Source organism: Streptomyces sp. NPDC092952 (assembly GCF_044754785.1).
GTDB lineage: Bacteria > Actinomycetota > Actinomycetes > Streptomycetales > Streptomycetaceae > Streptomyces.
In genome coordinates, this window is the sequence record NZ_JBIVPT010000001.1 from 628867 (window position 1) to 683434 (window position 54568).

A 54568-nucleotide genomic window follows, 5' to 3' on the forward strand; every position below is an offset into this window, starting at 1 on the left:
TGTCGTTGCCCGCCAGGGACTTGATGGACTCGATCGTCGAGGTGACGGTCAGCCGGTCCCCCGCCCGCACGGGGCGTACGTAGCTGAACTTCTGGTCGCCGTGCACCACCCGGTTGTAGTCCAGGCCCAGCTGCGGGTCGTGGATGACCTGGCCGGCGGCCTTGAAGGTGATGGAGAACACGAAGGTCGGCGGGGCGATCACATCGCTGTGCCCGAGCGCCTTGGCCGCCTCGGGGTCGACGTACGCCGGATTCGCGTCGCCCACCGCCTCGGCGAATTCGCGGATCTTCTCCCGGCCGACCTCGTACGGCGGGGTGGGCGGATAGGTCCGCCCCACGAAGGACTGGTCGAGCGCCATGGGCTCGCTACCTCCTGGTGAAAGTTGAACAGGCCAAAGACAGAACAGCCTTCATACAACGACACGAGGCCGCCCCCCAAAGGGGACGGCCTCGTGTACGAGCCTGATTCAGCGCGTTTCGCGGTGCGCCGTGTGCGAGTTGCAGCGCGGGCAGTGCTTCTTCATCTCAAGACGGTCCGGGTTGTTACGCCGGTTCTTCTTGGTGATGTAATTCCGCTCCTTGCACTCCACGCAGGCCAGCGTGATCTTCGGGCGGACGTCGGTGGCAGCCACGTGAGTGCTCCTTGACGGACGGATGGACGGATGAACGCAAAGAAGAGTAGCCGATCGAAGGACCGACCCCGCAATCGGCTACCGTGTGTAGCGGTGACCGGACTTGAACCGGTGACACAGCGATTATGAGCCGCTTGCTCTACCGACTGAGCTACACCGCTTTGATGACTGATCTCCCCCGCCGAAGCGGGGGATCTCGATCACCAGAGCCCCAATGCGGAATCGAACCGCAGACCTTCTCCTTACCATGGAGACGCTCTACCGACTGAGCTATTGGGGCGAGCGAGGAAGACATTACACGGTCCGTCGCCGATCGCCCAAATCCGATTCCGGACCCCCTCCGGCGGCCCGGGCGCACGCACCGCCGATCCCGTGCCACGCGGGCCTTCCGGCCCCGCACCGCACGCCCCGGGAGCCCCTGCCGCCCCTCTGAGCAGGGCTTCCCCCGTCCCGGCCACCGGCACCGCACCGACGCGTTTCCGCCCCGCGCGTCCCGTCGGGCCGCACCGGTACGACTATTCCGCTCCTCCCCGAACCGCGCCGGACACGCCCCTAGGCTCGTCCCACTCTGCGTGATCTTGCCCCTCTTCCCTCGCTTCCCCCGCTCCCTCCCCCTTTGCCCTCTCTCCTTCCGCCCGCCCCCTCGCCCACCTTCGATCGCCTGCTACCTGGAGCACGATGCCCGACAGCCAGCCGCGGCAGCCGGACGACCGGGCCGACGCGTCCGGCGCCTCCCGCGGCGCCTCCCCGGCCGGGACCGGCCCGGTGCTCTGCGGCGCCCGTCTCACCGACGGCCGCGTCGTGGACGTACGGCTCGGCGGCGGCCGCATCGAGGCCGTCGGCACGGCGGACAGCCTCACCGCCTCCGGCCCCCGGCTCGACCTGCGGGGCTATCTGCTGCTCCCCGCCCCCGCCGAGCCGCACGCCCACAGCGACACCGCGCTCACCGCCGACGGCGCGGGCCCCGGCCTCCCGGGACCGGCCCCGGACCGTCCGGAGGACATCCGCCGCCGCGCCACCGAGGCCGCCCTGCTCCAGCTCGGCCACGGCGCCACCGCGCTGCGCTCGCACGTCCGGATCGGCGACGTCCAGGGCCTGACCGCGCTCGAAGCCGTGCTGCAGGCCGGCCGCTCGCTGCGCGGGCTGGCCGAGCTGACCCCGGTCGCCGTGCCCCGGCTGCTCACCGGTGTCGCGGGCGCCGGGAACCTGGCGATGCTGCGCGACGCGGTGAAGATGGGGGCCGGCGCGGTCGGCGGCTGCCCGGACCTCGATCCGGACCCGGCGGGGTACGCGGAGGCCGTGCTGGAGGTCGCCGCCGAGCAGGGCTGCCCCGTCGACCTGCACACGGACGGCGCCGACCCGGCCCGGCTCGCCCGGCTGGCCGCGATGGCGGGAGGGCTGCGCCCCGGCGTCTCGCTGGGCCCCTGCGCGGGCCTCTCCCGGCTTCCCGCGCAGGTCGCGGGGCGCGCCGCCGATCAGCTCGCCGCGGCCGGGGTGACGGTGATCTGCCTCCCCCAGGGCGGCTGCTGCGGGGCCGAGGGGCGGGGCAGTGCGCCGGTGCGGCTGCTGCGGTCGGCCGGGGTGCGGGTCGCGGCGGGGAGCGGGGCGCTGCGGGACGTGGCGAACCCGGTGGGCCGGGGCGACCCCCTGGAGGCCGCCTACCTGCTGGCCTCGCAGCACGGATTACCGCCCGAGGAGGCGTACGGGGCGGTGTCCTCGGTGGCCCGGGAGGTGATGGGGCTGCCCGGCGTACGGGTCGAGGCGGGGTTCCCCGCCGAGCTGCTCGCGGTGCGCGGGGAGGGGCTGCCGGGCGCCCTCTCGCTCGCGTACAGCCGGATCGTGGTGCACCGGGGCCGGGTGGTGGCGCGGACCAGCGCGGTGCGCGAGTACTGCGACTCCGAGACCGTCGTGGGCCTCGGCCTGCCCCGCCAGGGACGATCCGACCACGGTCCCTCCGGCGGGCCCTGAGCGCGGCGGCCCGTCCCGGCGTACCGTCGTGACCATGCGCATCGTCATCGCAGGTGGACATGGTCAAATCGCGCTGCGGCTGGAGCGACTGCTCGCCGCGCGCGGGGACGAAGCCGTGGGCGTCATCCGCAATCCGGCCCAGGCCGAGGACCTCCGGGCGGTGGGCGCCGAGCCGGTCGTCCTGGATCTCGAATCGGCCTCCGTGGAGGAGGTGGCGCGGGTGCTGGACGGGGCCGACGCGGCGGTCTTCGCCGCCGGGGCGGGCCCGGACAGCGGCGCGGCACGCAAGGAGACGGTGGACCGCGGGGCGGCGGTGCTGTTCGCCGACGCGGCCGAGCGGGCGGGCGTGCGGCGCTACGTCGTGGTCTCGTCGATGGGCGCCGACCCCGACCATCCGGGCGACGAGGTCTTCGACGCCTACCTGCGGGCCAAGGGCGCGGCGGACGCGGACGTGCGCTCCCGTACGGCGCTCGACTGGACGATCCTGCGCCCCGGCATGCTCACCAACGACGCCGGCAAGGGGACGGTCCTGCTGGCCGCGTCGACCGGCCGGGGCCCGGTGCCGCGCGACGACGTGGCGGTGGCGCTGCTGGAGCTGCTGGACACCCCGGCGACGGCGGGGCTGACGCTGGAGCTGATCGCGGGGAACGTGCCGGTGTCGGTCGCGGTGAAGGACGTCGCCGGGAACTGAGCCGGCGGGGCGTCAGCCGCGCGGCGCGGGGCGTACGGCGATGCCATGGCGCTCCAGCAGCGCGGCGGTCACGCCGTCACCCGGGCGGAGCGTGCCGGTGAACGTGCCGTCGTAGACCGCTCCGCGCCCGCAGGAGGGGCTGCGGTCCATCAGGAGTGCCTCGGTGCACCCGGCCCGCCGCGCGGCCGCCAGCGCCCGTTGTGCGCCGTCCACGAACTCCGCCGTCACGTCGTGGCCGGTGTCGTCGACGACGCGGGCCCGGCCGTCGAGCACGTCGTGGCCGTCGCCGCCGACGATCTCGGCGGGGCGGCGCGGGGTGGGAAGTCCGGCGGAGACCTCGGGGCAGAAGGAGACCGGGCGGCGGTCGCCGAGCTCCTCGGCCACCGCGCCGGAGTCCTTGGCCCGGCCGTCGAACCGGCAGGGCACTCCGCGCAGACAGGCGCTGACCAGTACGGATTCCATCGTCACGGCCCTTCGCAGCAGAAACAAAGAAGACCCCTGTCGTGAGACAGGGGCCTTTCGATGTGGCGGCGCCAGGGTTCGAACCTGGGTAGGCTGAGCCGGCAGATTTACAGTCTGCTCCCTTTGGCCACTCGGGCACACCGCCGGGATTCGCTGCCTCTGATTCCCGCTTTTCGGCGGTGCTCTCTGGCAACGACGTAAACGATACCCGATGCCCAGGGGTGCTTCGCCACCCGGTTGATCAGTGGCTTGGTCGGCGGATCTGCCAGCGCCCCCACCGCGCGGGGGTGGCCGAGGGCTGTCCCGTCATCCCCGGCGGATCGGCGCGCGGCGTCGGATGCGGTGCATCGCAAGGCGGAGGGGCGTCCGCGTCCTGCATGTATTCGGATGTTCCGACAACGCGGCGAGGTGCCGTGGCTGCCGTCGCGCGCCCGCCGGGGAGGACGGGACAGCCCTTAGGCTTTGACCGCGGCGCGCGGGACCGGTGGGTCCGCCGCCGCTCGTACGCGCGCACGGCGCCGTGCGCATTCCGACGCGTCCCGATTCCCGGTACCCCGATCCAAGGAGCCACACGTCATGGCCGACTCCAGTTTCGACATCGTCTCGAAGGTCGAGCGGCAGGAGGTCGACAACGCCCTCAACCAGGCCGCCAAGGAGATCTCGCAGCGTTACGACTTCAAGGGCACCGACGCCTCGATCGCCTGGTCCGGCGAGAAGATCCTGATGGCGGCGAACGGCGAGGAGCGGGTCAAGGCGATCCTCGACATCTTCCAGTCCAAGCTGATCAAGCGCGGCATCTCGCTGAAGTCGCTGGACGCGGGCGAGCCGCAGCTGTCCGGCAAGGAGTACAAGATCTCCGCCACGATCGAGGAGGGCATCTCCCAGGAGAACGCCAAGAAGGTGGCGAAGATCATCCGCGACGAGGGCCCGAAGGGCGTCAAGGCGCAGGTCCAGGGCGACGAGCTGCGGGTCAGCTCGAAGAGCCGGGACGACCTCCAGGCCGTGCAGGCGCTGCTCAAGGGCCAGGACTTCGACTTCGCGCTGCAGTACGTGAACTACCGGTGAGCTGACCGGACAGGGTGCGGCGGGGGCCCGTCGCCGGGGAGGACTCCGGCGACGGGCCCCGTCGCGTCCGCGTGGGCGGCGGGGCGCGAGCCGGGCGGACCGCGCGGGGATCGACGTCCGAAAACCGCCGGTTCGGTCGGCACGGGGGACGCAGACTTGTCCGCATCGGGTGACGGTTTCCCCCTGAATCCGGCAGGACGCGCGAGAAGGGTACGAGCCATGGCCATGTACGCGACGGTCGACAGCCTGCTGGGCGAACTGCTGCTGGTCGGCGAGGGGACCGGCGACGGGGTGGCACTCGCCTCGCTCTCGCTGCCCGGCCAGAAGGGCGGCGCGGTGGTCGAGGAGGGCTGGGTGCGCGCGCAGGCGGCCTTCGAGCCGGTCGCCGCCCAGCTGCGCGAGTACTTCGCGGGCCGGCTGACCCGCTTCGACCTCACGTACGCGGAGGGCGTCGGCACCGACTTCCAGCGGCGGGTGTGGGCCGCGCTGGACACCGTGCCGTACGGGGAGACCGTCTCGTACGGGCAGATAGCGGAGCGGGTCGGCTCCTCGGGGGCCGGGGTGCGGGCCGTGGGGACGGCCGTCGGGCGCAATCCGCTGCTGGTCGTGCGGCCGTGCCACCGGGTGATCGGTGCCGACGGGTCGCTGCGGGGGTACGCGGGCGGCCTGGAGCGCAAGGAGTTGCTGCTGGGGCTGGAAGGTGCCGGGGCGGTGCGCTGAGGTGACCGGGCTCTTCCCCCGCCCCCGGGCCGTGGTCGCGCCGGGCGCGGTGCACGTGCCGGAGTGGCTTCCGGTCGAACGGCAACGGGAGCTGGTGGCGGCCTGCCGGGAGTGGGCGCGCGGGCCCGTGCCGCTGCGGCACACGGTGCTGCCGGGCGGCGGGGTGATGTCGGTGCGGACGGTCTGCGTGGGGTGGCACTGGCAGCCGCACCGGTACACACGTACGGCCGACGACGTGAACGGGGCCCGGGTGGTCGAATTCCCCGACTGGCTCGTGGAGTTGGGGCGTGCGGCGGTGACCGCGGCGTACGGGGAGGAGGGCCCGGCGGCGGCGTACGCACCGGACGCGGCGCTCGTCAACTTCTACGACGGGGCGGCCCGTATGGGCATGCACCAGGACAAGGAGGAGCGCTCGGACGCCCCGGTGGTGTCGCTCAGCATCGGCGACAGCTGCGTCTTCCGCTTCGGCAACCCGGAGAACCGCGGAAAGCCGTACACGGACGTGGAGTTGGCCTCGGGCGACCTGTTCGTCTTCGGCGGGCCGTCCCGTTACGCCTTCCACGGGGTGCCGAAGGTGCGGCCGGGGACGGCCGGTCCCGCGACGGGGCTGAGCCATGGCCGGCTCAACATCACCCTTCGCGAGACCGGACTGGCCGGCACCGGGCGTCAGCGGCGTTCGCGGGAGTTCCCGAACAGCAGCCGGTAGAGGATCAGCAGCACCAGGGAGCCGCCGATGGCGGCGATCCAGGTGGCCATGTCGAAGAAGTCGTTGTCGATGGGGCGGTCGAGGAAGCGCGACGATATCCAGCCGCCGAGGAAGGCGCCGACGATTCCGATCAGGGTGGTGCCGACCAGGCCGCCCGGGTCACGCCCCGGCAGCAGGACCTTGGCGATGACACCGGCCACCAGGCCCAGAATGATCCATCCGATAATGCTCATGCGCGCGAACCTACCCATCACTCGTTCCTGGAATCCAGGACGCCGGTGACGGTGGCGTGGTTGCCCGGTCCCCCGGCCCGTGCGAGCAACTGTGCGGTGCGGTTCGCGCGTTCTTGGTGAGGGGCGGCTCCGGCGAACGCGCCGGTGCCGGATCGGTCACCTACGCGGACCGCTCCGGTTACCCCCGTCCCCTGACGGGGCCGATACTGGCCATCGGAGCAACTACGGGCAACCCCCGGAAGGCGAGCGACATGAAGCCCATACAGCTGATCCTGAACATCATCTGGGTGGTGTTCTGCGGCTTCTGGATGGCCCTCGGCTATCTCGTCGCGGCACTCATCTGTTTCGTGCTGATCGTGACCATCCCGTTCGGCATCGCGTCGCTGCGGATCGCCGGTTACGTGCTGTGGCCGTTCGGGCGGACGACCGTGGAACGGCCGGAGGCGGGGGCGCCGTCCTGCGTCGGCAATGTGATCTGGCTCGTCTTCGCGGGGTGGTGGCTGGCGCTGGGGCACCTGCTCACCAGCATCCCGCTGTTCGTGTCGATCATCGGCATCCCCTTCGGCTGGGCGAACCTGAAGCTGATCCCGATCTCGCTGATGCCGCTGGGCCGCGAGGTGGTCCCCAGCGACCAGGCGTTCGGCGCCCGCTGAGCAGCCGGACGGCGGGCCCTTCAGGCGCGGGGGCCCGCCATCCGTTCCAGCCGGGCGATCCGCTCCGCCATGGGCGGGTGCGTGGAGAACAGCTTGGACAGGCCCTGGCCGGGGCGGAACGGGTTGGCGATCATCATGTGGCTCGCGGTCTCGATCCTGGGCTCCGGGGGCAGCGGCAGCTGCTTCGTACCGGCTTCGAGCTTGCGCAGCGCGTTGGCCAGGGCCAGCGGGTCGCCGGTGAGCTGGGCTCCGGAGGCGTCCGCCTCGTACTCGCGGGAGCGGCTGACGGCGAGCTGGATGATGGAGGCCGCGACCGGGCCGAGGATCATGATCAGCAGCATGCCGAGGAAACCGGGGCCGTCGTCGTTGTCGGACCGGCCCACCGGGATCAGCCACGCGAAGTTGACCAGGAACATCACGACGGAGGCGAGCGCCCCGGCGATGGACGAGATCAGGATGTCGCGGTTGTAGACATGGCTCAGCTCGTGGCCCAGGACGCCGCGCAGCTCGCGCTCGTCCAGGATCTGGAGGATGCCCTCGGTGCAGCAGACGGCGGCGTTGCGCGGGTTGCGGCCGGTGGCGAAGGCGTTGGGGGCCTGCGTCGGGGAGATGTAGAGCCGGGGCATGGGCTGGCGGGCGGCCGTGGAGAGCTCGCGGACCATCCGGTACAGCTGCGGGGCCTCGAACTCGCTGACCGGGCGGGCCCGCATCGCCCTCAGCGCCAGCTTGTCGCTGTTCCAGTACGCGTAGGCGTTGGTGCCGAGGGCCACGAGGACCGCGACGATCAGGCCCGTACGGCCGAAGAAGCTTCCGATGACGATGATGAGGGCGGACAGGCCCCCGAGGAGTACGGCGGTTCTCAGCCCGTTGTGCCGGCGGTGCACGGTACGCCCTCCAAGTGGTGCGGCAGGGGAACCCTTTGCTTGGTGGTCTCCACTACCCCAGTGGAGCCTCCCGTACGGGTCAACGCCAGGCGGGAGGAGCGAGTTCCCCGGGGCCGTACCGCCGCCGGGCAGGGCCTGTCCGGCCCTTGCGGGCCGGAGCGGGCACTGGGCCGTACGGGTCAGCGCTGGGCGGGCACCGGGAGTCCGGCGGTCTCCAGGGCCGCGGGGTCCGGCTTGATCTCGCTGGTGCAGTGGGCGCAGCGGGAGGCGATGGCCGGGATCTCGGTGTAGCAGCGGGGGCAGTCGCGGACGGCGGCCTTGATGTCGACCTTCTCCGCCTTGGCGAACCGGGCCTGGACCTTCGCCATGGGCACGACGACGCCGAAGTAGAGGACGGCGGCGGTGATCATGAACGCGATGGCGGCGGCGAGGAACTTCCCGTACGGGAAGATGGCGCCCTCGACCGTGAACTGGGCCGAGCTGAAGTCGCCGACGGATCCGGTGGCGAGGCCGATCAGCGGGGTGATGAAGGCCGTGCTGAACCCGGTGACGACCGCGGTGAACGCGGCTCCGACGGCCAGACCGATGGCCATGGAGATGATGTTTCCGCGCAGGATGAAGTCCTTGAACCCGTTCAGCACCGCTCTGCTCCTCTGGGAATGTGTCCGTGTGGGGGGATGTGCGGGCAAGACCATGCCCTGTGCGGGGCGCCCCGGGCAAACCGATCTTCGTAGCGTCAGAAGAGATTGACCGCGGCGAAGCGGAGGATCGCCTGGGGGGCGCCGGAGAGCAGCACTCCGGCCGCGGTGGTGAGCGCGATCACGGCGGTGAGGGGGGCCGGGACGGCGTGCCTGGTGGGGGCGGGTGCGGCGCCGTCCGCGGGGGCCGCGTCGGAGGCGGGCGCCGGGGTGTGCGCCGGGGCCTCTTCGGGGGCGCGGAAGAGTGTCGCGGTCCACTGGAGGTAGTAGTACAACGCGATCACTACGTTGACGGCCATGACGGCGGCGAGCCAGCCCAGTCCGGCGTCGACAGCCGCGGAGAAGACCGTGACCTTGGCGAAGAGGCCGATGATGCCGGGCGGCAGTCCGGCCAGGCAGAGCAGGAAGAAGGCCATCGCCAGGGCGGCGAGGGGGCGGGTGGCGTACAGGCCGCGGTAGTCGGTGAGGCGGTTTCCGGGGCTGGTCCGGGCGACCAGGGCGGCGACTCCGAAGGCTCCGAGGTTCACGACGGCGTACATGAGGGCGTAGGCGACGGTGGAGCCGATGTGCTCGTCGCTGGAGTACGCGGCGGCGGCGATCGGGACCAGGAGGTAGCCGGCCTGGGCGACGGAGGACCAGGCGAGCAGGCGTACGGCGCCGCGGGCCCGGTCGGCGCGCTGGCGCAGGGCGGCGACGTTGCCGAGGGTCATGGTGAGCGCGGCGAGGACGGCGAGGGCCGGTCCCCAGACGTCGGCGTAGGCCGGGAACGCGATCACGGTGACGAGGATGAGGCCGGAGAAGCCGACCGCCTTGCCGACGACCGAGAGGTACGCGGCGATCGGCAGCGGGGCGCCGACGTAGGTGTCGGGCACCCAGAAGTGGAAGGGCGCGGCGGCCGTCTTGAAGGCGAAGCCGACGAGGGTGAGGGCGACGCCCGCCTTGGCGAGGGTGTCGAGCTGTCCGGGCACGTCGTCGAGGCGGGCGGCGATCTCGGTGAGGTGCAGGGTGCCGGTGGCGGCGTAGACGAAGCTGACGCCGAGCAGCATGACGGCGGTCGCGACGACGGAGGAGAGGAAGAACTTGAGCGCGGCCTCGGAGGAGCGCCGGTCGCCGCGCTTGATGCCGACGAGCGCGAAGGCGGGCAGCGAGGCGACTTCGAGGGCGATGACCAGGGTCGCGAGGTCGCGGGCGGCGGGCAGCAGGGCGGCGCCGGCCGCGGAGGACAGCAGCAGGAACCAGTACTCCCCGGGACGCCGTCCGCGGGTGTCGCCGAGCGAGAGCAGGGCGGTGAGCAGGGCGCCGCCGAGCACCAGGGCCTGGATGACCAGGGCGAAGTGGTCGGCGGTGTAGCTGCAGGCGGTGCCGGAGGTCGCGGCGGCCGATTCGGTGAGGCAGAAGGTGGAGCGGTCGCCGGCGCGCAGCGGGACGAGCAGGGCCAGGGCGGCGACGAGCCCGGCGGCGGTCAGGGTGCCGAGCAGCGGTTTGCGGTGCTCGGGGAGGAAGAGGTCGGCGACCAGGACGACCAGGGCCATGGCGGTGACGGCGACCGGGGGCGCGATCGCGAGCCAGTCGACGGACTGGACGAGGTCGGTGCTCCCGGCGGCGGTGACGACGCCCGGGACGGCGACGGCGGTGGTCACGACTTGCCTCCTGCGAGGAGCTTCTGCACGGCCGGGTCGGTGAGGCCGAGGAGGACGGCGGGCCAGAGACCGGCGAGGACGGTGAGCGCGACGAGCGGGGTCCAGGCGGCGAACTCGTACGTCCGGATGTCGGCGAGGGCCGGTGCCTCGCGCTTCTCGCCCATGCAGATCCGGCGGACGACCATGAGCATGTACGCGGCGGTGAGCAGGGTGCCGAACGCGGCGATCGACATGAAGGTGAGGAAGGCGGGCCTGCTGAGGCCGTCGGCGGGGTCGAAGGAGCCGAAGAGGGCGAGCATCTCGCCCCAGAATCCGGCGAGGCCGGGCAGGCCGAGGGAGGCGACGGCGGCGAAGGCGAGGAGGCCGCCGAGGCGGGGGGCCCGGCCGTAGAGCGCGGCTCCGGTGGCACCGGAGAGGGTGTCGAGGTCGGCGGTGCCGTACCGGTCCTTGATGGCGCCGACCAGGAAGAACAGCAGTCCGGTGATGAGGCCGTGGGCGATGTTGGCGAAGAGCGCGCCGTTGACCCCGGTGGGGGTCATGCTCGCGATGCCGAGGAGCACGAAGCCCATGTGGCCGACGGAGGAGTACGCGATCAGGCGCTTGAGGTCGCCCTTGGCGCCGGGGCGGACGAGGGCGAGGCAGGCCAGCGATCCGTACACGATGCCGACGACGGCGAAGGCGGCGAGGTAGGGCGCGAAGGTGTGCATCCCGTCGGGTGCGACGGGGAGCAGGATGCGGACGAATCCGTACGTGCCCATCTTCAGCAGGACGCCGGCGAGCAGGACGGAGCCGACGGTCGGGGCGGCGGTGTGGGCGTCCGGCAGCCAGCTGTGCAGCGGCCACATCGGGGTCTTCACGGCGAGCCCGATCCCGATCGCCAGAACGGCGATGACCTGCACGGACGAGGTGAGTCCGCGGCCGTTGTCAGTGGCGAGTGCCACCATGTCGAAGGTGCCGCTCTTGAGCCCGATCAGGAGCAGGCCCAGCAGCATGACGACCGAGCCGAGCAGTGTGTAGAGGATGAACTTCCAGGCGGCGGCCTGCCGTCCGGCACCGCCCCAGCGGGCGATGAGGAAGTACATCGGGACGAGCACCGTCTCGAAGGCGAGGAAGAAGAGGATCAGGTCGAGGACGGCGAAGGTGGCGAGGGTGCCGGTCTCCAGGAGGAGCAGGAGGGCGACGAAGGCCTTCGGGGAGGGGCCCTCGGGGGGCTTGAAGTAGCTGTGGAGCGCGCAGAGGAAGGCCAGTAGCGCGGTCAGGACGAGAAGGGGGAGCGAGATGCCGTCGATGCCGAGGTGGATGCGGACGTCGAGCGCCGGGATCCAGCTGATGTCGGTGGTGGCCTGCATCTTCGACGGGTGGTCGTGGTCGAAGCCCGCGGCGAGGACGAGCGCGCCGAGGAGAACGGCGCCGGTGACGGTCACGCCGTGGCGGAGCACGGCCTGGTCGGGGCTGCTCCCCTTCAGTCCGGGCGGGGCCGGGAGGAGGGCGGCCGCGGCGCCGACGAGCGGGCCGGCGATGACGAACGCGAGAAGGAACTGCATCACGGATTCACTGATATCGATCACGGCTCACGACCCGGCGTTGACGTTGGCGAAGACGACGGCGGCGATCACCAGGACCAGGGAGCCGGCGAGCAGCGCGCCGAGGTAGGTCTGCACGTTGCCGGTCTGGGCGCGGCGGACGGCGGTGCCGAACCAGCGGGCGCCGGTGCCGGAGCCGCGTACGTAGGTGTCGACGACCTCGCGGTCCAGGAAGCGGACGAGGCTCGCCGCGGCCTGGACCGGGCGGACGAACAGCGCCGTGTACAGGGCGTCCAGGTGGAAGCCGGCGGCGGCGTGGTGGTGCAGCGGCCCGAGCAGGAGGCGGCCGGGGTCGGCCGGGTCGGGGGCGTCGCCGTCGGTTCCGTAGGCGGCGGTGTGCGCGGTCATGGCCTGGGCCTCGATGACGGCGGGTTCGGCGTCCGGGTGGGCGACGACGGTGCCGACGCGGGTGCGGGCGGCGAGGGCCGAGGTGTGGCGCCAGGCGCCGTAGGTGACGAGTCCGCCGGCCAGGGCGACGCCGGTGGAGAGGACGGCGGTGGTGAGGGTGGGCGCGAGGCTGTGGCCGTCGAACCAGTCGCTGATCACACCGACGCTCAGACCGAAGGCGATGGTGGGTACGGCGAGGATCCAGAGGACGGCGGTCATCGCGGCGGGCTGCCTGCCGTGGTCGGGTGCCTCGGCGCCCCGGCCCCGGAAGGCGAGGAGCCAGAGGCGGGTGGCGTACGCGGCGGTGAGGAGGGCGGCGAGCAGCCCGGCGACGAGTACGGTCCAGCCCGCTGCGGCCGGGGCGACGTGCCGGTCCCCGAGCGCGGTGTGCTCGGCGGCGACGAGGACGGCTTCCTTGGAGAAGAAGCCGGCGAACGGCGGGATGGCGGCGAGGGCGAACAGGGCGACGGTCATCGTCCAGTAGGCGTCCGGGATGCGCTTGGCCAGGCCGCCCATGCGGGACATGGCGGCCAGTGAGTTGGTGCCGGCGGCGTGGATGACGACTCCGGCGGCGAGGAAGAGCACGGCCTTGAACGCGCCGTGGGAGAGGAGGTGGAAGACGGCGGCGGCCCGGTCGCCGACGGCGAGGGCACCGGCCATGTAGCCGAGCTGGCCGATCGTCGAGTAGGCGAGGACGCGTTTGATGTCGTCCTGGGCGAGGGCGGCGAGCCCCGAGCCGACCATCGTGATCGCGGCCATTGCGGCGAGGACGACGAGCGCCGCGCCGGACTGGGCGAAGACGGGCAGGAGCCGGGCCACGAAGTAGATACCGGCGGCGACCATCGTCGCGGCGTGGATGAGCGCGGAGACGGGGGTGGGGCCGGCCATCGCGTCGGGCAGCCAGGTGTGCAGGGGGAACTGGGCCGACTTCCCGGCGACGCCCGCGAGGAGCAGCAGGGCGATGAGGGTGGGGTGGTCGAGGCCGCCGTTGGCGACGGCGCCCAGGATGCCGGTGATGCGGAAGGTGCCGGTGTCCGCGGCGAGCGCGAACAGGCCGATCAGGAAGGGGACGTCGCCGAGCTTGGTGACCAGGAAGGCCTTGAGGGAGGCGGCCCGGGCCTCGGGCGTCTCCCAGTAGTGGCCGACGAGGAAGTACGAGCAGATGCCCATGATCTCCCAGCCGACCAGGAGCACCATCAGGTCGCCGGAGTAGACGACGAGCAGCATCGCGGAGGTGAAGAGGGAGACCAGGGCCGCGTACGAGGGGTAGCGGGGGTCGTCGCGGAGGTAGGCGGTCGAGTAGATCTGCACGCAGCTCGCGACGAGCCCGACCAGGACGGCGACGAGGACCGCGAAGCCGTCGAGGTGCAGGGCGAGGTCGATCGGGACCGAGCCGGTGGGGGTGAGCCGGGTCGCGGCGTCGATGGCCCGGCCGCCGCCCTGGCGGGAGGCGACGAGCACGGCGAGGGCGAACGCGGCGACGGTCGGCAGGACGGCGAGGGGGCGTACGAAGCCGGGGGCGGTGCGCCCGGTCAGGAGGCCGGCGACGGCGCCCAGGAACGGGAGGAGGGGGACGAGGACGGCGAGGGTCGTGGTGGTCACGCGGTGGCCTCTGCCTTCTTTGCCTTCCCTGCCGCAGCAGTGGCCTGGTCCTCGGGCCCGTCGGGGGTCCCGGTCGCTTCGTCGTCGGAAAGGTCGGGGAGGTCCTCGGCGGCGTCGGTCTCGGCGGTGTCGCGGAGCCGGTCGATGTCGGAGCTGCCCCGGTTGCGGTAGACGGCGAGGACGATCGCCAGGCCGATGCCGATCTCCGCCGCCGCGATGGCGATGGTGAAGAGGGTGAGGGCCTGGCCGGCGTGGAGGGAGTCGCGGAGCCAGACGTCGAAGGCGACCAGGTTGAGGTTGACGGCGTTGAGCATCAGCTCGACCGAGAGCAGGACCAGGATCGCGTTGCGGCGGGCGAGCACTCCGTACAGCCCGGTGCAGAAGAGGAGGACGGCGAGCACGGCGGGATAGGCGAGGTGCATCAGCTCTGCTCCTTACCGCGCTTGCGGGACAGGACGATCGCGCCGACCAGGGCGGCGAGCAGCAGGACGGAGAGTGCTTCGAACGGCAGCACCCAGTGCTGGAAGAGGAAGGCGCCGGTCACCTCGGTGGAGCCCTGGGCCGGTCCGGCCAGGTCGATCCAGGTGGTGCGGAAGGCGTCGACGACGACCCAGACGAGCGATCCGGCGGCGGCGAGCGCCACGGCGAGGGCCGCCCAGCGGTTGCCGGAGTCGGCGTCCGGGGAGCGGCCGATGGGGGCCCGGGTGAGCATCAGTCCGAAGAGGAGAAGGACGACGACGGAACCGACGTAGATCAGCACCTGCACCCAGGCGATGAACTCGGCGGTGAGCAGGAGGTACTCGACGGCGAGTCCGCCGAGCGCCACGACCAGCCAGAGGGCGGCGTGCACCAGTTGCCTGGTGGTGACCGTGGCGAGGGCCGCGCCGAAGGTCGCGAGGCCCACGAGGACGAAGGCGATCTCGACGCCGGTCGGGGAGAGGAAGCCGGGGTGGGCCGCGGCCGCTGCGAGTGTCACGCCTCTCCTTCTCCTTCCGGGCGCCGGTTCTCTTGAGCCTGCTGGGTTTCCTGGGCCCGCTGGGCCTCTTCGGCCTGCTGGGCTTCCTGGGCACGCTGGGCTTCGAGTTTCTCGGCCGTCTTGCGGGCGGCGGCGATCTCCTTCGGTTCCTCGGCGGCCGGGTCGAGCGCGGGCGGTTCCGGCACCGTCCACATCCACTCGCGGAGTTTGTCGCGCTCGTGGGTGAGTTCGTGGATGTCCGTCTCCGCGTACTCGAACTCCGGCGACCAGAACAGCGCGTCGAAGGGGCACACCTCGATGCAGATGCCGCAGTACATGCAGAGGGAGAAGTCGATGGCGAAGCGGTCGAGGACGTTGCGGCTGCGTTCGCGGCCGCCGGGGGTGGCGGCGGGCACCGTCTCCTTGTGGGAGTCGATGTAGATGCACCAGTCGGGGCATTCGCGGGCGCAGAGCATGCAGACGGTGCAGTTCTCCTCGAACAGCCCGATGACGCCGCGCGAGCGGGGCGGCAGTTCGGGCTGGACGTCGGGGTACTGCGCGGTGACCGTCTTGCGGGTCATCGTCCGCAGGGTGACGGCCAGGCCCTTGGCCAGTCCGGAGCCGGGGATGCGCGGGGTCATGAGCTGATCGCCACCTTCACGATGCCGGTGAGCGCGATCTGCGCGAGGGCGAGCGGGATGAGCGTGGTCCAGGCGAGCTTCTGCAGCTGGTCCTCGCGGAGCCGGGGGTAGGTGACCCGGAGCCAGATGACGACGAAGGCGAGGACCGCGGTCTTGAGGAGCGTCCAGACCCAGCCGAGTCCGTCGGCGCCAAGCGGTCCGTGCCAGCCGCCGAGGAAGAGGACGGTGGTCAGTCCGCACAGGACGACGATGCCCGCGTACTCGGCGAGCAGGAACAGCGCGAAGCGCAGACCGGTGTACTCGGTGTAGGCGCCGAAGATGATCTCCGAGTCGGCGACCGGCATGTCGAAGGGCGGGCGCTGGAGTTCGGCGAGCCCGGCCACGAAGAAGACCAGGGCTCCGACGATCTGCCAGGGCAGCCACCACCACTCGAAGGAATCGAGGATGCCGGTGAGCGAGACGGTTCCGGCCGCCATCGCCACGGAGGCGGCGGCGAGCAGCATCGGCAGTTCGTACGCGAGCAGCTGGGCGGCGGTGCGGAGTCCGCCGAGAAGGGAGAACTTGTTCGCCGAGGCCCAGCCGGCCATCAGCGAGCCGAGCACGCCGACGCCCATGACGGCGAGCACGTAGAAGACGCCCGCGTCGATGAAGTGCCCGGCCGCGCCCTCGCCGGGGCCGACCGGGATGACGACGAGCACCAGCAGGTACGGCAGGAGCGCGACGGCCGGGGCGAGCTGGAAGACGCGGCGGTCGGCGTCGGCCGGGACCACGTCCTCCTTCTGCGCGAACTTCACTCCGTCCGCGACGAGCTGGGCCCAGCCGTGGAAGCCGCCCGCGTACATGGGGCCGAGGCGGCCCTGCATGTGGGCCATCACCTTGTGCTCGGTCTGCCCGACGACGAGCGGGAGGACCAGGAAGGCGACGAAGACGGCGACGAGGCGGAGGGCGACGTCCAGTACGTCGTTCACGCGGGATCGCCTCCGGCGGACTCGGGGTGTTCGGGGTGTTCGGGCGTCTTGGGGTGCTCGGGAGGCTTCGGGGGTTCAGGGGATTCCTGGGCCTCAGGAGCCCTGGCAGCCTCGGCGGCCTCAGGTGCCTCGGGAGTTCCTGCGGCCTCGGGTGCCTCGGGTGCCTCGCTGGTCTCGGGCTTCCCGGCGGCCTCGGGAGGTGTCTCCGGGTCGAAGGCCGGGCGGGCGTGGTGCCAGGGGGCGTCGCTCGTGGCCGTGCCGGAGCCCGTGCCCGCGTCCGTGGGGGCGGCCGTCCCCGTGCCCGGGGCCGGCTCCGCCGGGGTGTCCTTCCGGGGTTCGGTCCGTTGCGGTTCGGTCTGCTGCGGTTCGTTCTGCTGGCTGGCCGAGCCCTGGGAGGCGCTGCGGTTGCGGCGCGGCCTCGTGGGGCGCGCAGGCGCCTCCCCGGCCGCCCCGGGAACGGCCGGAGCCGCGGCTTCCGGAGCCGCGGCTTCCGGGGTGGCGGCCCCGGCGGTGCGCTGGGCGGCCGAGCCCTCGCTCGCGCTGCGGGTCCGGCGTACCGGCCGGTCGCCCGCCGCACGCGCGGCGCGCGCCGGTCGGGCCGGGGCGGGCGGGAGCTGCCCCTTCAGGGGCCCCCATTCGTTCGGGTCGGGCACCCCGGGCGGCAGCATCGTGCGCCGCTTCGGTCCGCCGTGCTCCGACTCGCCCGGCTCCTTCGCGCCGGGCCACGCCTTCGCGACCCGGGCCGCCAGCACGAAGTCCTTGCGCAGCGGGTGGCCCTCGAAGCCCTCGGGCAGCAGCAGCGGCACCAGGTGCGGGTGGCCGTCGAAGCCGATGCCGAACATCTCGTGCGTCTCGCGCTCGTGCCAGGCGGCGCCCGCGTAGACGCCGACGGCGGTGGGCAGGACCGGCGCCGCGTGCGGCACGGTCGTACGGACCATCAGGCGGCGGACCCGGCCGCCGGCCAGGGCCACCACATGGGCGCAGACCCGGAAGCCGGTGTCCGGTTCGTCGACGGCGCTCAGCCAGTCGAAGTACGTGCAGCCGAGCCGGTCGCGGGCGGTTTCGAGGGCGGCGATCCAGCCGGCGGCCGGTACGTCGACGGTCAGCAGTTCGTAGGCGTACTCCGCCGTCGCGCCCTCGCCGAACAGTTCGGCGGCGGCGTCCGGCAGCCGGTCGTACGCGTCGTCCGGGGTGGTGGTCACGCGTGCTCCTCCCCCGTGCCCGGCTTCGGCGGTGCGGCGACGAGTCCGCTGCGCAGCGCGGCGGTCGAGGGGCGGGTGCCGCCCGTCGCGTACCGCTCGCCCAGCGACTCGCGGGCGATCTTCTCCTGGAGCTTGAGGATGCCCTGGAGCAGCGCCTCCGGCCGGGGCGGGCAGCCGGGTACGTAGACGTCGACGGGGATGATCTGGTCGACGCCCTTGGTGACCGCGTACGAGTCCCAGTAGGGCCCGCCGCAGTTGGAGCAGGCGCCGAAGGAGATGACGTACTTCGGCTCGGGCATCTGCTCGTAGAGCCGCTTCACCGCCGGGGCCATCTTGTCGGTCACCGTGCCGGAGACGATCATGAGGTCGGCCTGGCGCGGGCCCGGCGCGAACGGGATCACGCCGAGCCGGATGAAGTCGTGCCGGGCCATGGAGGCGGCGATGAACTCGATGGCGCAGCAGGCCAGCCCGAAGTTGAAGACCCACAGGCTGTAGCGGCGGCCCCAGTTCAGGACCACCTTCATCGGTTCGGGTGCCAGGCGCGACAGGACGCCGAGCCGCTTGGGCTCCGGCAGGAAGGTCGGCACGGGCTGCTGCTCGGCTCCCCCGTCGGCCCGCGTGCTGGTCACGTCCATTCGAGGACGCCCTTCTTCCATGCGTAGAGCAGTCCCACGGCCAGGAAACCGAGGAAGACGAACATTTCGATCAGCGTCGTCGCCCCGTATCCCGGTGCGGCGAAGACCGTCGCCCACGGGAAGAGGAAGATCGAGTCGACGGCGAAGATCACGTACAGGAAGGCGTAGACGTAATAGCGGACCTGGGTATGGGCCCAGCCCTCGCCCACCGGGTCGACGCCGCATTCGTAGGTGAGGAGCTTCTCCGGTGTCGGCACCACGGGGCGCAGGAGCCGGCCGGCCCCGAAGGCGACGGCGACGAAGAGCACGCCGATCACGGCGAGCAGTCCGACGACCGAATATCCCCGGAAGTAGTCCGAGGCGAGAACGGCCGACGCCGACCCCGTCAGGTCCGGCAGTCCCGGCAGGCCCGGTGCATCCGGCAGGTCAGCCACGTCCGCCCCTCGCTCCCCTGGAATCCGTCCGGTGTCCGTACGCACGGGAGTCTAGGCCCTGTTAAAGGGAGGGTAAGCAGCCGCGTCGGGCGAGGGGCCCGTCGGTGAATGCCCCGAGGTGGGGTTATCCCCACCCCAGGGCACCCATGAGCCCCATGGCGTGCGGCGATCCGTACCGGCAGGCTTGTCCCATGACCATGAGCCCCCAGGTGCCGGACGACGACCGGCCGCCGCCCGCCCGCGCCATCCCCGACCGGTGGACGCGGCGCGAGATCGGCCATCTTCTGGCCGATCTGCCGATGACGCTCCTCGCGTTCGTCTACACGGTGGCGACGATCGGCGTCGGCGTGGCGCTCTCGGTCACGGTCGTCGGTCTGCCCCTGCTCGCCGTCTCGCTGCAGGGGGCGCGGCTGATCGGCCGGGTCGAGCGGGGCCGGGCGCGGGCGATGCTGGGGGTGCGGATCGAGGAGCCGAGCCCGGTGGTGCTGTCGCGGCGGGAGACGGGGTTCTTCCCGTGGCTGTGGTCGAGCGTCAAGGACCCGGTGGGGTGGCGGGCGGTGCTCTACTCCTTCGTCCGGCTGCCGTGGGGCGTGCTCACCTTCGGGGTGACGCTGGTGGGCCTGATCGCGCTGTGGCCGGTGGTTCCGTACATCACGCGGTTCCTCGGCAACGCGGACCGGGCGATGGTGCGCGGGCTGCTCTCGCCCTCCGACGAGCTGGAGCGCCGGATCGCGGAGCTGGAGGCGGACCGGGGCGTGGTCGTGGACACCGCCGCCGCCGACCTCCGCCGCATCGAGCGCGACCTCCACGACGGCGCCCAGGCCCGCCTCGTCGCCCTCGCCATGGGCCTGGGGCTGGCGAAGGAGAAGCTGACCGCCGACCCGGAAGCCGCCGCCCGCATGGTCGACGAGGCCCACGGCGAGGTCAAGATCGCCCTCCAGGAACTCCGCGACCTCGCCCGCGGCATCCACCCCGCCGTCCTCACCGACCGCGGACTCGACGCCGCCCTCTCCGCCATCGCCTCCCGCTGCACCGTCCCCGTCACCGTCACCGTCGATCTCCCGGCGCGTCCCGCGGAGGCCATCGAGGGCATCGCGTACTTCACCGTCTCCGAGCTGCTCCAGAACGTGAGCAAGCACAGCGCGGCGCGCTCGGCCACCGTCGAGGTCTGGCGCACCGGCGACCGGCTGATGCTCCAGGTCACCGACGACGGCCGGGGAGGCGCGAAGATGGACGGGGGCACCGGGATGGCGGGGCTGGCCGAGCGGCTGGGCGCCGTGGACGGGCTCTTCGTCCTGGACTCGCCGGCCGGCGGGCCCACCACGGTCACCGCCGAGCTGCCCTGGCGCGACCGCGAACCGTCGAAGAAGGCCGGGGCCGAACGGCTCCGGCACGGCTGACCCGCTCCCCCGCACCCGCACACCACGTACCCGCGCACCACGCACGCGCACACCGAGAGGAAACGGACACACCCATGGCCACGGCATACGGACCGGACACGCGGGACCCTCGGTGGTCCGGGACGGCCGACCCCGGGGACGGCTCCCCGCTGAAGCGTCTGCTGCCCGCCGCGCTGCGGGCCCCGTTCGAGGGCAGGACCTGGCGCGCGCTGCTGTACCAGGTGCTGAGCGTGCCGGTCGGGCTGGTCCTGTTCGGCTTCTCGATCACCCTGACCTCGTTCGGCGTGGGCATGCTGATCACCTTCCTCGGGGTCCCGATCCTGGCCGGCACGCTGGCCCTGTGCCGGGGGTTCGGCGCGGTGGAGCGGGCGCGGGCGCGGGCGCTGCTCGGGGTGGACGTGGCGGCCCCGGAACCGGTGCGCGGGCGGACCGGCGGGCTGATGTCCTGGATGGGCGCGTCACTGAAGAACGGGGCGTCCTGGCGGCACCTGCTCTACTCGGTGGTGCAGTTCCCCTGGGCGCTGATCTCGTTCTCCATCGGGCTGCCGCTCTGGATGTGCGGCTGGACCGTCCTCACGTATCCGCTGTGGTACTGGGTCCTCCCCGCGCGGCTGAGCCACAACGGCCTCCAGGTGTACTCCGACACGGGCCGCACGGTGTACGTCGACACCCCGGTCGGGATGGTGCTGGCCTTCGTGACGGGCCTGGTGCTCGTACTGGTGACGGCGTGGGTGGTCCGGGGGCTGGCGCACGTGGACCGGGCGCTGGTGCGCGGGCTGCTCGGGCCGTCCCGGCTGGCCACCCGGGTCTCCGAGCTGGAGACGGACCGGGGCGTGGTCGTGGACACCGCCGCCGCCGACCTGCGCCGCATCGAGCGCGACCTCCACGACGGCGCCCAGGCCCGCCTCGTCGCCCTCGCCATGGATCTGGGGCTGGCGAAGGAGAAGCTGACCGCCGACCCGGAAGCCGCCGCCCGCATGGTCGACGAGGCCCACGGCGAGGTCAAGATCGCCCTCCAGGAACTCCGCGACCTCGCCCGCGGCATCCACCCCGCCGTCCTCACCGACCGCGGACTCGACGCCGCCCTCTCCGCCATCGCCTCCCGCTGCACCGTCCCCGTCACCGTCACCGTCGACCTGCCCGAACGCCCGGTCCAGGCGATCGAGGGCATCGCGTACTTCACCGTCTCCGAGCTGCTCCAGAACGTGAGCAAGCACAGCGCGGCGCGCTCGGCCACCGTCGAGGTCTGGCGCACCGGCGACCGGCTGATGCTCCAGGTCACCGACGACGGCCGGGGAGGCGCCGACCCCTCGGCGGGCAGCGGGCTGGCGGGACTGGCCGAGCGGCTGGACGCGGTGGACGGCGTCCTGGCCGTGGACTCCCCGCAGGGCGGCCCGACCAGGATCACCGCCGAGCTGCCCTGGCGCGGCTGAGTGGACGTATCCGTAGCAAAAGGATGAACGGGGCACCGCACACCGCCACCGGAAAGCTGTAATGCTGGGGACCGTACGAACGGACCCGAACAGCACGGGCGGACCAGTGGGGGATGCGGCTTTCATGGTGGAGAACAGGGTGCGAGTGGTCATCGCCGAGGATTCGGTACTGCTCCGGGAAGGGCTCACCCGGCTGCTGACCGATCTGGGGCATGACGTCGTCGCCGGGGTGGGCGACGGCGAGGCCCTGATCAGGACGGTGGACGAGCTGGCGGCGCAGGGCGCGGCGCCGGACGTGGTGGTCGCCGACGTGCGGATGCCCCCGACCCACACCGACGAGGGCGTGCGCGCGGCGGTGCGGCTGCGGAAGGACCACCCGGGGATCGGGGTGCTGGTCCTGTCGCAGTACGTGGAGGAGCAGTACGCGACGGAGCTGCTGGCCGGGTCCAGCCGGGGCGTGGGCTACCTCCTGAAGGACCGGGTCGCCGAGGTCCGGGAGTTCGTGGACGCGGTGGTGCGGGTGGCGCGGGGCGGGACGGCGCTGGACCCCGAGGTCGTCGCGCAGCTGCTGGGCCGGAGCCGCAAGCAGGACGTCCTGGCCGGGCTGACGCCGCGCGAGCGCGAGGTGCTCGGGCTGATGGCGGAGGGCCGGACGAACTCGGCGGTGGCCAAGCAGCTGGTGGTGAGCGACGGCGCGGTGGAGAAGCACGTCAGCAACATCTTCCTGAAGCTGGGGCTGTCCCCCAGCGAGGGGGACCACCGGCGTGTCCTGGCGGTCCTGACGTATCTGAACTCCTGAGCCCCGGCGCTTCCGCCGGCCGGGCCCGCCCCGGCCGGCGGTGGCGAGGGACCTGGAGACCTGACGCACCGTCAGCTAACGTGCGGATCCCGGGCCCCTCGGGCGCCCGGCACACGGAACGCGCCACATCAGGGATCAATTCGCGCCTCGAAACCCCATCCACTATGTGATCGCTCCGAGTAAGGCACCCCTTACAGAAGTAGGGTGGGCAGGGGGACCGTCGGCGTACCGGCGGAACCCGAGCCGCCGCCGCTAGGGAGGTCCAGTTCAGTGACCAGCCAGGTCAGTAGCCCAGCCGGACAGGCCGATGAGGCCAGCGAGGCGCTCGTCGGGGGCCAGCGCGCCCCCCGCTCCGGTGACACGGGAGCAGGCGAGAAGGAGATCCGCCGTCTGGACCGGGTGATCATCCGTTTCGCGGGTGACTCCGGAGACGGTATGCAGCTCACCGGTGACCGCTTCACCTCGGAGACCGCGTCGTTCGGCAACGATCTGTCGACGCTGCCGAACTTCCCCGCCGAGATCCGCGCCCCCGCAGGCACCCTGCCGGGGGTTTCGTCGTTCCAGCTGCATTTCGCGGACCACGACATCCTCACCCCCGGTGACGCGCCGGACGTGCTGGTCGCGATGAACCCCGCGGCGTTGAGGGCGAACATCGGCGACATCCCGCGCGGCGCGGAAATCATCGTGAACACCGACGAGTTCACCAAGCGCCCGATGGCGAAGGTGGGGTACGCGACCAGTCCCCTGGAGGACGGCTCGCTGGAGGCGTACAACGTCCACCCGGTGCCGCTGACGACGCTGACGATCGAGGCGCTGAAGGAGTTCGGCCTGTCCCGCAAGGAGGCCGAGCGCTCGAAGAACATGTTCGCGCTGGGCCTGCTGTCGTGGATGTACCACCGGCCGACCGAGGGCACCGAGGCGTTCCTGCGGAGCAAGTTCGCGAAGAAGCCGCAGATCGCCGAGGCCAACGTGGCGGCGTTCCGGGCGGGTTGGAACTTCGGTGAGACGACGGAGGACTTCGCCGTCTCCTACGAGGTGGCGCCCGCCTCGCACGCGTTCCCGCCGGGCACGTACCGCAACATCTCGGGGAACCTGGCGCTGTCGTACGGGCTGATCGCCGCCGCCCGCCAGGCGGACCTGCCGCTGTACCTGGGCTCGTACCCGATCACCCCGGCCTCCGACATCCTGCACGAGCTGTCCAAGCACAAGAACTTCGGTGTGCGGACCTTCCAGGCCGAGGACGAGATCGCCGGGATCGGCGCGGCGCTGGGCGCCGCCTTCGGCGGTTCGCTCGCGGTCACCACCACCTCCGGTCCCGGTGTGGCGCTGAAGTCCGAGACGATCGGGCTGGCGGTCTCCCTGGAGCTGCCGCTGCTCGTCGTCGACATCCAGCGCGGCGGCCCGTCCACCGGCCTGCCCACCAAGACCGAGCAGGCCGACCTGCTCCAGGCGATGTACGGGCGCAACGGCGAGGCCCCGGTGCCCGTGGTGGCCCCCCGGACCCCGGCGGACTGCTTCGACGCCGTGCTGGACGCCGCCCGGATCGCCCTGACGTACCGCACCCCGGTCTTCCTCCTCTCCGACGGCTACCTCGCCAACGGCTCCGAGCCCTGGCGGATCCCCGAAGTCGCCGACCTGCCCGATCTGCGCGTCCGGTTCGCCACCGCCGCCAACCACGAACTGGCCGACGGCACCGAGGTGTTCTGGCCCTACAAACGCGATCCGCAGACCCTGGCCCGCCCCTGGGCGGTCCCCGGCACCCCCGGTCTCGAACACCGCATCGGCGGCATCGAGAAGCAGGACGGCAGCGGCAACATCTCCTACGACCCGGCCAACCACGACCTCATGGTCCGCACCCGCCAGGCCAAGATCGACGGGATCACCGTCCCCGAACTGGAGGTCGACGACCCGGACGGCGCCCGCACCCTGGTCCTCGGCTGGGGCTCCACGTACGGCCCCGTCACCGCCGCCGTGCGCCGCCTCCGCGGCGAGGGGCTGCCCATCGCGCAGGCCCATCTGCGCCATCTGAACCCCTTCCCGGAGAATCTGGGCGAGGTCCTGAAGAGCTACGACAAGGTGGTCGTCCCCGAGATGAACCTCGGCCAGCTCGCCACCCTCGTCCGGGCCAAGTACCTCGTCGACGCCCACAGCTACACCCAGGTCAACGGCATGCCGTTCAAGGCCGAACAGCTCGCGACGGCACTCAAGGAGGCCATCGATGCCTGACACCGACGTGGCCAACCAGCTCCTCAACCTGGTGCCCAGGGCCGAGGCCAAGCAGACCATGAAGGACTTCAAGTCCGACCAGGAGGTCCGCTGGTGCCCCGGCTGCGGCGACTACGCCGTACTCGCCGCCGTGCAGGGCTTCATGCCCGAACTGGGCCTGGCGAAGGAGAACATCGTCTTCGTCTCCGGGATCGGCTGCTCCTCCCGCTTCCCGTACTACATGAACACCTACGGGATGCACTCCATCCACGGCCGCGCCCCGGCCATCGCCACCGGGCTGGCCACCTCCCGCCGCGACCTGTCCGTCTGGGTCGTCACGGGCGACGGCGACGCGCTGTCCATCGGCGGCAACCACCTGATCCACGCCCTGCGCCGCAACGTCAACCTCAAGATCCTGCTGTTCAACAACCGGATCTACGGGCTGACCAAGGGCCAGTACTCCCCCACCTCCGAGATCGGGAAGATCACCAAGTCGACGCCGATGGGCTCGCTGGACGCCCCGTTCAACCCGGTCTCCCTGGCGCTCGGCGCGGAGGCGTCCTTCGTCGCCCGCACCATCGACTCCGACCGCAAGCACCTCACGAGCGTGCTGCGCGCCGCCGCCGACCACCCGGGCACGGCGCTCGTGGAGATCTACCAGAACTGCAACATCTTCAACGACGGCGCCTTCGAGGCCATGAAGGACAAGGACCGGGCGCAGGAGGCGGTGATCCGGCTGGAGCACGGGCAGCCCATCCGCTTCGGCACCGACGACGCCAAGGGCGTCGTCCGCGACCCGGCCACCGGCGATCTCCAGGTCGTCGACGTCACCGCGGAGAACGAGTCCCGCGTCCTGGTCCACGACGCCCACAGCGCGTCCCCGACCACCGCGTTCGCGCTCTCCCGCCTCGCCGACCCGGACACCCTGCACCAGACCCCCATCGGCGTCCTGCGCGATGTGGAACGTCCGGTGTACGACACGCTCATGGCGGAGCAGCTCGACACCGCCGAGGAGCGGCACGGCAAGGGCGACCTGGGCGCGCTCCTCGCCGGGAACGACAACTGGACGGTCGTCGGCTGACGCCGCCACCGGTACGTACCGCCGTCGCCGGACGGGCTGAACTTCGGCCCGTCCGGCGTCGGCGTCCCGGGGCGGCGGCCGGTCGCCGCGCACGATGTGGCCATGACCCTGGACCGTCCCGCGTACCGCATCAAACGGCGTCTGCTCGGCAGGCCGCTGACCACCGAGCGCATCAGTCAGGAGAAGCTGGACAACCGGACGGCGCTCGGGGTGCTCGCCTCCGACTGCATCAGTTCGTCCGCGTACGGTTCCGAGGAGATGCTGCGGGTCCTGGTGCCCGTGATCGGTACGGCGGCGTTCACCCTGCTGATGCCGGTGACCGGCGCGATCCTGCTGGTGCTGCTGCTCCTGACGCTCTGCTACAGCGACGTCGTCATGATCTACACCCGGGCGGGCGGGTCGTACGTCGTCGCGCGGGAGAACTTCGGGCCGAACGTCGCGCAGATCGCCGCCGTCGCCCTGCTCGTCGACTACATCGTGACCGTCGCCGTGCAGGTCTCGGCCGGCACCAACGCGCTGATCTCGCTCGCCCATCTGGCCGGGAACGGCTTCACCGGCCTCGACCATCTCCAGCTCCCCGTCTCCGTCGGGGTGATCGTGCTGCTCGCGTACGGGAACCTGCGCGGCATCCGGGAGGCGGGGCGGGCGTTCGCGCTGCCGGCCTACCTGTTCATGGCGGCGGTCGGGCTGGTGCTCGTCGCCGCCGCGGTGCGCGGGCTCACCGGGGAGCTGCCGCACGCCGATCTGCACGCCCCCGGTGTCGTGCCGCTGGGCACCCCGGGGGACGGCTGGCTCTACGGCGCCTCGCTCTTCATCGTGCTGCGTTCCTTCGCCAACGGCGGCTCGTCCCTGACCGGTCTCGAAGCGATCTCCAACGGCATCTCCGCCTTCCGCGAGCCGCAGGGCCGCAACGCCCGCCGCACCCTGATCACGATGAGCTGCATCCTCGGCGTGCTGGTCCTCGGCGTCTCCACGCTGGCCCACTTCACCCACGCCGTCCCGTACGCCGACGGCACCCCGACGGTCATCGCGCAGGAGGCGCACTTCGCCTTCGGGGACGGCCCGCTCGGCACGGCCGGGCTGGTCTTCGTGCAGCTGGCGACGGCGCTGGTCCTCTACACCGGCGCCAACACCCCGTTCACCGGGTTCCCGTTCCTCGCCAGCTTCGTGGCCAAGGACCGGTTCCTGCCGAGGGTGCTGACCCGGCGCGGGCACCGGCTCGCGTTCTCCAACGGCATCATCTCGCTGGCCGTGGTCTCGCTGGCCCTGCTGCTGGCCACCGGGGCGAGCGTGGACCGGCTGGTGGCGCTGTACGCGATCGGTGTGTTCACCGCGTTCACCATGGCCGGGGCCGGGCTCACCGCGTACCACCTGCGGCGCCGCGAACGGCACCGCAGGCTCAAGATCGGGGTGAACGCGCTGGCCGCGGCGATCTCGGCCGCCGTGGTGCTGATCTTCGCGGTCACCAAGTTCACCGAGGGCGCCTGGCTGGTCGTGGTGGTCTTCCCGCTCGGCGTGTGGGCGCTGACCCGGATCAACCGCGAGTACCGCCGCGAGGCCGCCGCGCTCCGGAGCATCCAGGCGCCGGGGGCCGACCGCCCCCGCGACCGGCACCATCTGGTCCTCGTGCTGGTCGAGACGTTGGACCTGGCGACGCTGAAGGCGCTGCGGTACGCCCATGAGCTGCGCCCGGACGGGATCCGGGCGGTGCACTTCGCGATCGACGAGGCGCACGCCAGGCGGCTGGCCGCCCGCTGGGAGGCGACCGCCGCCACCTCCGTGCCCCTGGACCTGGTGGCGTGCCCGGACCGGCGGCTGCGCCACGCGATGCGGGAGCTGGCGGCCCGCACCACCGAGGACGGCCACACCGCGCTGACGGTCCTGGTGCCGCGCCGGACCTACGCCAACGTGCTCGGCAAGCTGCTGCACCGGGGCACCGGCGAGCAGATGGCCAAGGCGCTGGCCCCGCTGCCGCACGTGGCGGTGACGATCCTGCCGTTCGACGTGTCCCGGGCGCTGCGGGCCCTGGAGGAGGGGCGCACCCCCGACCCGGACTGACGGGCGTCCGGTCCTACGAGGCCCGCGCCCTGCGCTCGTCGTACGCGGCGCGCGCGGCGTGCACCGCTTCGACGCTGCGGTCGGCCCAGCAGGCCAGCGCCCACACCTGTTCGGCGGCCTCCCGGCCCAGGGGGGTGAGCGTGTAGTCGACACGCGGCGGGATCACCGGCTTGGCGTCCCGGTGCACGAAACCGTCCCGTTCCAGCGTCTGGAGGGTCTGGGCCAGCATCTTCTCGCTGACCCCGCCCACCTCCCGGCGCAGCTCGCTGAACCGGTACGAGCGCTCCACCAGGGCTATCAGGACCAGCACACCCCAGCGGCTGGTGACGTGTTCGAGCACCGGCCGGGCCGGACACAACGGCTGGTTCACGGTCGGGCGCGGACCCAGGTCGCTTACGTTCACACCAGTACCTTACTTAGGAGTGGGTACTTACGAATAGTGAGCACCCGTCCTACGGTGAGCCATGCGGGCCGGTGGATCGATCCGGGCCGCGTACCCCCCAGGAGGAACCACCCATGAGCATCGTCGTCGCCGGAGCCACCGGAGAACTCGGCCGTCTGGTCGTCGAGGAGCTGCTGACCACCGTGGACGCGGGCGAGGTCGTCGCCGTCGTCCGTGACGAGGAGAAGGCGGCCCCGCTGGCCGCCCGGGGCGTGGAGGTCCGGGTCGCGGACTACGACCGCCCGGAGTCGCTCAAGGGCGTCTTCCGGGCCGGCGACCGGGTCCTGCTGATCTCCGGCAGCGCGGTCGGCAAGCGGGTGCCGCAGCACGCGGCGGTGATCGACGCGGCCGTGGCGGCGGGCGTGGCCCAGTTCGCGTACACCGGCATCCTGGGCGGCCCCGAGGCCGACTTCCGCCTGGCCGACGAGCACAAGGCCACCGAGCGGCTGATCCTCGACTCCGGCCTGCCGTACACCTTCCTGCGCAACGGCTGGTACACCGAGAACTACACGGCCAACCTGGGCCCGGTCCTGGCCCACGGCGCCGTCGTCGCCAACGCCGGTGACGGGCGGATCGCCTCCGCCACCCGGGCCGACTACGCCGCCGCGGCCGCCGCCGTGCTGACCGGCGAGGGCCACCTCAACGCGGCCTACGAGCTGAGCGGCGACGTCGCCTGGTCGCTCGCCGAGTACGCGGCGGCCGTCTCCGCCGCCACCGGCCGGGAGATCGCGTACCGGAACGTCCCGGCCGCCACGCACCAGGAGATCCTGACCGGCGCCGGGGTCCCGGAGTTCTTCGCGTCGATCCTCGTCGACGTGGACGAGGCGATCGAGCGCGGCCGGCTCGCCACCACCAGCGGCGACCTGGCCCGGCTGATCGGCCGCCCGACGACCCCGCTCGCCGAGACGGTGGCGGCCGCGGTGGCCCGCGCGTAACACCCGTTCCCCCGCTCCCCAGGAACCCCGCGTGTCATGACCGTATCCCGATACGGGTATGACACCGGGCCCTTCCCGGCGCTACCTTCGTGCGGTGGAACAGATACGCCTGGAGGGCCCGTGAAGGGGATCGACGAACAGCGGGCGGGTCTCCTGTCCGGCTTCAGCGCCTACGCCATGTGGGGGCTCGTCCCGCTCTTCTGGCCGCTGCTGAAGCCCGCCGGATCCATCGAGATCCTCGCCCATCGCATGACCTGGTCCCTCGGCTTCGTCCTCCTCGCGCTGCTGGCACTGCGCCGCTGGTCGTGGATCGGCGAGCTGGTGCGGCAGCCGGGCAAGCTCGGTCTGCTCACGGTGGCCGCCGTCACCATCACCATCAACTGGGGCCTGTACATCTGGTCGGTGAACAACGGCCACGTGGTGGAGGCGTCGCTCGGCTACTTCATCAACCCGCTGGTCACCATCGCCATGGGCGTCCTCTTCCTCGGCGAGCGGCTGCGCCCCGTGCAGTGGGTGGCGGTCGGCACGGGTCTCGCGGCGGTGCTGGTGCTGGCGATCGGCTACGGGCGTCCGCCGTGGATCTCGCTGACCCTGGCGTTCTCCTTCGCGACCTACGGCCTGATGAAGAAGAAGGTCAACATGGGCGGCCTGGAGTCGCTCACCGCCGAGACCGCCGTGATGTTCCTGCCGGCGCTCGGCTATCTGCTGTGGCTGGGCGCCCGGGGCGAGTCGTCCTTCGCCTCCGAGGGGCTCGGCCACTCGGCGCTGCTGGCGTCGGCGGGGCTCGTCACGGCCGTTCCGCTCATCCTGTTCGGGGCGGCGGCGATCCGGGTGCCGCTCTCCACCCTGGGGCTGTTGCAGTATCTGGCGCCGGTCTTCCAGTTCATCCTCGGTGTCGTCTACTTCCACGAGGCGATGCCGCCGGCGCGGTGGGCCGGGTTCGGCCTGGTGTGGCTGGCGCTGACCGTGCTGACCTGGGACGCGTTCCGAACGGCGCGACGGAACCGGGTGCGGGCGCGCGCGGCGCGGGAGGCGGCGGCCCGGGAGGGCGCACTCCCCCGCACCTCCGCCGCCCCGGCGCCCCGCCCGGCGGCCGAGGAACCGAGCCCTTCCCCCCACCCCTGATCCATAACGTTACCCGGTTGCATTTTTAACTCGGTTGCGGTTCTCTGGTCGTCCACGGAACCGCGACCGAGGAGCCCGCATGCCCGCCGCCGTACCTTCGTCCCCTGCCCCCGCCACCGCACCTGCGCCACCCGTCCCCGTACTGATCGTCGGTTCGGGTCCGACCGGTCTGACCCTGGCCTGCGACCTGGCCCGCCGCTCGGTGGGCGTGCGGATCATCGACCGCTCGCCCGGATTCCCGCGCAGTTCCCGGGCGAAGGGCCCGAATCCCCGGTCCTTGGAGGTGCTGGCGGATCTGGGGGTCGCCGACCGGGTGCTGGCGGCGGGTTCGGCGCCGTTGCCGATGCGGAAGTACCGGGACGGGCTGCCGGTCGCCGATGCCGATCCGGCCGCGTCGCTGCACCCGACGCCCGATGCCCCGTACGCCCATGGCCGGCTGATCGCCCAGTGGCAGCTGGAGGAGATCCTCCGGGAGCGCCTCGCGGAATTCGGTGTGCGGGTGGAGCTGGGAGCGGAGGCGGTCGGGCTGGCGGAGGCGGACGACCTGGTGACGGTCGCACTGGCGGACGGCCGGAGCATCGACGCCCGGTACGTGGTGGGCTGCGACGGCGCCCACAGCCGGGTGCGCAAGCTGCTCGGGGTCCCGTTCGGGGGCAAGACCGCGCCGGAGCAGTCGATGGTCTGCGGGGACGTGGAGGTGGAGGGTCTGGACCGGTCCATCTGGCACCAGTGGTTCGACGAGGACGGCGCCGTGATGCTGTGCCCGATCCCGGGCACGCGGGCGGGCTGGTGGTTCCAGGCGGGCCCGGAGCGGGACGCGGCGGGTGCGCCCGTGCCGCCGTCCCTGGAGAGTTTCCGGCGGCTGTTCGCCAAGCACACCCGCCTCCCGGCCGACCGTCTGACCGGGGCCACGCTGCTGTCCACGTACCGGGTCAACGAGCGGATGGCGGACCGTTACCGGGTGGGCCGCGTCCTGCTCGCCGGGGACGCCGCGCACGTCCACTCCGTCGCGGGCGGGCTGGGCATGAACACGGGCATCCAGGACGCGTTCAACCTGGGCTGGAAGCTCGCGCGGGTGGCCGCCGGTCCGGCGGACCCGCGTCTGCTGGACACGTACGAGGAGGAGCGGCTGCCGGTGGCCGCCTGGACCCTGGACATCACGGCGGACCGGCTCCGGGCGACCCTGGAGGCGATCCGCCGACCGGGCGGCGGCCTGGACACGGCGGTCTCCGGCGACACGACCGGCCTGGGCGTCGGCTACCCGTGGTCGTCGCTCGCGGGCCCGGGTTCCACACCCCGGCTGCGGCCGGGCGACCGGGCCCCGGACGCACCCTGCCGCTCCGCCGCGACCGGCGCGCCGATCCGCCTGTTCGACGCCTTCGCAGGCCCGCACTTCACCCTGCTCGGCTTCGGCCCCGACACGGCCGAGGCGCTCCGGGCGACGGAGGCGGCGTACGGCCCGGCCGTGCACGCGTACGGCGTGGACGCGGGCCCGTACGGGGACGGGTCCGGCACCGACGCGGAAACGGACGGTGCGGAGACGGACGCCGCACGCGGCCTCGTCGACGACGCCGGCCACGCCCGCACCGCCTACGGCCTCACCCCGCCCGCGCCGACCGGAACGCTCGTCCTGATCCGCCCGGACAACCACGTGGCCCTGATCGCCCCGGCCACCGAGCCCCACACGGTCATCGCCTATCTCTCCCGCACGACCGGCGCCCCCGCACCGCGCTGAGCGAGCGGCGCGTCGGAGGGGGTACACCGCCTGCGGCTCCGCGCCGAGGACCGGCCGGGCGCCAACGGGTACCGATCGGAATCCGGCGTATCGCGCCTCGTGCTGTAATCCTCCTTCCGAGGTCGAAGAGTTGGGGGGACAGGACGTGGCTGCGGGATCCGGACGCGCCGCCGGACTGCTGGTGGCAGCGGCGGTGCTGCCACTGACCGGTTGCGGCGGTAGCAGCGGCGACGCCGTCGAGACGACCGCGTCCACGGCGGCCGCGGTCGAGGCGGCGCGGGCCTACCAGCGTGCCTCGCTGCACCAGGACTGGAGGGCGGTCTGCGAGGGCATGACCGAACGCCTGCGGCGCAGGATGGACGCGAAGACGCTCGACGAATGCGTCGAGATCATCGGAGCGCCCGGGATCGGCGATCACCGGGACGCCCGGATGAGCACCGGCACGGCATTCGACGTCGAGGCGTTCGGCGACCACCCGGCGGGGATCGGGCTCCGGGTGACCGTCGACGAAGGACCGGGCCGGGTCGCGCACACCGCGCTGCGACTCGTCCCCGGCGAGGCGGGCGCATGGCTCGTCGACCAGGCGGTCAACATCCCCTCCCCGGGAGGCACGGGCCCCACGGCCGTACGCGACGCGCTGCGCCGCAATTGACTTCCGCTCCCCGGGCTAAGGCCCGGGGATTCCTACCACGGTCGGCTGACCGTCTCGGTGGGTTCCTGCTTCACCGCGCTGTGCCGGTACGGGGACCGGTCTCACCTGCGCTCGACAGGCTGACACCGCCAGTTCGGCGGCCCTGGCGACGTTGACCGCCGCGTTGATGTCGCGATCGAGGACGGACCCGCACGCCCCGCACTGCCACATGCGGACGTGGAGGGGCTTGGGCCCGTCCTTGACGCCGCACACGCAGCAGACCTGCGAGGTCGGCTCGAACCGCCCGATGCGGTGGAAGGACCGGCCGAACTTCGCGGCCTTGTACTCCAGCATCGCGACGAACGCAGACCATCCGGCGTCGTGGACGGACTTGGCCAGGCGTCTACGGGCGAGTCCCTTGACCGCCAGGTCCTCCACGGCAATCGCTTGGTTCTCGCGAATGATCCGTGTGGAGAGCTGGTGGTGGAACTCGCGCCGTGCGTCGGCGACCTGCGCGTGAGCACGGGCGACCTTGACGCGTGCCTTGGTCCTGTTGTTGCTTCCCTTGGCCTTGCGGCTCAGGCGCTTCTGTTCGCGCTTGAGCTTCTTCTCGGCCCGGCGCAGGAAGCGCGGGGCGTCGGTCTTCGTGCCGTCGGAAAGGACGGCGAAGTGCCCGAGACCGAGGTCGATGCCGACGACCGGCTCCACGTCAGGCAGCGTCTCGGGGTCGGTCTCGACGACGAAGGACGCGAAGTACCTGCCGGCCGCATCCTTTGAACTTCCCGCCGAAGGTGGCCCTGTCCAAGCTGGTCAACTCGCTGAAAGGCGTCGGCTCCCGCAGGCTCCGCCAGGAGTTTCCCGACCTCGTCCGGCACTAGTGGCAGGCTCAGCGGCTGTGGTCCGGTTCCCACTTCGCCGGACCAGTCGGCGGCGCGCCGCTGTCGATCGTCCGTCAGTACATCGAGCAGCAGAACCGTCCGCCCCAGCCTGCGGGTCAGAGCAGCACTCAGAATCGCTTTCCCCCCGCAAGCGGGGGAGCACCGCGATGAGTCCCGGTAGCCCGCGCCGTTTCCAGGGCACTACGCCCGCACACGCTCTCCGTCCGCGGGTTCCGGATCGATGACCAGCCGGGCGTGCAGCTCGACGTCGTACCGGACACCGTCGTAGGCGAGCTTCCGACGTTGCAGCCCCTCCACCGCGAACCCCGCCGCGTGGTCGACCCGGCATCGTGCCGGGTTGTCCACGCGATGCCCCAACTCCAGCCCCAACAAGTGGAGTAACCGACGCTCCGGGACGCGACAGCCCGGCAGCCGCTCATAGCCACTGCCTGCCGTCTCGGGGTGGACGCCCCCGGCCCCGCATCCGACCGGACGTTCAATGCCCTCAAGGGCTCCGGGCAGTGGCCACGCGATACGACAAGCGCGCTTACGTCTTCCATGGCACCGTGACCGCCACGGCACTCCGGCTCCGGCTTCGCCCGTAACCACCCTAGGGTTGCTCGTCGGCCCACGATCCGACCCAGGATTCGTCCAGCAGTTGCCGGGCCTCCATGTAGTCGTGGGTGAGGTCTCCCTCAAGCCATGCCTGGATCCACTGAGGGAAGGTCAGGTCAAGCTTGTGACGGTCGCCTTCTTCCCACCACCACATCTGCCCTTCGGGATGGCGACAGTCGAGCAGTGCCCACATCGCACATCCGAAGTCACAGAGGAACAGCACGCCTGGCGGTGGGGCGGGCGGATCTTCCGGGTCCGGCTCGGCGTTCAGACGGCCGAGATAGATGTTGACCATGCCCACCTCCTCATCGTGCAGGGGTGAGAAGCCGAGGAATGGACCGATGCCGCCGTCAGCGATCTCCAGGTAGAGGCGCCGGACCAGCGGCGGTAGCCGGAAACCGATTGCGCGCTCGGCGTCCTCAACCTCAACCAACGAAGCGGGTGCGGGTGCGGCCGGAGTGGATTCGCAATCATCAGTGGGCGGCCCGCCTTCACGCGGGCGCGGACGGCTTCGAACAGTTCGTCGTCAGTCACCGAGTGATCTTCGTACGTTCCAGGGTTGCCGGCCAGGACCTGGAGCGACCGGCCCCGCTTCGGTGTCGTCGGGAGCGCCAGGATTCACGATCACGACAGGATCCGCCGGACAGACCCAAACCGCAGATGGCGGGGATCGACCTCGACTCCGGTCTCCTCACGCAGCTCGCGGGCGGCGTCGCGTTCATGCAGTCATCGGAGGCCGTGGGGTTCGGGTTTCGCCCGCACGGCCTCCGTGATCCGCGCGCCGGCTGCTCATCTCGGGTGGGCGGAGAGGGTGTACGTCAGGTCGGTGTCCGGGACGACGACCAGGAGCGGACTGCCGCCCCTGAGATGCGCCTGCGCCTCACGCTGCCCCTTCCGGTCCGCGTACCACTCACGCAGCTCGGCCGGACGGTTCGGCGCACCACCGGCCGGCCGGGGCCGCCGCAGGTGCTGCGCCCACGCCGTCCCCTCCAGGTCCAGACGCGGACCGTCCTCGGGGTCATTGTCGAGCCGGTCCGCGATCCACAACGCCTGACCACCCAGCCACCGCACCGCCAACACCGGCGAGATCGTCTCGAACCTCCCCAGCACATACCGCGCCATCCGCCCGGAGTCCCCGAAGAACTCCACCGCCAACACCTCGCACCGGTAACCCCGCTGCCTCCCGGGCCTGTTCACACACCACCCCTGCTGCTCCGCAGATTCCGCAACGCGTTCTCCACACTCAACCGCTCCGCCGGAGTCAACGCCCGCACCCACCCCGGCTCCGCCTCCCACTCCACCCCACCACCCACCGGCCGCAACGACCAGTACGGCCCCACCACCCCACGAAACTCCCCCACCCGACCCCCACGCCCCTCATCCCGGAACAAGGCACCAGGGGGCGGAACTTCCGGCTCACCCGAAGTCCCCTCCGAGGGCCCCTGGCCGATCGGAACACCCGCGTTCTCACACACGTCAACTCCGCTCCGTAGTTGTCCCACTACCAAGAGGCTTCAGAGTGGCCTAGAGTCGGGCCGTCTTCAACGTTCCGGAATGGGAGGGCACGTTGGTCAACATCAAGCCGTTGAACCCGGAAGCAAGCCCGAGGGCGGCCTACGGAGCCCGGTTACGCAGTTCGCGCGAGTCGCGCGGCTGGACGCAGGATGAACTCGCCGGCCTGGGTGGCTACTCGGGCAGGCACGTCTCTGCCGTCGAAACTGGCCGCAAACCGCCAACGCTCCCGTTCTCGCGGAGCATGGATACTGTCTTCGGATTCACCAGTACCGCCGAATCGTTCGAACGCGCGTGGACAGAGCTGCGGAACGGCAGTCTGCTGGAGGGCTTCCCGGAGTACGTCGGCCAGGAGAACCGTGCGGCCGAAATCCGGATGTTCGACATCGGCGTGGTGCCGGGGCTGCTTCAGACGCCGGAGTACGCAACGGCCATCGAGGAAGGCCACGTTCGGCGGGGCACGATCACCCCAGACCAGGCCGCTGAGCGAGTCGAGGCGCTGTTGGACCGACAGGCGATCCTGGCTCGCCGCAATCCGCCGATCCTGATCGTGGTGCTGGATGAGAGCTGTATCCGTCGCGTGATCGGCAGCCCCGCTGCCATGGAGCGTCAGATGGCCCATCTGATCGAGTTCGCCGAGCGGCCGAACACCGTGATCCAGGTGGCCTCCTTCACCATGGGCGAGCGCCGTCCGTTCAACCGACTGGTGAACCTGCTGACCATGCCCGACCGCTCGGTGATGTCCTACGTGGAGTCCGAGACCAACGGGTACTTGGACAGGGAATTGACGTCTGTGCTGCCGTTGGTGAGGTACTACCATCAGCTTCAGGCCGAGTCGCTCTCCCAGGCGGCCTCCGTGGCCATGTTCGACGAGGCACGAAAGGGCACCCCGCGATGACCGATACCCCCTCTCCCCTCTGGACCAAGTCCTCGTACAGCGGTAGTGGCGGTTCCTGCGTCGAGTGGGCCCCGGCCCAGGTGCCCACCACCGGCATCGTCCCCGTACGCGACTCCAAGAACCCGGGTGGACCCGTGCTGCACGCCTCTTCCACCGCATTCGCGACCTTCGTCGCAGGTGTCAAGAGCGGAGACTTCGGAGCCGCCTGACCAACGGGCATCCCGCACCTCTCGTCCGCAAGGCCCCACCGTGCAGCCCACGGTGGGGCTTCGCGCTTTCCGGCCCCACCTGTTTACCCCCTCACCCCGAAGGGCACCTGGAACGCGGCATGGCTTTCGCGTTCCCCCGGGCAGTCACGAAAGGGTTCCCATGACGGTCAAAGCTCCCCGCTGGACCAAGTCCTCCTACAGCAACAACGGCGGCGACTGCGTCGAGGTCGCCACCAACCTCGCCGCCCCGCACGGCATCGTCCCCGTACGCGACTCCAAGAACCCGCACGGACCCGTACTCCGCACCACCCCCACCGCCTTCACCACCTTCGTCACAGGGGTCAAGAGCGGAGGCTTCGGCGGGGGCCCGGCCTAGGTACTGGCGGGCTCTCGGATTCAGCGGTCGCCACGATGCCCGGCAGATCAGCGTGATCGTTGCTCTCCGTGTTTTCTACCGGGCGGACGCAAGTGGCGCAGAGTGCCGCCATGACCTGCAACGGCAGTCGTTCGGGGGTGCTGGAGGCCATGCGGTGGACCTGAGAGGCGGACAGGCTGATGCGGGTTTTCGTGGTCGGGCTGACGGTGGGGTGCGGCAGAGTGGCCGTATGGGAAAAAGTCTTGGGACTGTGGTAATCACCGGTGCGGCCGGGCGAGTTGGGTCGGCGGTGCGGGTCGGCTTGCGCGGTGACGTCGAGCGCCTGGTGCTTGTCGACCGTGTTGGTCTCGCCGTGCAGGACGCGGTCGAGGAGGTGCGGCAGTTCGACCTGCGTGACGCCGAGGCGGTGACGGCGGCTTTGGCGGGCGCCGACGCGGTGGTGCATCTGGGCGGGGTCCCGGATGAGGCGCCCTTGCCGGACCTGCTGGACGGCAACGTTCTGGGGACGCACAACGTGCTGGAGGGGGCACGGCGGCAAGGGGTCGGGCGGGTGCTGCTCGCCAGCAGCAACCGTCTCACCGGCTTCTATCCGGCGTCGCAGACAGTGACTGCCGAGATGCCTCCACGACCGGATGGCCTCTATGGGGTGAGCAAGGTCGCGGTCGAGGCCCTGGGACGCCTGTATGCGGACAAGTTCGGCCTGTCCGTGGTGTGTCTGCGCATCGGAAGCTTCGAGGACGTACCAACCGAGCACCGTCACCTGGCGACGTGGCTGAGCCCCCGCGACTGCCTCGGTTTCATTCGTGCGGCCCTCCTCGCCCGCGACGTCCACTTCGAGACCGTCTATGCCGTTTCCGCCAATGCCCGCCGGTTCTGGGACATCGAAGCCGGAGCGGCCTTGGGATACGTGCCCATGGACGACGCGGAAGCGCATGCGCCGGGTCTCCCACCGGGCGGGGACGCGGCGAGCAGCCTGCAGGGCGGCGCCTATGCCGATGCGGAGTACACGCTTCGGCATGTGTGAAGTCGGTTGAACGCGGTGGCCGGGCAGGCCGGCCACCGGTTCCGATCGCCGTGGTCCTCCTCCGCCCCGAAGGGACGTCGGCCCGGTTCGGCTACACGCCGGTGGCGCCGTCGACGCGTTCGCGGACCAGGTCGGCGTGCCCGTTGTGGCGGGCGTACTCCTCGATCATGTGGACGTAGATCCAGCGGAGGCTGACCTCCTGCCCCATGAAGCGGCCCGTGTCGGTCAGCGGGCGCCCGGCGCAGTGCTCGCGGGCGCGGGCGATCTCCGCGTGCCAGGTGGTGAGGGCGGCGTCCAGGGTGGCGCCGGCGGCCACGTCGAAGCCGCCGTCGGGGCTGTTCGGGTCGGCCTGCGGGTCATGGATGGGCGGGGCCTGCTCGCCGGCGAAGACGCGGCGGAACCAGTTCCGTTCGACCTCCGCCATGTGCTGGACCAGGCCGGTCAGCGTGAAGCCGGACGGTGGTACGGAGGCCGTCGCGGCCTGTTCGTCGTCCAGTCCCTCGCACTTCATGGCCAGGGTGGTGCGGTGGAAGTCGAGCCAGCCTTCGAGCGTCGTGCGCTCGTCGGCGTTCAGGGGCGGCATGGGTCGGTCGATGGCGCTCATCGGTCGATTATCGCCAGCTCCCGAAGCCCGCCCGCGGGCAGGACCCGTACCCCCTGGAAAAGGTGTGACACTTCACCGGTCGATCGTCACATTCTTCTCCGAGCGCCCCCGGGAAGGCACGCCCCGGCCCGGGACCGGGCGGTCAGATGGGCCTCGATGCGGGCGATCGTCCGGGCGTTGTCCTCGAACAGGTGCGCCTGCATGCCCGTCGCCTCGGCGGCCTCGACGTTCGCCGCGACGTCGTCGATGAACAGGCAGTCCTCCGGCCGTACTTCCAGGGCGGCGCACGCGGCTTCGAAGGCGCGCGGGTCCGGCTTCCCGATCCCGAGCTCGTGCGAGTACACGATCCGTTCGACCAGTTCACCGAAGCGGTACGCCGTCTCCTCCCGCTCCCGCGCGCCGACAAAGCTGTTGCTCAGGATGCCCAGCCGGCACCGTCCGCGCAGCCCCCGTACGTAGGCGATGAGTTCCTCGTTGGGCGTCCCCAGGTACTCCGTCCACAAGTCGGCTATGAAGGCTTCGAGTTGGGAGGCGTCGAGCCCCAGGCGTACGGCCACCTGCTCGTGGACCTCGCGTTCACCGACGCGTCCGACGCTTCCGGCCCGCCACACCTCCCCCAGCCGCGCGTGCACCGTGCCGGGCGGCCACCCCAGCCGTTCCTCCCAGCGCTCCAGCCACCCCGTCTCCGGCGTGATCTCCAGTACGCCGCCGATGTCGAGAATGACGCAGGCCTCCGTCATGCGGCCTCCCCCTCCGTCCGTCGCGTCGACGAGCACGGCCGCTCGCCGACGCGATCCATGGAGCCACCCTCGGCCTTCCCCCAAGGGCAGGGTCAACGGGCGGGCCGCGACGTTCCGAGGAGGCGCCTCAGCCGCAGCAGCCCCCGGCTCCGGCGGCGGCCGCCGCCGGAGCGGGCGCGGGCGCCGTGGACGGCTTGGTGGCGCGGACGATCGCCGCGTGCATGCCGTCGGCCACCGCGTGGGTGGGCACGATCTCGATGTCCGTGAACCCGGCGGCCGCCAGACCGGACCGGTACTCGGCGAACGAGAGGGCCCCGGCGATGCAGCCCACGTAATCACCGCGCTCGGCCCGCTGGGCGGGGGTGAGGGCGTCGTCGGCGACGACGTCGGAGACGCCGACCCGGCCGCCCGGCCGCAGAACGCGGAAGATCTCGGCGAACACGGCCGGCTTGTCGGTGGACAGATTGATCACGCAGTTGGAGATGACGACGTCGATCGTGGCCGCCGGAAGCGGGACCGCCTCGATCGTGCCCTTGAGGAATTCGACGTTCCGCGCGCCCGCCTTCGCCGCGTTGGCGAGGGCCAGCGCCAGCATCTCCTCGGTCATGTCGAGCCCGTACGCCTTGCCGGTGGGGCCGACGCGGCGGGCGGACAGCAGGACGTCGATACCGCCGCCGGACCCGAGGTCCAGGACCCGCTCGCCCTCGCGGAGATCGGCGACGGCGGTGGGGTTGCCGCAGCCGAGGGAGGCGGCGACGGCCTCGGTGGGCAACGCGCCGCGCTCGTCGTCGGCGTACAGGACCGAACCGAAGTTCTCGTCGATCTCCACCGGCTCGGCGCCGCAACAGCCCGCGCCGACGCCCTCGGCGCCCCCGGCACCCTCGGTGACCTGGAGCGCGGAGGCCGCGTAACGGCGGCGGACGGTCTCACGCAGTTCGATGGGGTCGGTCATGGCCACTCCTCGGTTCGTCGCACGGGACACACCCACTGCATTGACGTTCATCGATGCAACCTTGCGCTCTGGATCGAAGTTCGTCAACATAGAAGAATGTCGAAACAAGAATGGGTCGTGCTCGGCCAGGACGAGGGAGCGGGCTCCGAGGGCTGCTGTCCGACGCTGCTGACCGCGCCCATGGACGAGGACCGGGCCACCGAGCTGGCGAAGGTGTTCAAGGCGCTCGGCGACCCGGTCCGGCTGCGACTGCTGTCGATGATCGCCTCACGGGCCGGCGGGGAGATCTGCGTCTGCGACCTGACCCCGGCCTTCGACCTGTCGCAGCCGACCGTCTCCCACCACCTGAAACTGCTGAAGCAGGCCAGGCTGATCGCCTCCGAGCGGCGGGGCACCTGGGTCTACTACCGGCTCGTCCCCGAGACCACCGACCGGCTCGCCGCCGTACTGGCCCGGCCGGACGAGACCGCGGCGGACGCCTCGTGACCGGGACGGAGACGGCATCGGCGTCGGTGCCCGTGTCGGGGCAGGTCGCGGGTCGGCTGTCGTTCGTCGACCGGTTCCTCGCGGTGTGGATCCTGGTGGCGATGGGGGCGGGGCTCGGGCTGGGGCGGCTGGTGCCGGGGCTGGGCGACGCGCTCGCGAAGGTGACCGTCACGGGCGTCTCGCTGCCGATCGCGCTCGGCCTGCTGGTGATGATGTACCCCGTGCTCGCGAAGGTCCGCTACGACCGGCTGGGCACCGTCACGCGCGACCGGCGCCTGCTGCTGCCCTCGCTGCTGCTGAACTGGATCGTCGGCCCGGCGCTGATGTTCGCGCTGGCCTGGCTCCTCCTGCCGGATCTGCCCGAGTACCGGACCGGGCTGATCGTCGTGGGCCTCGCCCGCTGCATCGCCATGGTCATCATCTGGAACGACCTGGCGTGCGGGGACCGGGAGGCCGCCGCCGTGCTGGTCGCGCTCAACAGCGTCTTCCAGGTCCTCGCCTTCGCCGGTCTCGGCTGGTTCTACCTGTCCGTCCTGCCGGGATGGCTCGGGCTGGAGCAGACCGTGCTGGACGTGTCGGTGTGGGAGATCGCCCGCTCCGTACTGATCTTCCTCGGCATCCCGCTGCTCGCCGGGTTCCTCACCCGCCGCCTGGGCGAACGCGCCCGGGGCCGTAGCTGGTACGAGTCGAAGCTGGTCCCCCGGATCGGGCCGTTCGCCCTGTACGGGCTGCTGTTCACCATCGTGGTGCTCTTCGCGCTCCAGGGCGACGCCATCACCTCCCGGCCGCTCGACGTGGCCCGGATCGCGCTGCCGCTGCTGGTGTACTTCGCGGTCATGTGGACGGGCTCCATGGCGCTGGGGCGCCTGGTCGGCCTGGACTACCCGCGCGCCACGACCCTCGCGTTCACCGCGGCGGGCAACAACTTCGAGCTGGCCATCGCGGTCGCCATCGCCACCTTCGGCGCCTCGTCGGGCCAGGCGCTCGCCGGAGTGGTCGGCCCGCTCATCGAAGTACCGGTCCTCATCGGGCTGGTCCATGTCGCACTCGCCGCCCGCCGGTACTTCCCGGCCGACACCCCCGAAGGAACCGTCCGTGCCTGAGACCCCCGCCACCGACCGGAAGCCCTCGGTGCTGTTCGTCTGCGTCCACAACGCGGGCCGTTCGCAGATGGCCGCGGCCTGGCTCAGCCACCTCGCCGGGGACCGGATCGAGGTCCGCTCCGCCGGCTCCGCACCGGCCGGGGCCGTCAACCCGGTCGCCGTCGCCGCCATGGCCGAGGCCGGGGTAGACATCTCCGCCGAAGTGCCCAAGGTCCTGACCACCGGCGCCGTCCGCGCCGCCGACGCCGTCGTCACGATGGGCTGCGGGGACACCTGCCCCGTCTTCCCGGGCAAGCGCTACCTGGACTGGGTGCTCGACGACCCGGCGGGCCAGGGCATCGACACCGTCCGCGCCGTCCGGGACCGGATCAAGGAGCTGGTGGAGGGGCTGATCGCCGAACTCGCCCCGGCCGGCGGCGGGGAACCGGCCGTCGGCGGGCAACCGGCCGTCGGCGCCGCCCAGGCCGAAGAATCGTCCTGAGGGCTGTCCCGCAATCCGTGGTGGACCAGCGTGCGGCCCCGGACGAAGGCCGCCCGGTCCATCGGGGCGGAGCTCGGGATCGGTCGCGGGGAGTAGGGCCCGCGCCCCATGTGCGCCACGGGGCCCGGCCTCTAGGGTCGGCGTTCATGGAGACGACCACCGGGAACGTCCGGCGCCGGACGGAAGAACGCAGGCGCGACACGCTGGAACGGCTCGGCGGTGAACGCGACATCTGGGTGTCGACGGCGCACCCCGAGCACGGGCCGCACCAGGTGCCCCTGTGGTTCCTGTGGGACGGGCAGGCCGTCTGGTTGTGCACCACCGCCGCCTCCGCGACCGCGCGGAACGTCCGGGCGGAGCCCCGCGTACGGCTGGCGCTCCAGGACACCATGGACGTGGTGCTCCTCCAGGGCGAGGCGGAGTGCTTCTCGGACCGGGAGGTGCCGGGGGAGGCGGCGGACGCGTACACCGCGAAGTTCGGCTGGGACCCGCGTACGGAGGAGGCCCCCCACCTGTACGTGCGCGTGGCGCCCCGGACCGTACGCGCCTGGCACGGCGTGCCCGAGCTGCGCGGCCGGGTCGTCATGCGCGACGGGGTGTGGGTGGAGTAGGGCGCTCCGCCCCCGGGGCGGCGGGGCTCCCCACTCACACGTCGGAGCGCCGGATCAGTCGTCGATGTCGACGCGGTCGAACTCCCACAGCTGGGTGGGCGATCCGCTGCGCCCGTCCAGCTTGACCTGCGGGACGTCGTCCCGGTCCAGCGTGGCGATCCGGTCGGCGCCGGGGAGCCCGATGGTGAACCTGCGGTTGCCCGCGGGCTCGATGGTCCACTCGCCGGGCTTCTTCGTGGCCGAGAGGAAGACCGCGTCCTCCCGCGGGACGAAGGCGTAATGGCCGAACTGGGCCGGGCCCGCGCTGATCGTGTACCGGTCGGGGGCGACCTCCTTCACCGTCCACCTCTCGACGAGCTGGCCGCCGAAGTACCGCAGCGGGACGTCGATCGGCGGATAGATCAGCGGAACGGGGCCGATGCCCAGGCCGGACCCCGGCTCGGAGGCCACGTTGTGGATCACGTAGACGCCCGGGACGGGGGCGGCCGGGGCCGGGGCGGCGGTGGGGGTCGCCGCATGGGTGGGCACGGTGGCGGTGAGGCTCAGGACGGCGAGCGCCGCGGCTGCCAGGATCTTCTTCATGCCGGAGGAACGAACGCCTCCGGCCCGGGTCACGCCCCGGTACGCGATCCGGGGGACGCGGAACGGGGCGCGGGGCGGCGCGTGCGCCGGGTCACTTCCGCCAGAACAGGTGGTGCGTCACCCCGCTCGGGCTGGGGACGATGTCCACGTGGAAGCGGTCGCGCAGCTCGTCCGGGGACTCCCAGAGCCGCGAACCGGCCCCGAGCTCCACCGGCGACACCGCCACGTGCAACGTGTCCACCAGGTCGGCTTCGAGGAACGCCCGGATGATGGTGGCCCCGCCGCCCAGGCGCACGTCCTTGCCCCGCGCCGCCTCCTTCGCCCGTTCGAGCACCGCGGCCGGGGTGTCGTCGACGAAGTGGAACGTGGTGTCGGAGAGCGTGAACGACGGGCGCGGGTGGTGCGTCATCACGAACACCGGGGTGTGGAACGGGGGCGTCTCGCCCCACCAGCCGAGCCAGTCGTGGTTCTGCCAAGGACCCACCTGGGGGCCGAACTTGCGGCGGCCCATGATCTCCGCGCCGATGTTGTGGTGGAAGTCCCGGGTGAGGTAGTCGTCGAGGCCCCGGCTGCCGCCGGGGTCGGTCCGGTTCGGCCAGCTCGCGGTGGCCCCGGCCCAGGAGACCAGGGCCCCGGGGTCGGCGTGCCCGAAGGGCGTCTCCAGGCTCTGGCCCTCCCCCGCCCCGAAACCGTCGCTCGATACGCAGAAGTTCTGGACCTTCAGCAGCTGTCCCATATCTCTCTTCCCATGTGTGGCCCGGTACGGCAGGTCTGCCGCACCGGTTCGGACTGTGGATCTTCCGTGCAGGTGAGGACTGTTCCGAGCCGGAGAACTCATCGGGTCCGGTGGTGCGGCCCGCGCCACCGGACCGATAACCGGAGCGGTCTCCTACGCTTATCGCCATGGCCAGCCCTTCCGCGTACGCCCTCGTCGCCACCGATCTGGACGGCACCCTGCTGCGCAGCGACGACACCGTGAGCCTCCGGACCCGGGCGGCGCTCGCGCTGGCCGCGCGCGCGGGTGCCCGGCATCTCGTGGTGACGGGGCGGCCGGTGCCCGCGATACGCGGACTCCTGGACGGGCTCGGCTACCGGGGGCCCGCCGTGTGCGGGCAGGGGGCCCAGCTGTACGACGCCGGGTCCGGGCGGCTGCTGCACGCACTCACCCTGGACCGGGAGGCGGCCGAGACGGCGCTCGCCAAGATCGAGGCCCAGGTGGGGCCGGTCTTCGCCGCCGTGGACCAGGAAGGGACCGAGGGGCGGACCCTGATCGAGCCGGGTTTCCGGATGCCCCATCCGAGGCTCCCGGCCCAACGGATCGAGAAGCGGGCCGAGTTGTGGTCCGCGCCCGTGCTGAAAGTGCTCGTGCGCCATCCGCAGCTCACCGACGACGCGCTGGCCGCGGCGGCCCGCGCGACCGTCGGCGGACTCGCCACCGTCACCCTCTCCGGCCCCGGCACGGTCGAACTCCAGCCGTACGGCGTCGACAAGGGCACCGGGCTGGCGCTGGCCGCCGCGTACCTCGGCGTGGACCCCGGGGCCTCGATCGCGTTCGGGGACATGCCCAACGACCTGCCCCTGTTCCGCACCGCCGGGCACGGTGTGGCCATGGCCGACGCCCATCCGGAACTGCGGGCCGCCGCGGACGAGGTGACCGGGTCGAACGACCGGGACGGGGTCGCGCAGGTGCTGGAGCGGCTGTACGGCTGACGGGCGGGCCCTGAGGCGTGTTCCGTCGGACCGCCGCCGACCGCCGGGCGACGGCGGTCGGCAGTGGCCCGACGACACCCCCGGGCGGCGGCACGGGAACGGGACCGACGGGGGCGCGGTCGGCGAAGGCGCGGACGACGGGGGCACGGGGCGCGCCCGTCAGAGCGTCATGACGCAGTAGAGCCGGTGCGGCTCGGGGTGGGCCCGTGCCGTCTCGGCCAGCTCCGCCAGGTCGTCCAGGAAGCCGGCCAGCTCCTCGGGCTCGGCGTCTCCCCCGAACTCCTCGATCCCCGACCAGGCCTCGGCCACCGCCGCGAAGCCGCCGGGTCTCGCCGCCGTGAGCGCGTCGCGCAGCTCGTCGGTGAGCGTGACCAGCCAGCGGGAGTCGTCCTCCGGGGAGCTGAGGAGCCGGTTGAAGCGCGGGAGCGACCTGACGTCCTCGTACGGCGTGCCGGTCAGCCCGCTCTCGGCCTGACCCAGCTGTACGTACGGCTCGATCCCCTTGACCGGGAGCAGCGGGTGGCCGGACTCCTCGATGCCGCGCTCGAAGGCGTCCAGCGCGGCCGCGTCGTCCGGCGCGCTGAAGTAGTCGTAGAAAATCCCCATGCCCGCATGCTGGCACGCGGGTCTGACAATCCGTCCGAACCGGTGGCACGGGCCCCGGTTCAGGGGGTGGGCGTCGCCCCGATCGAGCGGAGCACATGCGCGACCAGGGCGGCGATCTCCTTCTCGTCCTGCATCGGCCTGCGCAGCACATGGCGGAAGTACAGCGGCCCGATCAGCATCTCCACCGCCAGCCGCAGATCGGCGTCCGGCGGTATCTGGCCCTGTTCCTGGGCCCGCCGCAGCCGGTCGACCGCCTCTTCGAAGCGGGGGTCGAGCAGCTTGCCGCGTACCGTGCGGGTCAGTTCCTCGTCGTGGTGCATCTCGGAGAGGATTCCGGCGAACGCGGGGCCCAGCGGCGGGGTGGAGACCAGCCGTGAAGCACTCTCCAGCGTGGCCCGGAGATCGGCGACGACGTCCCCGGTGTCGTGGTACGTCATCGTGTCGACCAGGCCCTCGGCGAACGCTTCGAGGAGCACCGCGCTCTTCGACGGCCACCAGCGGTAGATCGTCTTCTTGCTGACACCGGCCCGGGCCGCGATGGCCTCGACGGTGACCCGGCCGTACCCCTTCTCCGTGCACAGTTCGAGGGCCGCCGTCAGCGTGGCCCTCCGTGATCGCTCGCTACGGCGCTCTGAAAACGGCGATGTGATCATTCGGTGAGCATAGGGGTGTTTGAACAGGGCCTTGTTGACAGCCTGTCGTCACAGGTCGAACAATATCGGGGCGGAAACGGAACGTGCCGTGTCGTGTCGTTCCGGTGACCCGCGCCGTTCGTGCCGTTCGTGCCGCGACGAGCCGATCGGGGGACGGCTCGCCCGGCCGACGGTGCGACGGGCAGGTGCCCCGACCCTCCACCGCCGTTCACGCGGTGATGTCCTTCGTCGTGAACCGGGCCCAGGCCACCGAGCCGAACACCGCCGCGTACAGCCCCTGGAGCCCGAGGTTCCTGACCACCTCGTCCCAGTAGACGGGGGCGCGCAGCAGGTCCGCGTACGACATCCAGTAGTGCGGGAAGAGGTAGGGGTGGACCGCGCTCAGCTGCGGGATGCCGTCGACGATCTGCACGGTGATCAGCAGGCCGACGGTGGCGGCCATGGCGGCGACGCCGCTGCCGGTGAGCGTCGAGACGAACAGGCCGACGGCGGCGAAGCCGATCAGCGAGGCCGCGACGACGACCGCGATCAGCCCGGCCCGCAGCAGGCCCTCGCCGAAGCCGATCCGGGTGCCCGAGATGGTGGTGACGTCGCCGGCCGGGAAGAGCAGCAGGCCCACGGCCAGGGCCGACACCGCCACGACCAGGGTCGCGAGCAGGCAGAACACCAGCACCGAGGCGTACTTCGTCAGCAGCAGCCGGGTCCGGCCGGCCGGGGCGACCAGCAGGTAGCGCAGCGTTCCGGCGGCGGCCTCGCCCGCGACCGCGTCGCCCGCGACGACCCCGACGGCCATCGGCAGGAAGATCGGGAGGGTCACGGCGAGGGCGGCGAAGACCAGGAAGAGCCCGTTGTTGGTGACCTGGGAGAGGAAGGCCGGTCCGGCCGCGTCGCCGCCCCCGTCCGGGCCGGGCGAGGAGCCGTGGCCGGTCTCGATCCGTACCGCGATGCCGATCAGCACGGGCACCGCGGCCAGCAGCCCGAGCAGGGCCAGGGTGCGCCAGCGGCGGAGGGTCAGGGACAGCTCGGAGCGGAGGAGGCCGAAGGTCCACAGCGGATTGCGGGACATCCGCCCGGCAACGGAGGCGGGGGCAGGGGCGGTTTCAGCCTGCGACATCGAAACCCTCTCCGGTGAGTGCGACGAAGGCGTCCTCCAGCGAGGCCCGTTCGATCCCGAAGGACCGCAGGCGTACGCCGGCGTGGACCAGGGCGGCGCTGAGGTCGGCGAGTTCGGTGCCGGGCGGCGGGGCCTCGGCGTCGACCCGGTCGCCGTCGACGGTGATCCCGGTGACGCCCAGCTCCCCCAGGACGCGGGCGGCGTCGCCCGGGTCGGGGGTGGTGACGGCCAGCCGGCCCCGGGCGCCCGCCGCCAGTTCGGCGACCGGGCCCTGGGTGAGGAGGCGGCCCCGGGCCATCACCGCCGCGTGCGTGCAGACCTGCTCGATCTCGTCGAGGAGGTGCGAGGAGAGGAAGACCGTGGTGCCGTCCGCCGCCAGCTCCCGGACCAGGGTGCGGATCTCCCGCATGCCCTGCGGGTCCAGGCCGTTGGTCGGTTCGTCGAGGACCAGCAGGCGGCGCGGCCGGAGCAGGGCGGCGGCGAGGCCGAGGCGCTGCTTCATGCCGAGCGAGTACGCCTTGGCCTTCTTGCCGGACGCGGCGGCGAGGCCGACCCGGTCCAGGGCCTCGGCCACCCGGGCCCGGCGGGTGCGGGGATCGGCGGTCGGGTCGGCGGAGTCGTACCGCAGGAGGTTGTCCCGGCCGCTGAGGAAGCCGTACGGGGCGGGGCCCTCGATCAACGTGCCGACCTGCGGGAGCACGGTGCGGGCGGCGTCCGGCACCGGCTGGCCGAGGAGCCGTGCGGTGCCGGAGGTCGGGGTGATCAGGCCCATCAGCATCCGGATGGTGGTGGTCTTGCCCGAGCCGTTGGGGCCGAGGAAGCCGAAGACGCTGCCGCCGGGGACCGTGAGGTCCAGGCCGTCGACGGCGAGCTGGCCGCCCCGGTACCGCTTGGTGAGGCCCCGGGTCTCGATCACGGGGCCGGGGGCGGCGGCCGTCGCGGGTTGTGTCATGCGTACTCCCCCAGGGGTCGGACGGGACCGCCCCGCCGTACGGAGCGTACGACGGGGCGGCCGGGCGGTGCGTGGTGCGTGGTGGGCACGCGGTGCGCGGGTACGGGCGCGCGCGGGGTGCGCCCGTACCGTCAGGAGGCGCCGTTCGCGACCTCGACCAGCTTCTCCTTGGTGACGGCGCCGACGTAGACCCGGCCGTCGTCGGTCATCAGGGTGTTGACGACGCGGGTCTTGAAGACGGTGCCCGAGCCGAACTTCCCGCTGACCTTGTCGCCCAGCGCGTCCAGGAACTGCCGGGCCTCGGCCGGGGCCTCCTCCGACGCCTTGCCGGGGAGTCCGGCGGCGCCCGGGACCTTGAACTCGGCGACGGCGCTCCAGCCCTCGCCGATGACCCGGGCCCCCTTCACGCCCTGGTCCCCCGCGCCGAGCTGCCCGGCGCCCGGGACCAGTCCCTCCAGGCCCTCCAGCCCCTTCGTGCCGTCGGACCGGCCGGCCTTCCCGCCGTCCTCGTCCTCCTGGGCCTCGGTCACCTCGGTGCCCTTGGCCGGGGTGAAGGTGAACAGGGAGGCGTCCGGCTTCGCGAAGTCGACCTTGGTGAACCCGGCGTCGACGATCGCCTTGCCGCCCGAGCTCGGCAGCAGGGTGAACTTGAGCGGTACGCCGTTCTCCGCGTCGACCGCGATGGTGGCCGAGCCGATCGTGGAGCCGCTCTGCTTCGGCTTGACCACCAGCCGGTACGCGTCGCGCCCGGCGACCTGCGCGGTGCCGTCGACCGTCACCGACGTGGTCGGCCCGGCGGCCTCCAGCACCTGCTCGGCCAGGGCCTTAGGGGTGGTGGGCACGCCCTCGGGCACGGACCGCTTCCCGGAGCGGTGCCCGGCGTCCTTCCCGGCCCCGTCCGCGGTGGCGTGGTAGGCCGTGTCGGACTTGCTGTCGTACGCCCAGACCTGGTCGCCGTTGCGGATCAGGCTGTACTCGGCGGCGTCGTCCAGGATGGACAGCCGCTGCTTGTCGGGGCCGTCGGCGGCCACCCGGAGCGTGTGCGTGCCCGACACCAGCTCCGTCATCCGGTCCTTCGGGTCGGCGCTCGCACCGCCCCGGCCGCCCGGCCCGCCCTCGCCGCCGGTGAAGGCGCCGGCCAGGCCGCCGAGCGACGGGATGCCGAGGTCCGTGCTGATCCGCATCGTGCCGGAGAGCCGCTGCGTGTCCGAGGCGGCGATCTTCTCGATGAGTTCCTGCGCGCCGATCTTCGGCAGTTCGGGGTCGCCGGAGCTCGCGAGCGCCGGGACGAGCCCGATCGTCGCGGCGGCCACCCCGGCCACCGCGACCGGGACGATGTAGCGCGCCGCCTTGCGGCGTCCGACGCTGCCGCCGGCCGTGGTTCCGGTCGTTGTGCTGTCGTTCGGTGCCATCTGTGCCCTACCTCCGTGGTCGGCGGCTTCCGTCCGGTTGCCCGTTCCGTGCCCACTCCGCGCCGCCATTCTCACCCGGTCCGGTCAGGAGTGGTTGTTCTCCATCTGACCAAATCGGCGGCCCCGGAACGTCAGCCCGCGGAAGCAACTCCGCCTACCTCTGCGGTATGACACCGCGCCCGGCCGTACCGCGAACCGCGTCGGGGATGTCCCTGACACCCCACCGGCCGCAGGGACCCCGCAAGAGGGTGACGGGGGCTCAGGGGCCCCGGCCGTGATCCCCCTGGGGGGTGTCTGATGAATGAGTGCGGGTGAAGGAGCGGGGTCCGGTGCGTGCGGTCGCAAGGCGCCGGGGCGTCTGCGTGGCGGAGCCACGTGGGCGGTTCGGCAACGCCGCGAGCGTGCGTGCCGGACCCCGCGACGCCGCAGGCATTTGTCAGACACCCCCTAGCCCGCGCGGTGGACCACCGCGTCGCACAGCTCGTACAGCGCGGCCTTCGCGTAGCCGTCGGGCAGCGGCGCCAGCGTGGCGCGCGCCTCCTCCGCGTACCGCACGGTGTCCCGCCTGGCCTGCTCCAGCGCCGGGTGGGCACGCAGCCTGCGCAGCGCCTCGGCGTGCCGGGCGTCGTCGGCGAGGTCGCCGTCGAGCAGCTCGACGAGCTCCACGTCCTCGGGCCTGCCCTCGGCCGCGGCGCGGGCCCGCAGATGGAGCACGGGCAGCGTCGGGATGCCCTCGCGGAGGTCGGTGCCCGGGGTCTTCCCGGACTCGTGGGAGTCGGAGGCGATGTCGAGCACGTCGTCGGCGAGCTGGAAGGCGACGCCGAGCCGCTCCCCGTACTGGGTCAGCACGTCGACCGCCGCATCGTCCGCACCGGCCGTCATCGCGCCGAAGCGGCAGGCCACCGCGATCAGCGAGCCGGTCTTGCCGCGCAGCACCTCCAGGTAGTGCTCCACCGGGTCGGCGCCCTCGGCCGGGCCGGCGGTCTCCAGGATCTGGCCGGTGACCAGCCGCTCGAACGCCTCCGCCTGGACGCGCACGGCCTCCGGGCCGAGGTCGGCCAGTATGTGCGAGGCCCGGGAGAAGAGGAAGTCGCCGGTCAGCACGGCCACCGAGTTGCCCCAGCGGGTGTTGGCGCTGGGCACGCCGCGGCGCACGTCCGCCTCGTCCATCACGTCGTCGTGGTACAGCGTCGCGAGGTGCGTCAGCTCGACGACCACGGCGGCGGGCACCACGCCCGGCGCGTCCGGGTCGCCGAACTGGGCGGCCAGTATCCCGAGCAGCGGCCGGAAGCGCTTGCCCCCGGCGCGGACGAGATGCTGCGCGGCCTCCGTGATGAAGGGCACGCTGCTCTTGGTGGCATCGAGCAGCCCGGACTCGACAGCGGCCAATCCGGCCTGGACACCGGCCTCAAGCGCCTGGTCCCGCACGCTCAGCCCGAACGGCCCGACGACGGTCACGAGGGGTTCTCCTGTCTGCTGACGATCACACGGAATGTCGATGTGTCGCTGCCATCACTCAAGTCAGCGTATCCGGTCCCCTTTGGATCACCGTGGGCGCCTTCCCGCCACCGCCGGTATGTTCGGGATCAGCTCATACGATCAGGAGTTCTCCCTTTGTCCCCCACGGCATCCGACACTCAGCCGACCAGACCGCCCCGCACGGACGACCATGCCTTTTTCGGCCAGCCACGGGGTCTGATGACCCTGTCGGGCCTGGAGGTCTGGGAGCGGTTCTCGTTCCTGGGCATGCAGGCGATTCTGGTCCTCTACTTCGCCGACACGGTGTCCCGCGGCGGCATGGGCATGTCGCCCGGCACCGCGGCCTCGGTCTCGGCCGCCTACGGCACGCTGGTCTACCTGGTGTCCGTGGCGGGCGGCTGGCTGGCCGACCGGATGCTCGGCTCGTACCGCGCGGTGCTGTACGGAGGCATCCTCATCGCCTGCGGGCACTACGCCATGGCGGTGCCCACCGACGCGATGACCTGGACCGGCCTCGGGCTGATCAGCGCGGGAACGGGCCTGCTCAAGCCCAATGTGGCCACCATGGTCGGCAAGCTCTACCGCACCGACGACGAGCGCCGGGACGCCGGGTTCGCGCTCTACTACATGGGCATCAACATCGGCGCGTTCCTCGGCCCGCTGGTCACCGGCTGGCTCGGCGACCACGCGAGCTGGCACTGGGGCTTCTCGGCCGCCGCCTTCGGCATGACCCTCGGCCTGATCCAGTACGTGCTGGGCCGCCGTCACCTGGCCGGGCGAAAGCACACGGCCGAATTCGCCCTTGCCCCGGAGGCGATGCGGCGGGCCGTACGGCTCATCGCGGCGGGGGCCGTGGCCGTCGCCGTCCTCGCCACCGTCCTGGCCCTGGCGGGGTGGCTCACCATGGGCCGCCTCGTCGACCTGCTCACCCTGATCTCGGTGATCGCGCCGGTGGTGTACTTCGCGGTGATGTTCCGCAGCCCCCGGGTCACGGCCGAGGAGCGCGGCAGGCTGCGCCCGTACGTGGTGCTCTTCCTGGCCTCGGTGGTCTTCAACTTCATCCTGTTCCAGGCGTACTCGACGATGATGCTGCTCGCGTCGACCAACGCCCGCACCGAGATCCTCGGCTTCCACTTCCCGGCGAGCTGGTACGCCTCCGCGCTCGGCGCCTTCGAGGTGGCGCTCGCCCCGGTGGTCGCCGCCGTCTGGGCGCGGATGGGGCCGCGCCAGCCGCACGCCTCCAACAAGATCGCGATCGGGGTGATCCTCGGCGGGCTGTCGTTCCTGCTGATGGTCCTGCCCACCTCGGGCCACACCGGCGACACGTACAAGATGGCCGCCTGGTGGATCGTCGGCTCCTACCTGCTGCTCGGCCTCGGCGACATCCTGCTGGAGACCTCCGGCATGTCCGCGACCACCAAGCTCGCCCCCAAGGCGTTCACCAGCCAGACGATGGCGCTCTGGTTCCTCTCGCTGGCCCTCGCCAACGGCATCCAGGCCCAGGTCGTGAAGGTGTACGGCGAGGTCTCCAACCCCGTCTACTTCGGCGTCAACGGCGCGATCGCGGTGGTGGGCGGCCTGGCCGTCGTCGCCGCCGCCCCCTGGCTCAGGCGCACCATGCACCCCGTCCACTGAGGTACCACCATGCACATCCGCACCACGTTCCCCTACGAGACCGTCCGTGAGGACGTCCGCATCCCGCTGCCGGACGGCACCCTGCTGTACGCCCGGGTCTGGCGCCCGGTCACCGAGGAGCCGGTGCCCGCGCTCCTGGAGTACCTGCCGTACCGGCTGACCGACTGGACGGCGCCGCGCGACTGGCAGCGCCACCCCTGGTACGCGGGCCACGGCTACGCCTCCGTCCGCGTCGACGTGCGCGGCCACGGCAACAGCGAGGGGATGCCGGGCGACGAGTACGACGCGACGGAGCTGGCGGACGGCGTGGCCGTCGTCCACTGGCTGGCCGAGCAGGAGTGGTGCTCGGGCCGGGTCGGCATGTTCGGCATCTCCTGGGGCGGCTTCAACTCGCTCCAGATCGCCGCGCTGGCCCCCGAGCCGCTGAAGGCGGTCGTCACCGTCTGCTCCACCGACGACCGCTACGACAACGACGTCCACTACATGGGCGGCTCGGTCCTCGGCGTCGACATGCACGCCTGGGCGGCCACCATGCTGGCCTTCGTCTCCCGCCCGCCGGACCCGGCGCACGTCGGCGCGGGCTGGAAGGACATGTGGCTGGAGCGGCTGGAGAAGGTCGAGCCGTTCATCCACACCTGGCTGGCCCACCAGACCCGCGACGCGTACTGGAAGCACGGCAGCGTCTGCGAGGACTACTCCGCGATCCGGGCGAAGGTCCTCGCGGTGGGCGGCTGGCACGACCCGTACCGCGACACCGTGCTCCGGCTCGTCGAGCACCTTCCGCCGGACCGGGTGCGCGGGCTGATCGGGCCCTGGTCGCACCAGTACCCGGACCGGGGGCTGCCGCCGGGGCCGTCGATCGGCTTCCTCCAGGAGACGCTGCGCTGGTGGGACCAGCACCTGAAGGACGAGGACACCGGCGTGATGGCCGAGCCGCTGCTGCGGTCCTGGATCAGCGCCTCGCACCGCCCCGCCACGGTCTACGAGACGCTGCCGGGGCGCTGGGTCGGGGACGACGCCTGGCCGTCCCCGAACGTCTCCCCCGTCGCGTACGCGCTGGGCGGCGGCCCGCAGACCGTCGACTCGCCGCAGCGCACCGGGCTGGACGCCGGACGCTTCTTCCCGTTCGGCAACGACGCCGACCTGCCGCCCGACCAGCGCGACGAGGACGCCAAGTCGGTCTGCTTCGAGTTCCCCGTCGAGGGCGCCCCGATCGAGATCCTCGGCCGCCCCCGGGTGACGCTGCGCATCCGGATGGACGTACCGCGCGGCCAGGCGATCGCCCGGCTCTGCGACGTGGCGCCGGACGGCTCCTCCACCCTGGTCACCCGGGG

59 protein-coding genes, 3 tRNA genes and 2 pseudogenes (2 of these 64 running past the window's edge) are annotated in these 54568 nt (G+C 71.9%); 28 read left to right on the top strand and 36 right to left on the bottom strand.

Annotated features, from left to right (window positions below; genetic code table 11):
• The 4 genes from ACIQGQ_RS02870 to ACIQGQ_RS02885 all read right to left on the bottom strand — a co-directional run.
• Positions 1-358: the 5' portion of a MaoC family dehydratase N-terminal domain-containing protein gene (locus tag ACIQGQ_RS02870; protein WP_352276103.1), read on the bottom strand. Its footprint begins 95 nt before the window's first position; 358 of the gene's 453 nt are visible here — the first part of the coding sequence; its start codon is at positions 356-358; its stop codon lies beyond the left edge, outside the window.
• 108 nt (positions 359-466) lie between these two features.
• A complete protein-coding gene (gene rpmG, locus ACIQGQ_RS02875) occupies positions 467-631 on the bottom strand; it encodes a 50S ribosomal protein L33 (RefSeq protein WP_003956487.1) in 165 nt (54 codons plus the stop codon).
• Positions 632-719: 88 nt separating this feature from the next.
• Positions 720-792, bottom strand: a tRNA-Met gene (locus ACIQGQ_RS02880).
• A gap of 46 nt (positions 793-838) precedes the next feature.
• A tRNA-Thr gene (locus ACIQGQ_RS02885) sits at positions 839-911 on the bottom strand.
• A gap of 398 nt (positions 912-1309) precedes the next feature.
• Between ACIQGQ_RS02885 and ACIQGQ_RS02890 the strand changes: the two genes are divergently transcribed.
• Together ACIQGQ_RS02890 and ACIQGQ_RS02895 are read left to right on the top strand one after the other, a co-directional pair.
• Positions 1310-2599, top strand: coding sequence for an amidohydrolase family protein (locus ACIQGQ_RS02890; protein ID WP_402389803.1), 1290 nt, complete (start codon positions 1310-1312; stop codon positions 2597-2599).
• A gap of 34 nt (positions 2600-2633) precedes the next feature.
• Positions 2634-3290, top strand: coding sequence for an SDR family oxidoreductase (locus ACIQGQ_RS02895; RefSeq protein ID WP_352276100.1), 657 nt, complete (start codon positions 2634-2636; stop codon positions 3288-3290).
• A gap of 12 nt (positions 3291-3302) precedes the next feature.
• On the opposite strand, the gene ACIQGQ_RS02900 is transcribed toward ACIQGQ_RS02895, so the two are convergent.
• A complete protein-coding gene (locus tag ACIQGQ_RS02900; RefSeq protein WP_366294748.1) occupies positions 3303-3752 on the bottom strand; it encodes a DUF523 domain-containing protein in 450 nt (149 codons plus the stop codon).
• 63 nt (positions 3753-3815) lie between these two features.
• Positions 3816-3897 (bottom strand) — tRNA-Tyr (locus tag ACIQGQ_RS02905).
• Positions 3898-4328: 431 nt separating this feature from the next.
• On the opposite strand from ACIQGQ_RS02905, the gene ACIQGQ_RS02910 reads away from it, so the two are divergent.
• The 3 genes from ACIQGQ_RS02910 (at position 4329) to ACIQGQ_RS02920 (ending at position 6243) form a co-directional block, all read left to right on the top strand.
• Positions 4329-4817 (top strand): YajQ family cyclic di-GMP-binding protein, encoded by a 489-nt coding sequence (locus ACIQGQ_RS02910; protein WP_402389807.1) that lies wholly within the window; start codon positions 4329-4331, stop codon positions 4815-4817.
• Between the two features lie 219 nt (positions 4818-5036).
• Positions 5037-5537, top strand: a complete 501-nt coding sequence (locus tag ACIQGQ_RS02915; RefSeq protein WP_402389809.1) for a methylated-DNA--[protein]-cysteine S-methyltransferase — start codon at positions 5037-5039, stop codon at positions 5535-5537.
• A gap of 1 nt (position 5538) precedes the next feature.
• Positions 5539-6243 (top strand): alpha-ketoglutarate-dependent dioxygenase AlkB family protein, encoded by a 705-nt coding sequence (locus ACIQGQ_RS02920; protein WP_402389812.1) that lies wholly within the window; start codon positions 5539-5541, stop codon positions 6241-6243.
• Here ACIQGQ_RS02920 and ACIQGQ_RS02925 read toward each other — a convergent pair.
• The gene (locus ACIQGQ_RS02925) at positions 6204-6476 is read right to left on the bottom strand and encodes a GlsB/YeaQ/YmgE family stress response membrane protein (protein WP_389871019.1); all 273 of its coding nucleotides are present in this window, start codon (positions 6474-6476) and stop codon (positions 6204-6206) included. The two genes, ACIQGQ_RS02920 and ACIQGQ_RS02925, sit on opposite strands and share 40 nt — an antisense overlap.
• Positions 6477-6727: 251 nt before the next feature.
• Here ACIQGQ_RS02925 and ACIQGQ_RS02930 point away from each other — a divergent pair, with 251 nt between their 5' ends.
• Positions 6728-7129 (top strand): YccF domain-containing protein, encoded by a 402-nt coding sequence (locus ACIQGQ_RS02930; RefSeq protein WP_352276091.1) that lies wholly within the window; start codon positions 6728-6730, stop codon positions 7127-7129.
• Positions 7130-7149: 20 nt separating this feature from the next.
• On the opposite strand, the gene htpX is transcribed toward ACIQGQ_RS02930, so the two are convergent.
• From htpX to ACIQGQ_RS02990, 12 genes are all read right to left on the bottom strand, one after another.
• Positions 7150-8013: a zinc metalloprotease HtpX gene (gene htpX, locus ACIQGQ_RS02935; RefSeq protein WP_366294759.1), complete on the bottom strand. Its 864-nt coding sequence runs from the start codon at positions 8011-8013 to the stop codon at positions 7150-7152.
• Positions 8014-8192: 179 nt separating this feature from the next.
• A complete protein-coding gene (locus tag ACIQGQ_RS02940; protein ID WP_366294760.1) occupies positions 8193-8654 on the bottom strand; it encodes an MscL family protein in 462 nt (153 codons plus the stop codon).
• Between the two features lie 95 nt (positions 8655-8749).
• Positions 8750-10351 (bottom strand): NADH-quinone oxidoreductase subunit N, encoded by a 1602-nt coding sequence (locus ACIQGQ_RS02945; RefSeq protein WP_402389816.1) that lies wholly within the window; start codon positions 10349-10351, stop codon positions 8750-8752.
• Positions 10348-11895 (bottom strand): NuoM family protein, encoded by a 1548-nt coding sequence (locus ACIQGQ_RS02950; protein WP_402390300.1) that lies wholly within the window; start codon positions 11893-11895, stop codon positions 10348-10350. The genes ACIQGQ_RS02945 and ACIQGQ_RS02950 overlap by 4 nt, the downstream gene beginning before the upstream one ends.
• A 27-nt stretch (positions 11896-11922) precedes the next feature.
• The gene (locus ACIQGQ_RS02955; protein ID WP_402389818.1) at positions 11923-13923 is read right to left on the bottom strand and encodes an NADH-quinone oxidoreductase subunit L; all 2001 of its coding nucleotides are present in this window, start codon (positions 13921-13923) and stop codon (positions 11923-11925) included.
• Positions 13920-14345 (bottom strand): NADH-quinone oxidoreductase subunit NuoK, encoded by a 426-nt coding sequence (nuoK, locus tag ACIQGQ_RS02960; protein ID WP_402389820.1) that lies wholly within the window; start codon positions 14343-14345, stop codon positions 13920-13922. The genes ACIQGQ_RS02955 and nuoK overlap by 4 nt, the downstream gene beginning before the upstream one ends.
• On the bottom strand, positions 14345-14899 hold the full coding sequence (locus ACIQGQ_RS02965) for an NADH-quinone oxidoreductase subunit J (RefSeq protein WP_402389822.1): 555 nt from the start codon (positions 14897-14899) through the stop codon (positions 14345-14347). Before ACIQGQ_RS02965 ends, nuoK begins: the two co-directional genes overlap by 1 nt.
• Positions 14896-15519 (bottom strand): NuoI/complex I 23 kDa subunit family protein, encoded by a 624-nt coding sequence (locus ACIQGQ_RS02970; protein ID WP_402389824.1) that lies wholly within the window; start codon positions 15517-15519, stop codon positions 14896-14898. The genes ACIQGQ_RS02965 and ACIQGQ_RS02970 overlap by 4 nt, the downstream gene beginning before the upstream one ends.
• Positions 15516-16487, bottom strand: coding sequence for an NADH-quinone oxidoreductase subunit H (locus tag ACIQGQ_RS02975; protein WP_402389827.1), 972 nt, complete (start codon positions 16485-16487; stop codon positions 15516-15518). Before ACIQGQ_RS02975 ends, ACIQGQ_RS02970 begins: the two co-directional genes overlap by 4 nt.
• Positions 16484-17689, bottom strand: a complete 1206-nt coding sequence (locus ACIQGQ_RS02980; RefSeq protein WP_402389830.1) for an NADH-quinone oxidoreductase subunit C — start codon at positions 17687-17689, stop codon at positions 16484-16486. Before ACIQGQ_RS02980 ends, ACIQGQ_RS02975 begins: the two co-directional genes overlap by 4 nt.
• Complete coding sequence (locus ACIQGQ_RS02985; RefSeq protein WP_366294781.1) at positions 17686-18324, bottom strand: NADH-quinone oxidoreductase subunit B family protein; 639 nt, start codon at positions 18322-18324, stop codon at positions 17686-17688. The genes ACIQGQ_RS02980 and ACIQGQ_RS02985 overlap by 4 nt, the downstream gene beginning before the upstream one ends.
• Positions 18315-18749, bottom strand: coding sequence for an NADH-quinone oxidoreductase subunit A (locus tag ACIQGQ_RS02990; protein ID WP_402390303.1), 435 nt, complete (start codon positions 18747-18749; stop codon positions 18315-18317). The genes ACIQGQ_RS02985 and ACIQGQ_RS02990 overlap by 10 nt, the downstream gene beginning before the upstream one ends.
• A gap of 200 nt (positions 18750-18949) precedes the next feature.
• Between ACIQGQ_RS02990 and ACIQGQ_RS02995 the strand changes: the two genes are divergently transcribed.
• From ACIQGQ_RS02995 to ACIQGQ_RS03020, 6 genes are all read left to right on the top strand, one after another.
• A complete protein-coding gene (locus ACIQGQ_RS02995; RefSeq protein WP_402389834.1) occupies positions 18950-20158 on the top strand; it encodes a sensor histidine kinase in 1209 nt (402 codons plus the stop codon).
• Between the two features lie 74 nt (positions 20159-20232).
• Positions 20233-21591, top strand: coding sequence for a sensor histidine kinase (locus ACIQGQ_RS03000; protein ID WP_402389837.1), 1359 nt, complete (start codon positions 20233-20235; stop codon positions 21589-21591).
• Positions 21592-21715: 124 nt separating this feature from the next.
• A complete protein-coding gene (locus ACIQGQ_RS03005; protein ID WP_366294788.1) occupies positions 21716-22390 on the top strand; it encodes a response regulator transcription factor in 675 nt (224 codons plus the stop codon).
• A gap of 270 nt (positions 22391-22660) precedes the next feature.
• Entirely contained in the window at positions 22661-24616 is a 1956-nt protein-coding gene (locus ACIQGQ_RS03010; protein ID WP_402389840.1) for a 2-oxoacid:acceptor oxidoreductase subunit alpha, read from the top strand.
• Positions 24609-25676 (top strand): 2-oxoacid:ferredoxin oxidoreductase subunit beta, encoded by a 1068-nt coding sequence (locus ACIQGQ_RS03015; RefSeq protein ID WP_402389842.1) that lies wholly within the window; start codon positions 24609-24611, stop codon positions 25674-25676. The genes ACIQGQ_RS03010 and ACIQGQ_RS03015 overlap by 8 nt, the downstream gene beginning before the upstream one ends.
• 102 nt (positions 25677-25778) lie before the next feature.
• The gene (locus ACIQGQ_RS03020; RefSeq protein ID WP_402389844.1) at positions 25779-27734 is read left to right on the top strand and encodes an APC family permease; all 1956 of its coding nucleotides are present in this window, start codon (positions 25779-25781) and stop codon (positions 27732-27734) included.
• A gap of 13 nt (positions 27735-27747) precedes the next feature.
• Here the strand turns inward: ACIQGQ_RS03020 and ACIQGQ_RS03025 are convergent, their stop codons facing one another.
• A complete protein-coding gene (locus ACIQGQ_RS03025; RefSeq protein WP_402389847.1) occupies positions 27748-28137 on the bottom strand; it encodes a winged helix-turn-helix transcriptional regulator in 390 nt (129 codons plus the stop codon).
• Between the two features lie 113 nt (positions 28138-28250).
• Here ACIQGQ_RS03025 and ACIQGQ_RS03030 point away from each other — a divergent pair, with 113 nt between their 5' ends.
• From ACIQGQ_RS03030 to ACIQGQ_RS03045, 4 genes are all read left to right on the top strand, one after another.
• On the top strand, positions 28251-29111 hold the full coding sequence (locus ACIQGQ_RS03030; RefSeq protein ID WP_402389850.1) for an NmrA family NAD(P)-binding protein: 861 nt from the start codon (positions 28251-28253) through the stop codon (positions 29109-29111).
• A gap of 120 nt (positions 29112-29231) precedes the next feature.
• The gene (gene rarD, locus ACIQGQ_RS03035) at positions 29232-30236 is read left to right on the top strand and encodes an EamA family transporter RarD (protein WP_402389853.1); all 1005 of its coding nucleotides are present in this window, start codon (positions 29232-29234) and stop codon (positions 30234-30236) included.
• A gap of 79 nt (positions 30237-30315) precedes the next feature.
• On the top strand, positions 30316-31971 hold the full coding sequence (locus ACIQGQ_RS03040; RefSeq protein WP_402389856.1) for an FAD-dependent monooxygenase: 1656 nt from the start codon (positions 30316-30318) through the stop codon (positions 31969-31971).
• A gap of 145 nt (positions 31972-32116) precedes the next feature.
• Positions 32117-32623: a hypothetical protein gene (locus tag ACIQGQ_RS03045; RefSeq protein WP_402389858.1), complete on the top strand. Its 507-nt coding sequence runs from the start codon at positions 32117-32119 to the stop codon at positions 32621-32623.
• 15 nt (positions 32624-32638) lie between these two features.
• Here the strand turns inward: ACIQGQ_RS03045 and ACIQGQ_RS03050 are convergent.
• Positions 32639-33397: pseudogene (locus tag ACIQGQ_RS03050) on the bottom strand (RNA-guided endonuclease TnpB family protein); the annotation flags it as partial.
• Here ACIQGQ_RS03050 and tnpA point away from each other — a divergent pair.
• Positions 33376-33582 (top strand): annotated as a pseudogene (gene tnpA / locus ACIQGQ_RS03055) (IS200/IS605 family transposase); the annotation flags it as partial. The pseudogenes ACIQGQ_RS03050 and tnpA sit on opposite strands and share 22 nt — an antisense overlap.
• Positions 33583-33681: 99 nt before the next feature.
• Here tnpA and ACIQGQ_RS03060 read toward each other — a convergent pair.
• The 4 genes from ACIQGQ_RS03060 to ACIQGQ_RS03075 form a co-directional block, all read right to left on the bottom strand.
• On the bottom strand, positions 33682-33846 hold the full coding sequence (locus ACIQGQ_RS03060; RefSeq protein WP_402389860.1) for a hypothetical protein: 165 nt from the start codon (positions 33844-33846) through the stop codon (positions 33682-33684).
• A 244-nt stretch (positions 33847-34090) separates the two neighbouring features.
• A complete protein-coding gene (locus tag ACIQGQ_RS03065; protein ID WP_402389863.1) occupies positions 34091-34528 on the bottom strand; it encodes an SMI1/KNR4 family protein in 438 nt (145 codons plus the stop codon).
• Positions 34529-34884: 356 nt separating this feature from the next.
• Positions 34885-35244: a hypothetical protein gene (locus tag ACIQGQ_RS03070; RefSeq protein WP_402389866.1), complete on the bottom strand. Its 360-nt coding sequence runs from the start codon at positions 35242-35244 to the stop codon at positions 34885-34887.
• Between the two features lie 44 nt (positions 35245-35288).
• Positions 35289-35546 carry a hypothetical protein gene (locus tag ACIQGQ_RS03075; protein WP_402390305.1) on the bottom strand — a complete coding sequence of 86 codons (258 nt, stop codon included), beginning with the start codon at positions 35544-35546 and terminating at the stop codon, positions 35289-35291.
• 116 nt (positions 35547-35662) lie between these two features.
• On the opposite strand from ACIQGQ_RS03075, the gene ACIQGQ_RS03080 reads away from it, so the two are divergent.
• The 4 genes from ACIQGQ_RS03080 (at position 35663) to ACIQGQ_RS03095 (ending at position 38114) form a co-directional block, all read left to right on the top strand.
• A complete protein-coding gene (locus ACIQGQ_RS03080) occupies positions 35663-36505 on the top strand; it encodes a Scr1 family TA system antitoxin-like transcriptional regulator (RefSeq protein WP_402389868.1) in 843 nt (280 codons plus the stop codon).
• The gene (locus ACIQGQ_RS03085) at positions 36502-36714 is read left to right on the top strand and encodes a DUF397 domain-containing protein (protein WP_402389870.1); all 213 of its coding nucleotides are present in this window, start codon (positions 36502-36504) and stop codon (positions 36712-36714) included. Before ACIQGQ_RS03080 ends, ACIQGQ_RS03085 begins: the two co-directional genes overlap by 4 nt.
• A gap of 160 nt (positions 36715-36874) precedes the next feature.
• Positions 36875-37090 carry a DUF397 domain-containing protein gene (locus tag ACIQGQ_RS03090; protein WP_402389871.1) on the top strand — a complete coding sequence of 72 codons (216 nt, stop codon included), beginning with the start codon at positions 36875-36877 and terminating at the stop codon, positions 37088-37090.
• A 229-nt stretch (positions 37091-37319) separates the two neighbouring features.
• Positions 37320-38114, top strand: coding sequence for an NAD-dependent epimerase/dehydratase family protein (locus ACIQGQ_RS03095; protein WP_402389874.1), 795 nt, complete (start codon positions 37320-37322; stop codon positions 38112-38114).
• A gap of 91 nt (positions 38115-38205) precedes the next feature.
• On the opposite strand, the gene ACIQGQ_RS03100 is transcribed toward ACIQGQ_RS03095, so the two are convergent.
• The 3 genes from ACIQGQ_RS03100 to arsM form a co-directional block, all read right to left on the bottom strand.
• Positions 38206-38718 carry a DinB family protein gene (locus ACIQGQ_RS03100; RefSeq protein WP_402389877.1) on the bottom strand — a complete coding sequence of 171 codons (513 nt, stop codon included), beginning with the start codon at positions 38716-38718 and terminating at the stop codon, positions 38206-38208.
• Positions 38719-38804: 86 nt separating this feature from the next.
• Entirely contained in the window at positions 38805-39458 is a 654-nt protein-coding gene (locus ACIQGQ_RS03105; RefSeq protein WP_402389880.1) for an HAD-IA family hydrolase, read from the bottom strand.
• 127 nt (positions 39459-39585) lie between these two features.
• Complete coding sequence (arsM, locus tag ACIQGQ_RS03110) at positions 39586-40410, bottom strand: arsenite methyltransferase (RefSeq protein WP_402389882.1); 825 nt, start codon at positions 40408-40410, stop codon at positions 39586-39588.
• A gap of 96 nt (positions 40411-40506) precedes the next feature.
• Between arsM and ACIQGQ_RS03115 the strand changes: the two genes are divergently transcribed.
• The 4 genes from ACIQGQ_RS03115 to ACIQGQ_RS03130 all read left to right on the top strand — a co-directional run bounded on the left by ACIQGQ_RS03115 (position 40507) and on the right by ACIQGQ_RS03130 (position 43091).
• The gene (locus ACIQGQ_RS03115; protein WP_402389884.1) at positions 40507-40896 is read left to right on the top strand and encodes an ArsR/SmtB family transcription factor; all 390 of its coding nucleotides are present in this window, start codon (positions 40507-40509) and stop codon (positions 40894-40896) included.
• Positions 40897-40928: 32 nt separating this feature from the next.
• Complete coding sequence (arsB, locus tag ACIQGQ_RS03120) at positions 40929-41999, top strand: ACR3 family arsenite efflux transporter (protein ID WP_402390308.1); 1071 nt, start codon at positions 40929-40931, stop codon at positions 41997-41999.
• Positions 41992-42480 (top strand): arsenate reductase ArsC, encoded by a 489-nt coding sequence (locus ACIQGQ_RS03125; RefSeq protein ID WP_402389886.1) that lies wholly within the window; start codon positions 41992-41994, stop codon positions 42478-42480. Before arsB ends, ACIQGQ_RS03125 begins: the two co-directional genes overlap by 8 nt.
• Before the next feature lie 146 nt (positions 42481-42626).
• A complete protein-coding gene (locus ACIQGQ_RS03130; protein WP_402389889.1) occupies positions 42627-43091 on the top strand; it encodes a pyridoxamine 5'-phosphate oxidase family protein in 465 nt (154 codons plus the stop codon).
• 54 nt (positions 43092-43145) lie between these two features.
• On the opposite strand, the gene ACIQGQ_RS03135 is transcribed toward ACIQGQ_RS03130, so the two are convergent.
• The gene (locus tag ACIQGQ_RS03135) at positions 43146-43673 is read right to left on the bottom strand and encodes an RICIN domain-containing protein (protein ID WP_402389892.1); all 528 of its coding nucleotides are present in this window, start codon (positions 43671-43673) and stop codon (positions 43146-43148) included.
• 91 nt (positions 43674-43764) lie between these two features.
• The gene (locus ACIQGQ_RS03140; protein ID WP_402389894.1) at positions 43765-44409 is read right to left on the bottom strand and encodes a dihydrofolate reductase family protein; all 645 of its coding nucleotides are present in this window, start codon (positions 44407-44409) and stop codon (positions 43765-43767) included.
• Positions 44410-44576: 167 nt separating this feature from the next.
• On the opposite strand from ACIQGQ_RS03140, the gene ACIQGQ_RS03145 reads away from it, so the two are divergent.
• A complete protein-coding gene (locus tag ACIQGQ_RS03145; RefSeq protein WP_402389896.1) occupies positions 44577-45383 on the top strand; it encodes an HAD family hydrolase in 807 nt (268 codons plus the stop codon).
• 159 nt (positions 45384-45542) lie between these two features.
• Here the strand turns inward: ACIQGQ_RS03145 and ACIQGQ_RS03150 are convergent, their stop codons facing one another.
• From ACIQGQ_RS03150 to ACIQGQ_RS03175, 6 genes are all read right to left on the bottom strand, one after another.
• Entirely contained in the window at positions 45543-45989 is a 447-nt protein-coding gene (locus ACIQGQ_RS03150; protein WP_402389898.1) for a hypothetical protein, read from the bottom strand.
• Between the two features lie 59 nt (positions 45990-46048).
• On the bottom strand, positions 46049-46642 hold the full coding sequence (locus ACIQGQ_RS03155) for a TetR/AcrR family transcriptional regulator (protein ID WP_402389901.1): 594 nt from the start codon (positions 46640-46642) through the stop codon (positions 46049-46051).
• A 208-nt stretch (positions 46643-46850) separates the two neighbouring features.
• The gene (locus tag ACIQGQ_RS03160; protein ID WP_402389903.1) at positions 46851-47756 is read right to left on the bottom strand and encodes an ABC transporter permease; all 906 of its coding nucleotides are present in this window, start codon (positions 47754-47756) and stop codon (positions 46851-46853) included.
• On the bottom strand, positions 47743-48708 hold the full coding sequence (locus ACIQGQ_RS03165) for an ATP-binding cassette domain-containing protein (RefSeq protein ID WP_402389905.1): 966 nt from the start codon (positions 48706-48708) through the stop codon (positions 47743-47745). The genes ACIQGQ_RS03160 and ACIQGQ_RS03165 overlap by 14 nt, the downstream gene beginning before the upstream one ends.
• Before the next feature lie 131 nt (positions 48709-48839).
• The gene (locus tag ACIQGQ_RS03170; RefSeq protein WP_402389908.1) at positions 48840-50120 is read right to left on the bottom strand and encodes an outer membrane lipoprotein carrier protein LolA; all 1281 of its coding nucleotides are present in this window, start codon (positions 50118-50120) and stop codon (positions 48840-48842) included.
• 447 nt (positions 50121-50567) lie between these two features.
• On the bottom strand, positions 50568-51578 hold the full coding sequence (locus tag ACIQGQ_RS03175; RefSeq protein ID WP_402389910.1) for a polyprenyl synthetase family protein: 1011 nt from the start codon (positions 51576-51578) through the stop codon (positions 50568-50570).
• Positions 51579-51734: 156 nt separating this feature from the next.
• On the opposite strand from ACIQGQ_RS03175, the gene ACIQGQ_RS03180 reads away from it, so the two are divergent.
• Together ACIQGQ_RS03180 and ACIQGQ_RS03185 are read left to right on the top strand one after the other, a co-directional pair.
• Positions 51735-53234, top strand: a complete 1500-nt coding sequence (locus ACIQGQ_RS03180) for a peptide MFS transporter (RefSeq protein ID WP_402389912.1) — start codon at positions 51735-51737, stop codon at positions 53232-53234.
• 9 nt (positions 53235-53243) lie between these two features.
• A protein-coding gene (locus ACIQGQ_RS03185; RefSeq protein WP_402389914.1) for a CocE/NonD family hydrolase crosses the window boundary here: on the top strand, positions 53244-54568 show its 5' portion. Its footprint extends 670 nt past the window's final position; the window shows 1325 of its 1995 coding nt (coding positions 1-1325); its start codon is at positions 53244-53246; the stop codon falls past the right edge of the window.

Coding starts and splice junctions, on each gene's coding strand:
- ACIQGQ_RS02890 (WP_402389803.1), top strand. CDS start 1,310: ATGCCCGACAGCCAGCCGCGGCAGCCGGACGACCGGGCCGACGCGTCC.
- ACIQGQ_RS02895 (WP_352276100.1), top strand. CDS start 2,634: ATGCGCATCGTCATCGCAGGTGGACATGGTCAAATCGCGCTGCGGCTG.
- ACIQGQ_RS02900 (WP_366294748.1), bottom strand. CDS start 3,752: ATGGAATCCGTACTGGTCAGCGCCTGTCTGCGCGGAGTGCCCTGCCGG.
- ACIQGQ_RS02910 (WP_402389807.1), top strand. CDS start 4,329: ATGGCCGACTCCAGTTTCGACATCGTCTCGAAGGTCGAGCGGCAGGAG.
- ACIQGQ_RS02915 (WP_402389809.1), top strand. CDS start 5,037: ATGGCCATGTACGCGACGGTCGACAGCCTGCTGGGCGAACTGCTGCTG.
- ACIQGQ_RS02925 (WP_389871019.1), bottom strand. CDS start 6,476: ATGAGCATTATCGGATGGATCATTCTGGGCCTGGTGGCCGGTGTCATC.
- ACIQGQ_RS02930 (WP_352276091.1), top strand. CDS start 6,728: ATGAAGCCCATACAGCTGATCCTGAACATCATCTGGGTGGTGTTCTGC.
- ACIQGQ_RS02950 (WP_402390300.1), bottom strand. CDS start 11,895: ATGCAGTTCCTTCTCGCGTTCGTCATCGCCGGCCCGCTCGTCGGCGCC.
- nuoK (WP_402389820.1), bottom strand. CDS start 14,345: ATGCACCTCGCCTATCCCGCCGTGCTCGCCGTCCTCCTCTTCTGCACC.
- ACIQGQ_RS02970 (WP_402389824.1), bottom strand. CDS start 15,519: ATGACCCCGCGCATCCCCGGCTCCGGACTGGCCAAGGGCCTGGCCGTC.
- ACIQGQ_RS02985 (WP_366294781.1), bottom strand. CDS start 18,324: ATGGACGTGACCAGCACGCGGGCCGACGGGGGAGCCGAGCAGCAGCCC.
- ACIQGQ_RS02995 (WP_402389834.1), top strand. CDS start 18,950: ATGACCATGAGCCCCCAGGTGCCGGACGACGACCGGCCGCCGCCCGCC.
- ACIQGQ_RS03000 (WP_402389837.1), top strand. CDS start 20,233: ATGGCCACGGCATACGGACCGGACACGCGGGACCCTCGGTGGTCCGGG.
- ACIQGQ_RS03005 (WP_366294788.1), top strand. CDS start 21,716: ATGGTGGAGAACAGGGTGCGAGTGGTCATCGCCGAGGATTCGGTACTG.
- ACIQGQ_RS03015 (WP_402389842.1), top strand. CDS start 24,609: ATGCCTGACACCGACGTGGCCAACCAGCTCCTCAACCTGGTGCCCAGG.
- ACIQGQ_RS03020 (WP_402389844.1), top strand. CDS start 25,779: ATGACCCTGGACCGTCCCGCGTACCGCATCAAACGGCGTCTGCTCGGC.
- ACIQGQ_RS03030 (WP_402389850.1), top strand. CDS start 28,251: ATGAGCATCGTCGTCGCCGGAGCCACCGGAGAACTCGGCCGTCTGGTC.
- ACIQGQ_RS03040 (WP_402389856.1), top strand. CDS start 30,316: ATGCCCGCCGCCGTACCTTCGTCCCCTGCCCCCGCCACCGCACCTGCG.
- ACIQGQ_RS03085 (WP_402389870.1), top strand. CDS start 36,502: ATGACCGATACCCCCTCTCCCCTCTGGACCAAGTCCTCGTACAGCGGT.
- ACIQGQ_RS03090 (WP_402389871.1), top strand. CDS start 36,875: ATGACGGTCAAAGCTCCCCGCTGGACCAAGTCCTCCTACAGCAACAAC.
- ACIQGQ_RS03095 (WP_402389874.1), top strand. CDS start 37,320: ATGGGAAAAAGTCTTGGGACTGTGGTAATCACCGGTGCGGCCGGGCGA.
- ACIQGQ_RS03100 (WP_402389877.1), bottom strand. CDS start 38,718: ATGAGCGCCATCGACCGACCCATGCCGCCCCTGAACGCCGACGAGCGC.
- ACIQGQ_RS03105 (WP_402389880.1), bottom strand. CDS start 39,458: ATGACGGAGGCCTGCGTCATTCTCGACATCGGCGGCGTACTGGAGATC.
- arsM (WP_402389882.1), bottom strand. CDS start 40,410: ATGACCGACCCCATCGAACTGCGTGAGACCGTCCGCCGCCGTTACGCG.
- ACIQGQ_RS03115 (WP_402389884.1), top strand. CDS start 40,507: ATGTCGAAACAAGAATGGGTCGTGCTCGGCCAGGACGAGGGAGCGGGC.
- ACIQGQ_RS03130 (WP_402389889.1), top strand. CDS start 42,627: ATGGAGACGACCACCGGGAACGTCCGGCGCCGGACGGAAGAACGCAGG.
- ACIQGQ_RS03135 (WP_402389892.1), bottom strand. CDS start 43,673: ATGAAGAAGATCCTGGCAGCCGCGGCGCTCGCCGTCCTGAGCCTCACC.
- ACIQGQ_RS03140 (WP_402389894.1), bottom strand. CDS start 44,409: ATGGGACAGCTGCTGAAGGTCCAGAACTTCTGCGTATCGAGCGACGGT.
- ACIQGQ_RS03145 (WP_402389896.1), top strand. CDS start 44,577: ATGGCCAGCCCTTCCGCGTACGCCCTCGTCGCCACCGATCTGGACGGC.
- ACIQGQ_RS03150 (WP_402389898.1), bottom strand. CDS start 45,989: ATGGGGATTTTCTACGACTACTTCAGCGCGCCGGACGACGCGGCCGCG.
- ACIQGQ_RS03155 (WP_402389901.1), bottom strand. CDS start 46,642: ATGATCACATCGCCGTTTTCAGAGCGCCGTAGCGAGCGATCACGGAGG.
- ACIQGQ_RS03160 (WP_402389903.1), bottom strand. CDS start 47,756: ATGTCGCAGGCTGAAACCGCCCCTGCCCCCGCCTCCGTTGCCGGGCGG.
- ACIQGQ_RS03165 (WP_402389905.1), bottom strand. CDS start 48,708: ATGACACAACCCGCGACGGCCGCCGCCCCCGGCCCCGTGATCGAGACC.
- ACIQGQ_RS03170 (WP_402389908.1), bottom strand. CDS start 50,120: ATGGCACCGAACGACAGCACAACGACCGGAACCACGGCCGGCGGCAGC.